At 41.0% G+C, this 57,671-nt stretch carries 41 protein-coding genes (2 of these 41 running past the window's edge); 21 read left to right on the top strand and 20 right to left on the bottom strand.

Going from position 1 to position 57,671, the window contains the following annotated elements:
- From R2Q78_RS11300 to R2Q78_RS11320, 5 genes are all read right to left on the bottom strand, one after another.
- A protein-coding gene (locus R2Q78_RS11300; RefSeq protein WP_316791895.1) for a DUF4465 domain-containing protein crosses the window boundary here: on the bottom strand, nt 1-551 show its 5' portion. 418 nt of this gene lie to the left of the window's left edge; only the first 551 of its 969 coding nucleotides appear in the window; it begins with the start codon at nt 549-551; its stop codon lies beyond the left edge, outside the window.
- Nucleotides 552-560: 9 nt separating this feature from the next.
- The gene (locus R2Q78_RS11305) at nt 561-2,039 is read right to left on the bottom strand and encodes a RagB/SusD family nutrient uptake outer membrane protein (RefSeq protein WP_316791896.1); all 1,479 of its coding nucleotides are present in this window, start codon (nt 2,037-2,039) and stop codon (nt 561-563) included.
- 6 nt (nt 2,040-2,045) lie between these two features.
- Nucleotides 2,046-5,438 carry a SusC/RagA family TonB-linked outer membrane protein gene (locus tag R2Q78_RS11310; RefSeq protein WP_316791899.1) on the bottom strand — a complete coding sequence of 1,131 codons (3,393 nt, stop codon included), beginning with the start codon at nt 5,436-5,438 and terminating at the stop codon, nt 2,046-2,048.
- A gap of 344 nt (nt 5,439-5,782) precedes the next feature.
- Entirely contained in the window at nt 5,783-6,349 is a 567-nt protein-coding gene (locus tag R2Q78_RS11315; protein ID WP_316791901.1) for an RNA polymerase sigma-70 factor, read from the bottom strand.
- An 88-nt stretch (nt 6,350-6,437) separates the two neighbouring features.
- Complete coding sequence (locus R2Q78_RS11320) at nt 6,438-7,658, bottom strand: FecR family protein (RefSeq protein WP_316791904.1); 1,221 nt, start codon at nt 7,656-7,658, stop codon at nt 6,438-6,440.
- Between the two features lie 82 nt (nt 7,659-7,740).
- Between R2Q78_RS11320 and R2Q78_RS11325 the strand changes: the two genes are divergently transcribed.
- The 6 genes from R2Q78_RS11325 to R2Q78_RS11350 all read left to right on the top strand — a co-directional run bounded on the left by R2Q78_RS11325 (nt 7,741) and on the right by R2Q78_RS11350 (nt 12,330).
- The gene (locus tag R2Q78_RS11325) at nt 7,741-8,433 is read left to right on the top strand and encodes a GDSL-type esterase/lipase family protein (RefSeq protein ID WP_316791908.1); all 693 of its coding nucleotides are present in this window, start codon (nt 7,741-7,743) and stop codon (nt 8,431-8,433) included.
- Nucleotides 8,434-8,507: 74 nt separating this feature from the next.
- Nucleotides 8,508-9,824, top strand: a complete 1,317-nt coding sequence (locus R2Q78_RS11330) for an alpha/beta fold hydrolase (protein WP_316791910.1) — start codon at nt 8,508-8,510, stop codon at nt 9,822-9,824.
- 94 nt (nt 9,825-9,918) lie between these two features.
- A complete protein-coding gene (locus R2Q78_RS11335; RefSeq protein ID WP_316791912.1) occupies nt 9,919-10,284 on the top strand; it encodes a response regulator transcription factor in 366 nt (121 codons plus the stop codon).
- Between the two features lie 120 nt (nt 10,285-10,404).
- On the top strand, nt 10,405-11,007 hold the full coding sequence (locus R2Q78_RS11340) for a hypothetical protein (protein WP_316791915.1): 603 nt from the start codon (nt 10,405-10,407) through the stop codon (nt 11,005-11,007).
- A 97-nt stretch (nt 11,008-11,104) separates the two neighbouring features.
- Nucleotides 11,105-11,602, top strand: a complete 498-nt coding sequence (locus R2Q78_RS11345) for a phosphoheptose isomerase (protein WP_316791917.1) — start codon at nt 11,105-11,107, stop codon at nt 11,600-11,602.
- Nucleotides 11,602-12,330, top strand: a complete 729-nt coding sequence (locus R2Q78_RS11350; RefSeq protein WP_316791919.1) for an acyl-CoA desaturase — start codon at nt 11,602-11,604, stop codon at nt 12,328-12,330. The genes R2Q78_RS11345 and R2Q78_RS11350 overlap by 1 nt, the downstream gene beginning before the upstream one ends.
- A 47-nt stretch (nt 12,331-12,377) precedes the next feature.
- Here R2Q78_RS11350 and R2Q78_RS11355 read toward each other — a convergent pair whose 3' ends face one another.
- Nucleotides 12,378-13,382, bottom strand: a complete 1,005-nt coding sequence (locus tag R2Q78_RS11355; protein ID WP_316791922.1) for a glycoside hydrolase family protein — start codon at nt 13,380-13,382, stop codon at nt 12,378-12,380.
- A gap of 342 nt (nt 13,383-13,724) precedes the next feature.
- On the opposite strand from R2Q78_RS11355, the gene R2Q78_RS11360 reads away from it, so the two are divergent.
- Nucleotides 13,725-14,588, top strand: coding sequence for an OmpA family protein (locus R2Q78_RS11360; RefSeq protein WP_316791925.1), 864 nt, complete (start codon nt 13,725-13,727; stop codon nt 14,586-14,588).
- A 40-nt stretch (nt 14,589-14,628) separates the two neighbouring features.
- Here R2Q78_RS11360 and R2Q78_RS11365 read toward each other — a convergent pair whose 3' ends face one another.
- The 3 genes from R2Q78_RS11365 to R2Q78_RS11375 form a co-directional block, all read right to left on the bottom strand.
- Complete coding sequence (locus R2Q78_RS11365; protein ID WP_316791928.1) at nt 14,629-15,975, bottom strand: DEAD/DEAH box helicase; 1,347 nt, start codon at nt 15,973-15,975, stop codon at nt 14,629-14,631.
- A gap of 70 nt (nt 15,976-16,045) precedes the next feature.
- Nucleotides 16,046-17,392 (bottom strand): MFS transporter, encoded by a 1,347-nt coding sequence (locus R2Q78_RS11370; protein WP_316791930.1) that lies wholly within the window; start codon nt 17,390-17,392, stop codon nt 16,046-16,048.
- A 16-nt stretch (nt 17,393-17,408) separates the two neighbouring features.
- A complete protein-coding gene (locus tag R2Q78_RS11375) occupies nt 17,409-18,761 on the bottom strand; it encodes an APC family permease (RefSeq protein WP_316791932.1) in 1,353 nt (450 codons plus the stop codon).
- Nucleotides 18,762-18,873: 112 nt separating this feature from the next.
- Between R2Q78_RS11375 and R2Q78_RS11380 the strand changes: the two genes are divergently transcribed.
- Complete coding sequence (locus R2Q78_RS11380; RefSeq protein WP_316791933.1) at nt 18,874-20,778, top strand: DNA topoisomerase IV subunit B; 1,905 nt, start codon at nt 18,874-18,876, stop codon at nt 20,776-20,778.
- Nucleotide 20,779: 1 nt separating this feature from the next.
- Here R2Q78_RS11380 and R2Q78_RS11385 read toward each other — a convergent pair whose 3' ends face one another.
- The 3 genes from R2Q78_RS11385 to R2Q78_RS11395 are packed head-to-tail and all read right to left on the bottom strand — an operon-like array spanning nt 20,780 to nt 29,220.
- Nucleotides 20,780-21,772, bottom strand: a complete 993-nt coding sequence (locus R2Q78_RS11385; RefSeq protein ID WP_316791935.1) for a YihY/virulence factor BrkB family protein — start codon at nt 21,770-21,772, stop codon at nt 20,780-20,782.
- Nucleotides 21,773-21,779: 7 nt separating this feature from the next.
- Entirely contained in the window at nt 21,780-24,122 is a 2,343-nt protein-coding gene (locus R2Q78_RS11390; RefSeq protein ID WP_316791936.1) for a BamA/TamA family outer membrane protein, read from the bottom strand.
- Nucleotides 24,106-29,220, bottom strand: a complete 5,115-nt coding sequence (locus R2Q78_RS11395; protein ID WP_316791938.1) for a translocation/assembly module TamB domain-containing protein — start codon at nt 29,218-29,220, stop codon at nt 24,106-24,108. Before R2Q78_RS11395 ends, R2Q78_RS11390 begins: the two co-directional genes overlap by 17 nt.
- A gap of 316 nt (nt 29,221-29,536) precedes the next feature.
- Between R2Q78_RS11395 and R2Q78_RS11400 the strand changes: the two genes are divergently transcribed.
- Nucleotides 29,537-32,512 carry a DNA gyrase/topoisomerase IV subunit A gene (locus R2Q78_RS11400; RefSeq protein WP_316791939.1) on the top strand — a complete coding sequence of 992 codons (2,976 nt, stop codon included), beginning with the start codon at nt 29,537-29,539 and terminating at the stop codon, nt 32,510-32,512.
- A 147-nt stretch (nt 32,513-32,659) separates the two neighbouring features.
- Here R2Q78_RS11400 and R2Q78_RS11405 read toward each other — a convergent pair whose 3' ends face one another.
- Nucleotides 32,660-34,987: a M1 family metallopeptidase gene (locus R2Q78_RS11405; RefSeq protein WP_316791940.1), complete on the bottom strand. Its 2,328-nt coding sequence runs from the start codon at nt 34,985-34,987 to the stop codon at nt 32,660-32,662.
- A gap of 8 nt (nt 34,988-34,995) precedes the next feature.
- The gene (locus R2Q78_RS11410) at nt 34,996-35,580 is read right to left on the bottom strand and encodes a HupE/UreJ family protein (protein WP_316791941.1); all 585 of its coding nucleotides are present in this window, start codon (nt 35,578-35,580) and stop codon (nt 34,996-34,998) included.
- A gap of 69 nt (nt 35,581-35,649) precedes the next feature.
- Between R2Q78_RS11410 and R2Q78_RS11415 the strand changes: the two genes are divergently transcribed.
- Nucleotides 35,650-36,126: a DUF6702 family protein gene (locus R2Q78_RS11415; RefSeq protein ID WP_316791943.1), complete on the top strand. Its 477-nt coding sequence runs from the start codon at nt 35,650-35,652 to the stop codon at nt 36,124-36,126.
- A 102-nt stretch (nt 36,127-36,228) separates the two neighbouring features.
- Here R2Q78_RS11415 and R2Q78_RS11420 read toward each other — a convergent pair whose 3' ends face one another.
- The 4 genes from R2Q78_RS11420 to R2Q78_RS11435 form a co-directional block, all read right to left on the bottom strand.
- Nucleotides 36,229-37,287: a hypothetical protein gene (locus R2Q78_RS11420; protein WP_316791945.1), complete on the bottom strand. Its 1,059-nt coding sequence runs from the start codon at nt 37,285-37,287 to the stop codon at nt 36,229-36,231.
- Nucleotides 37,288-37,675: 388 nt separating this feature from the next.
- Nucleotides 37,676-38,560: a class I SAM-dependent methyltransferase gene (locus R2Q78_RS11425; protein WP_316791947.1), complete on the bottom strand. Its 885-nt coding sequence runs from the start codon at nt 38,558-38,560 to the stop codon at nt 37,676-37,678.
- A 13-nt stretch (nt 38,561-38,573) separates the two neighbouring features.
- Nucleotides 38,574-39,326 carry an ABC transporter ATP-binding protein gene (locus tag R2Q78_RS11430; protein ID WP_316791949.1) on the bottom strand — a complete coding sequence of 251 codons (753 nt, stop codon included), beginning with the start codon at nt 39,324-39,326 and terminating at the stop codon, nt 38,574-38,576.
- Entirely contained in the window at nt 39,323-40,057 is a 735-nt protein-coding gene (locus R2Q78_RS11435; protein ID WP_316791952.1) for an ABC transporter permease, read from the bottom strand. The genes R2Q78_RS11430 and R2Q78_RS11435 overlap by 4 nt, the downstream gene beginning before the upstream one ends.
- A gap of 128 nt (nt 40,058-40,185) precedes the next feature.
- On the opposite strand from R2Q78_RS11435, the gene R2Q78_RS11440 reads away from it, so the two are divergent.
- Genes R2Q78_RS11440 through R2Q78_RS11455 form a run of 4 tightly spaced genes read left to right on the top strand, consistent with a single transcriptional unit; the run spans nt 40,186 to nt 43,220 of the window.
- The gene (locus tag R2Q78_RS11440; RefSeq protein WP_316791954.1) at nt 40,186-40,875 is read left to right on the top strand and encodes an SDR family oxidoreductase; all 690 of its coding nucleotides are present in this window, start codon (nt 40,186-40,188) and stop codon (nt 40,873-40,875) included.
- 19 nt (nt 40,876-40,894) lie between these two features.
- Nucleotides 40,895-41,665 (top strand): PspC domain-containing protein, encoded by a 771-nt coding sequence (locus tag R2Q78_RS11445; protein ID WP_316791955.1) that lies wholly within the window; start codon nt 40,895-40,897, stop codon nt 41,663-41,665.
- Nucleotide 41,666: 1 nt separating this feature from the next.
- Nucleotides 41,667-42,602, top strand: a complete 936-nt coding sequence (locus R2Q78_RS11450; RefSeq protein ID WP_316791957.1) for a LiaF transmembrane domain-containing protein — start codon at nt 41,667-41,669, stop codon at nt 42,600-42,602.
- Nucleotides 42,603-43,220, top strand: coding sequence for an RDD family protein (locus R2Q78_RS11455; RefSeq protein ID WP_316791958.1), 618 nt, complete (start codon nt 42,603-42,605; stop codon nt 43,218-43,220).
- A gap of 3 nt (nt 43,221-43,223) precedes the next feature.
- Here R2Q78_RS11455 and ispG read toward each other — a convergent pair whose 3' ends face one another.
- A complete protein-coding gene (ispG, locus tag R2Q78_RS11460) occupies nt 43,224-45,191 on the bottom strand; it encodes a (E)-4-hydroxy-3-methylbut-2-enyl-diphosphate synthase (protein WP_316791960.1) in 1,968 nt (655 codons plus the stop codon).
- 535 nt (nt 45,192-45,726) lie between these two features.
- On the opposite strand from ispG, the gene R2Q78_RS11465 reads away from it, so the two are divergent.
- From R2Q78_RS11465 to R2Q78_RS11490, 6 genes are all read left to right on the top strand, one after another.
- Nucleotides 45,727-46,302, top strand: a complete 576-nt coding sequence (locus R2Q78_RS11465; RefSeq protein ID WP_316791961.1) for an RNA polymerase sigma-70 factor — start codon at nt 45,727-45,729, stop codon at nt 46,300-46,302.
- Between the two features lie 87 nt (nt 46,303-46,389).
- Complete coding sequence (locus tag R2Q78_RS11470; RefSeq protein ID WP_316791962.1) at nt 46,390-47,556, top strand: FecR family protein; 1,167 nt, start codon at nt 46,390-46,392, stop codon at nt 47,554-47,556.
- Nucleotides 47,557-47,827: 271 nt separating this feature from the next.
- The gene (locus tag R2Q78_RS11475) at nt 47,828-51,439 is read left to right on the top strand and encodes a SusC/RagA family TonB-linked outer membrane protein (RefSeq protein ID WP_316791963.1); all 3,612 of its coding nucleotides are present in this window, start codon (nt 47,828-47,830) and stop codon (nt 51,437-51,439) included.
- Nucleotides 51,440-51,449: 10 nt separating this feature from the next.
- Nucleotides 51,450-52,904, top strand: a complete 1,455-nt coding sequence (locus R2Q78_RS11480; protein ID WP_316791965.1) for a RagB/SusD family nutrient uptake outer membrane protein — start codon at nt 51,450-51,452, stop codon at nt 52,902-52,904.
- 85 nt (nt 52,905-52,989) lie between these two features.
- Nucleotides 52,990-54,291: a thioredoxin domain-containing protein gene (locus tag R2Q78_RS11485; protein WP_316791966.1), complete on the top strand. Its 1,302-nt coding sequence runs from the start codon at nt 52,990-52,992 to the stop codon at nt 54,289-54,291.
- Nucleotides 54,292-54,314: 23 nt separating this feature from the next.
- Nucleotides 54,315-55,466, top strand: coding sequence for a TlpA disulfide reductase family protein (locus R2Q78_RS11490; RefSeq protein WP_316791967.1), 1,152 nt, complete (start codon nt 54,315-54,317; stop codon nt 55,464-55,466).
- 86 nt (nt 55,467-55,552) lie between these two features.
- On the opposite strand, the gene R2Q78_RS11495 is transcribed toward R2Q78_RS11490, so the two are convergent.
- Complete coding sequence (locus R2Q78_RS11495) at nt 55,553-55,951, bottom strand: hypothetical protein (RefSeq protein ID WP_316791968.1); 399 nt, start codon at nt 55,949-55,951, stop codon at nt 55,553-55,555.
- Between the two features lie 196 nt (nt 55,952-56,147).
- Here R2Q78_RS11495 and R2Q78_RS11500 point away from each other — a divergent pair, with 196 nt between their 5' ends.
- Nucleotides 56,148-57,671, top strand: partial view of an outer membrane beta-barrel protein gene (locus R2Q78_RS11500; RefSeq protein ID WP_316791970.1) — the 5' portion only. The gene runs 1,368 nt beyond the window's last position; only the first 1,524 of its 2,892 coding nucleotides appear in the window; the start codon lies at nt 56,148-56,150; the stop codon falls past the right edge of the window.

Here is a 57,671-nt window from a genome sequence, read left to right on the forward strand (position 1 = left end):
CCTATAGTATAAGCCTGTGTATTGGCATCTAGAGTGCCGGAATAGATAGATCCATAGGTTTCTAAAAGGTAATTGTAACTGGTATTGGCCACCAATACATGTTCTACCACTGTCGGTTTATCTATGGTAAACGAAGCATCTTCATCTTTCACAGATGCCACCAGGAAATTATTGGTTTGATTGGTGGTTGTAGTATAGACACTGAAAATACACGAATCTATTGCAGATTTGATTTTCGCAGGAGTGAGTCCGCCAGCTGGGGGGAAGTCCGGACTCAGGCTCCACGGAAATGATCTCCAGTTCTTATTGGAAACTGCAAATCCCGAGAAAGTACCATCTCCATTATTTTTTACATTCATGGTTACAATACCTGTTTTCTCAGTCCCTGATTTAAATGGGGCATTGGGAATATTGAATGTAAATGTTCCTAAAGTCTGGTCTTCAAAAGTAATATCTTCCGGATATGGAATCAGTATTCTATTCTCTTTTTCGCAAGAGAAGAGCGCAATGCTGCAGATAACAGCCAGCATGATGATCAGTTTATGTTTCATAGCTATAATCTATTTTAACTCAGGATTTTGTTCCATTAATGTGTTGTTAACGATTTCGGCATCAGGAATAGGCCTGCACATTTTGTTCTCCTGCAGAGCGACACCATTTTTGATGGTTACGATCCAAGGCTTTCCATCTTTCATAAAGCGTACTGCGGCAAAGAATTCGCTTCCATTTTCAAGGAAAGTTTCTGTAAATATTTCTTTGAATATCATATCCATCAGTTCGATTTGATTTGCTGGATTTAATGCTGCTAATACGGGTGTAGTCCTCTTACTGCGCATTTCATTGATAGGGGCAATAGCCTGTGCCGGAGTTGCACCTGTTCTTGCAAGTAGTTCTGCTTTCATCAGGTAGAGTTCGGGATATCTAAAATAATAGGCTGCGTATTTTTCGTCAATTGGATTGGCTAGTTTGCCTGCATAACTACCCAGCCGGGCTACTTTTTTGAAAGTAAATCGATTCACATTATCCCAGGTTTCCGCAGCTCTTACCGGTCCGGTCACTACCGGCCAGCGTGGATCATTACTAAACCAGTCAAGCCCGTAAACTAAACCTGCAGTCAGTGTGCCGCCAACCGGCAATGGAAGTGTATTTCCACCGATTTGAGAAAGGTAATAAGTATAATAATAACCACCCTTAGCAGTTCTGGTTCCATCGTTTTCCAGGTATTTTACAAATAGATTTTCTTTGGAGTCCCATGAGTTGGTATATACGTCTGCCAGGTTCGCTTCCATACTGAATGTAGCAGGATGATTGGCCAGCACATCATTAACCAAAACCAGTGCAGCATCCAGATCAGCCTTAGTATTGCGATATCCGCCTCTGTATAAAAGTAATTTGGCTTTTAAAGCTTTGGCAAACTGCTTAGATACATAACGTGGCGTGGTCAGATCACCTAAGTTTGCTATAGCGAAATCCAGATCGTCATAGATTTTCTGATAGCTTTCACCCACCGTAATACGTGCTTTTAGCATGTTCGAAAGGTTTACAACCTCATCACGGTAAAGCAAACCATATATATCAGCGTCATCGGCCCACCAATGTGTATAATTCCATAGTAAATTGGCATTGATCCAGGCCCTTAAGCATCTGCCTTCCGCAATAAGGACAGTTTTGTCGGCCTGACTTACCGCTGCGTCCGGAAGTTTGCCAATTCCTGAGATGGCAAAATTCGCAGCATTCAAACTTTTATAAAAGGTTGTCCAGCTGCTGCTCGCAGTGAGCTGATTGTAGGACATGTCGTAATCTACCGTATTGAAACGTACAAATCCGGCTTTAGAAGCGAGTCCGCAATACAATGCACCTGCCCAGTCATCATTTTGAAAAGAGGAATATACTCCGCCCAATGAGGCTTTGGCAGTCGCCAGATCTTTGATCGCATTTGCATCTGTAAGCGAATGAATAGGCTGTATATCCAGATAGTTTTTGCAAGAAAAGGATGTAGTTCCTGCAAGTATGAGTAATGTATAAAATATCTTTTTCATGATTTTCTATTTAAAAGTAAACCTAACTCCCAGATTGTAGATCTTGGCTGATGGATAGTAACTGTTATCTACACCCATTCCTGTTCCTATGGCACTGCTAGACCAGTTTCCCTGCGGGTCAAAACCCGGGTACTTTGTGATGGTAAACAGGTTGGTTGCCTGGAACGTGAAGTTGACACCTTGAATAAGTTTGTTTTTGAAAATATGCTCTGGTAACCTGTAATTAATGTTTAGCGCATTTAATCTGATGTAAGAGGCATCGTACAAAAAGAAATCAGAAAATGTAGAGTTTGCTCCGTCGCCATAGTGCGTCATTCTCGGAATGTCTGCTTCATAAGGACTAAGCAGGGTAGCGCTTCGCCCGGCAATCAGATTACTGTGGTTATAATTTCCAACGTAGCCAACATCATCCATTGGTTGCTTCCATAATCGCTGATTTCCATAAGAATAGGTAAATGTACCGTTGATCATGAAGTTCTTGTAATAAACAGTTAAACCAAAACCTCCGTAAAGTTTAGGGTCAGAACTACCCAGGTTGACTTTATCATCATTGGTAATCTGTCCGTCGCCATTCTGATCTATGAAATAAAGATCGCCCACATTTTCAGTTGAAGTACGGTAGAATCTTTTGGCACCTACTGCTGTTGTACCCTGTAGCGCAATGATCTCCTCAGGAGTGGCAAACAGTCTGTTAGCGGTCTGAAAACCGTACCAATGACCAGTTCTTTCACCTTCTTTTACAGTCATGTATACCGTTTGGGTACTTGGGAAATTAAGTTGTTTGGTAATCCCATTAATGCGCATCACCCTGTTGATATTGTTGGACATATTCAGGTCTGCGGTCACCGTCAAATCCTGTCTTTTCACCACATCCACTTTGATGTCAAACTCCACACCATTATTCTTCATTGAAGCTACGTTTGAATTGATGGTCGACACAGATGAGCTTGGAGGTAATGGCAGACTATAAATGATCTGATCGGTTTTCTTTTCATATAGGCCAAAAGTACCCCTTACGCGGTCTCCCCACATTCCGAAGTCAAGGCCGAAATCTTTCATTGTGGTTTGTTCCCACTGAAGGCCATCGTTTCCTATAGAACTTGGCGCTATGGCTGGATTCTCATTGTATCTTGCAGATCCTACACGAGTGATCCAATCGTAGTTACCCAAATTTTGAGATCCGGCTTTTCCAATTGAAGCACGCAGTTTAAGATAATTCACAATTTTAGTGATTCCTGCGCCTTTCATAAAATTCTCTTCTGTGATCAGCCATGCTACAGCACCTGAAGGGAAGGTACCCCATCTCTTATCTGGTCCAAACCGCGAAGATCCATCTCTTCTGATTGTACCTGAAATGATATAACGGTTGTTGTACTTATAATATGCTCTTGCAAACTGTGAAATCAGTGCATTTTCAGAAAATGTCTCTGTCAACGCTCCCCTGGTTGCTCCAGAAGTAAAGTCATTCAGGATATCATCATCTGGAAAGTTAGTTGCATTCATACCATAAGCCAATGCGCTGTTTTTTTCCATGGAATATCCCGCAAGGGCGGTCAGGTCATGCTTGCCAATCGTTTTGGCATAAGTAAGTGTATTTTCCCAGACATTGGTCTGGATCTTAGGATTACTCCAGGTCCTGCTTCCGGTAGTATTGAACGTGCTGCCTTTTCTCCTGTATTCAAGATCCTGCGAGTTGTTGTAATTTGCAGTATAAGCAGTTTTTAAAACCAGACCGTTAATGATTGAATATTCAAGAAATCCGGTACCATTAAAGATCTGGCCATTTGCAGTTATGGTATTTAATAGGGTAGTGTAGGGATTCTCAGTATAAGCGTCTCTGGTGAAAAGTGAGCCGTCGGGATTGTAAGGTGGGATATCAGGACGAATCTGTTTCAATACTGTCAACATGTAGTCTTTATCATTCGTTTTTCTGGATGATCCGCTCAGGTTCAATCCGAATTTAAGACCTGTTCTGATTCTTGCCTCCAGGTTTATCCTGCCTCCAAAAACTTCACTGCTTCCGGTCTTTACAATACCTTCATTATTGGTGTTGTTTAATGAAACATAATAGGAAATGTTATCCGTTCCGCCTCTCAGTGAGAGATCGTATTGTTGTGTCAGCGGATTTTGCGTCATTTCTTTGAGCCAGTTCGTATTTCCTTCATAGTAAGCACCTGGAAGTATTTTAAATGAAGACCTGTCGAACTCACTGGTATTTAAGTTAAAGAAAGCCTGCTCATCAAGGTATAAACGGGTGAAATAGTCGAATGCCCCTCTTCTGTATGCTTCTTCGCGTGCCGCAGCATCAGCAAAGCGTATGTATTCAGGAGCTTCCATGTATTTATAGCCATTAAAATCCTGTTGCATATAACCTAATCTACTCGATAGCTCAATGGTTGGCTTTTGCCCGGCAATCCCTTTTTTGGTCGTAACCAATACAACTCCATTGGCTGCACGAGAGCCATATAGCGCAGTCGCAGACGCATCTTTGAGGATGTCTATACTCTCAACATCATTCAGGTTCAGGTTGTACAGTGAGTTTTGGATGTCTCCGGAGGTAGATGTAGAATAATCAGGCACACCGTCAATTACCCATAGCGGCTGGTTATTTCCGGAAAGAGAAGAAGCTCCACGGATCACAACGCTAATTGGGGATGTAGGAGAGGCAGATTGAACAACTACGTTCACGCCTGATGCCCTTCCCTGGATTAAGCTTTGGATGGTAGCGCCCATTGGAGCATTTTTAACCTCTTTTTCTCCAAGGCGGGAGACCGATCCTGTAACATCTTTGGCTTTGGCTGTACCATAGGCTACAACCACCATTTCTTCCAGACTGGTTACTTCCTGTTCCAGAACAGTAGTGATGTAGGCTGTTCCTCCACTTCGTACTTCTTTGGATTTGTAGCCTACAAATGAATAAACGAGAATCGCATTTTCCTTTACATTCCTAAGGATAAATTCTCCGTTGGCAGCCGTAGAGGTCTTGTTGCTGGTCCCTTTTTCTGTGACATTAACTCCGGCTATCGGAGCTCCTTTTTCATCTGTGACTCTTCCTCTTAAATCTACAGCATTGATATATTCTGAAATTCGCTGGAGTATTGTTTTAGGTTTATCCTTAATAACAACAGTCATTTCTTGTAAACTGTAAGAAAGCGGTTGATTGGAAAAACAGATATTTAACGCCTCTTCTAGGCTCGCATTCTTAACGTTAATGCTAACTGGTCTTGCAGCTTTCAGTGATTTAGCATCTACTATAAAATCATATCCGCTTTGTTTTCTGATTTGAACTACGATCTTTTCAAGAGAAGCATTACTCTCTTTTAATGTAATCTTTTGAGCAAAACCAGCTGCGCTAACCTGTAAAAGAAAAGTGGTTATTATGATGGCAGTTAATTTCATAATACGCAGTATTTGGTCAGGTCTGTACGCAAGGAGCTCAGACCTAAATAAATGGTAAAATTTCATACATTTGTTTGGGTTTTGGGTTGTTGATTTTGTTGTTTCCGCAATAATATTTAATGTAACCCAGCCTTCTCCAGATATCGGCTCTAAACGGTATCTGGTTTTTTTTGGAGTTACAATTACGAGTAGCCCTTAGGTCATAATTTCGGTTCTCCTTTCATATGTTTAGTTCTTGTTGAATATTGGTAGCAAATCATGGTGGTTCATAAAGCACAAAAAGTAAGTCGCTTTATAATATGTCGGCTCAGAAATATCCAGGTAGTAGGAAAAAATGAACTATTTTAAATAAAAGTGAAAATAATCAGTTTACCCAGTTTAAGTCTCAATATTTTAATTGAATTGTTGATCTGTTTCTTCACTGTTTTTTCTGAAATGTTGAATTTTTCAGCAATTTGCTTTTGTGAAAGATTGGCTTTTCGGCTGGATTCGAATACCTCACGCATTTTTTTTGGAAGCAGACAGATTTCTTTTTCTATTAATCTGGCAAGTTCCCTTTCTCTCACATAGTTATCTGTGATGTATTCTCCATCATCAATGAAGTGTTGTAAAGAATCGGCGTAGTTTGTCCGGACTTTCTTATGTGCAAAAAGATCAAATATTTTATAACGGACAGCTGAATATAGATAAGAAGAAAGTGTTTTTTTTACTTCCAGATCATTCCTGGTCAGGAGTGATAAAAAAACCTCCTGTACAATGTCGTCTGCGTCTTCTTTATCATTGGTGAGCTTGAGTGCATAAACATAAAGCAGGCTGCCATAACGATTGTAGATTTCATTAAATGCCCGCCGATCCTCAGATCTGGTCAATTGAAGTAGTTCATTGTCCGGAAGTGTGTTATAAACCGACATTACTATTATCCTATGCGAATATAACAATTAATTCACAACGAATGATGAAATGTGGGCCGGCCTGAATCATAATGGATGATAATCAAGCTTATTTGGAGATGATCGTAATCCTCCTTCCATCAATTTTAAAATGGACATTTCCTGCCCCTTCCATAATACTGAGTACGCTTGATATGTTTTTTGAACGCGACACAATACCTACATAGGAAAGACTGGAAGCGTTACCTTCAAAGCTGAATTCAACATCATACCATCTGGATAGCTTTCTGGCAATACTTTCAATACTTTCCCCTTTAAAAATGAAGAGATTATTTTTCCATGCCATTTCATTTTCTATATCTGCCTCCTGCACTTTGATGGTGGTATTGGTCAGCACGGCTTGTTGGTCAGGTTTGAGAATAATGGCTTCGGTTTTTACGTTGGCCATTCTAGCCGCCTCGTCATTCTGACGCAGAGCTTGCCCCTGTCCATCGGGCTCAGCATGGCGAACAGAAACACTACCCTCTAATAACGTTGTCTTCGTGCTGCCTTCATCAGCATAGCTGTTGATATTAAAGTGCGTACCCAGCACTTTAACTTCCTGTCCGTTGCTTTCTACGATAAAGGGCAGTCCGGCTTTTGCAACTTCAAAATAGGCTTCTCCCGTTAATTCAACTTTTCGTACACCACCTTTAAAAATCATCGGGTATTTCAAAGAAGACTCAGCATTGAGCCAGATTTTAGAGCCGTCGGGCAGGTCAATTTGAAACTGACCACCCTTAGGAGTTGTTATCGTATTGTATTTCGGTTGCTTCAACTTTACATTTTCCGCCTCTTTTGAATCTATTTTATAAACCACCTGTCCATCATTGGTTTTGGTAATCGTAATTCCTGACTGGTTGATCAGATTTCCGGTTGATGCATCGGTAAGTGAAATTTTGGAACCGTCAGCTAAAGTAAGTACAGCTTTATTTCCTCCCGGAATAAAATCTTTTCCACTTTTTACCAGTAATTCTTTAACAGTAGCATATCCAGTATTCTTTTGAATGAAGAAAAATAAGGCTGCAGATAGTGTAAGGGCTAGTATTGCAGCGGCCGCATAGCGATATGGCGGGCGAGTCAATAGGGGCTTGGGGAAGTTGTTTTGAGATCTTGAATTGATAGATTTCCATATATTTTCATGTGCCTGCTCGATCTGATTTGGGTCGGGTTCAAAATTTTTACGCTCCAATTCTTTAAGGTGCCAACTTTCCACTATAGCCTTTTCCTCGGCTGTGCAGGTACCTTCTACGTATCGTTCTAATAATTGTTTTGCACTATATTTGGTCATAATCTTTTAAACCATGTAATTCGTGGTTTATTATTAAGTCGGTTTAGGGATGCCCAGGTAGTAGAAAAATAAAAAGAATATAATGAAATATTTTAATAATCGGTTTTTAGCCATCAGTTTGTGCTTGTTGATTTTTTTTGCGGGTGAATCGATTGCTCAGGATTATAACCCTAAAACATTTGAAAAGGAGATAAGTGGCTTTGATCAAAAGGATGCTCTTGAAGGTGTAAAGTCGGGTAGTAACCTTTTTGTAGGAAGTTCCACCCTGAGGATGTGGCCTGATATGCAAAGCTATTTCCCTAAGGCATATGTCATCAACAGAGGATTTGGCGGTTCAAAGTTTGAAGACTTGTTATACTATGCAGATCGTGCGGTTACTCCCTATAGACCGGCTAAAATATTTATTTATGAAGGAGATAATGATATTGCCGCCGGTATCTCAATTGAGGTGATCCTTAAGCAGGCGAAGCAACTGAGGGAAAAGATCAGGGCAGCTTTGCCGGGAGTTCCGGTAGTATTTATCGGGGCTAAACCAAGTGTGGCGAGATGGCACCTGAAAGATAAGTATGAGGAATTTAATAAAGCATTGAAGGCCTACAGTAAAAAATCAAAGAAAACACAATTTGTGGATATGTGGGCTCCCATGTTGGATAAAGATGGAATGGTATACAAGGATATTTTTCTGCAGGATAATCTGCATATGAAGCCCGAAGGTTATAAAATCTGGCAAAAGGTGCTGAGTCCGTATCTCATTAACAATAACTTTCCCAAGTGAATTTTTATACTAACTTTGATTTCTAAATCTTAATAATCAACTCAAATAATCCACAATAAGCTAAAACAATATTCATGAAAAGAGTATGCCTGTTATTTTTTGCACTATTAATTACAACTTCTGCATTTTCGCAAAGTGTCCTAAACTTATTGGGTAAGTCCCAGGATTTCTTTAAGCTTTTGTCTGAAGAGAAATATACCGAGGCATATGGATTTTTCGATAGTACTTTTCAGGCGAAGGTTCCTGAAGCTAAAATAAAGGAAATCTGGGACAGACTGGGCGAAAAGCTGGGTAAGTACGAATCGGGTTCAGTATCTAGCAGTAAAACTGAGGGTGAGCTGTTTGCGGTTGTGATTGATATAAAATTTACAAATGATTCGCAGCCTTTTTTACTTGCATTCAATAAAGCAGAAAAAATGGTCGGTTTTTTCCTCCAGCCAAAATCTCCTGTTGAGGGTTACGTACTGCCAGCTTACGCAGATACTACTTTATATAAACAGGAAGAAGTATATGTGAAAGCACCGGGACATAATCTTGTTGGGTTACTGACTTCCCCTAAAAAGATTTCAAACTATCCAATAGTAGTTTTGGTACATGGTTCTGGTCCAAGTGATATGGATGCGACCTATGGCCCAAACAAACCACTGAAGGATTTAGCATTGGGCCTGGCAGCAAAAGGCATAGCGAGTATCCGTTATGTGAAAAGAACGATGATTTATCCGGGAGATTTTGTTGGCGCTTTTACAGTTAAAGAAGAGGTGATGGATGATGCTATAGCTGCTATAGCTCTTGCGCGTACGATCCCCGGAGCGGATAAAAAACAAATTTATGTACTGGGACATAGCCTGGGCGGAATGCTTGCCCCAAGGATGCCACTGCTTGCACCTGATTTAAAAGGCCTCATTATGGTTGCTGCTCCTGCAAGGAAGTTGTCAGATATGATCGTTGAGCAAAACAAGTTTCTTTTTTCATTGATGAATGATACAACAGTAGCCGGTAAAAAGCAGCTGGATACGATAGTTGCCGAGTATGAAAAAGGTAAACTGACTAAGCTTGGCACAATGAAGCCTGATTCTATTGTAGCAGGTCTGCCTGCCGCTTACTGGATTGATTTAAATGTAAACAATCAGGTTGAGGCAGCAAAGAAAATCAGTAAGCAAAGAGTTTTCATCGCTCAGGGCGAAAATGATTACCAGGTAACAACGACTGATTATAATTTATGGAAGGCAGCATTAGGTACTAAAAAGAATGTTACACTTAAGCTGTATCCGGAACTTAACCATATGTTAAGTGTACATCCTGAAAAAAGTACACCTCAGCAGTATCAAGCTCATGCGAGTGTTTTTGATGGGCTGATAAATGATATTGCGGCCTGGATAAAAGCAAAATAAAAAACTTTTAAGTAACAATTACACTTCCACTTGTCATATGTGGCAAAATTCTTGCTGTTTACGTAGACTAAAATCTATATAACTTAAAACAGATATGATAAAAAGAATACATGTGCTTGAAGATGATGAAGATATCAGATACATCATTGGAGTTTTACTTAAAGATGAAGGGTACGAACTGCAATTGTCATCGACATTTGCTGAACTAAAAAGTAAACTAAGAGATTCTGTGCCGGATTTATTTATCCTTGATGTGATGATCCCTGATGGTGATGGTACAGACATCTGTACAGATCTTAAGGGAGATCCTTTTACTAAACACATTCCTATTATTGTGATGTCTGCAAATGATCAGAACAAACAGAAAAGTCTGGAAGCAGGCGCTAATGACTACATCAGTAAACCATTTGATATAGATTACATTGTGCGACGTATCAACGCACAGTTGTCGAAATCATAGGTTTTGAGATCATTATAAAATAAAATAAGAAGGCCAGGCTATACGTCTGGCTTTCTTATTTTATTTTGTATTATCATGAGATGTAATTAACTTCATCTATATGATCAGAAAGGAGCAGTTTTGGAAGACGTTGTAAAAGGTTTAGTACCACATATTTTAAGTTTTGTGATCAATGAGCTTTGCAAAAATGGCTTTCTAATTGCTTATGAAAGGGATCTGGCAGATCTTAAAGGCCTGGTCAGTGCTGATTCTATTACTGCCGATGATTTTGAACTTCTGGAATCTGTAGATGATGGTATTGTAAAGGTTTTGTTGAAGTCAGTTGATAAAGTTATAGATTGTTCGAAAACATATTTAATGATCAATAACCTTGATGAACTGGAGGTAATGGAGAATGAAGAATACAATCAGGAAGCCTCGAATAGCTATCATATTTACATCCTGGAATGGGACAGTAAGAATTATCAGGATTTGTTATTCAATTTAAACTCGGTTTATTTTTCGATTTCCCAGTTGTTATACCATACCGCTTGTCAGCTCCGTTTAAATACAGTTGACATCCCTGAAGAAATGTACGACGAATTTTTAGAACACTATGCTGAAGTGCTTCATGAAAGATTAATCTCAGAGGATAAAAATATATCGTTGTTATATGATCTGATCATTGGACTGAATATGGATCTGTGTGAGATCGATAGGCTGACCTGGGAGCGGGAAGACTAATTCACTGTAAAACAATTCCTTCATTTTTTTGTCTGTATTTAATGAATGCTTAACCATTTTAGCTAAGTTTGTGGATTAAAATAATACTGTTATTAAAATGTCAGATCAAAAAAAGGAAATATTTGAAGGTGTAGCACAACGCTTAAAAATCGAAGGCTTTAACGTGGTAAATCGTGATGAAACACGCCCTTGGGGTGGTTTTTTTGTCATCGATGAAGAGCAAGCCCAGCAATTTGCTAATGTTTATTTCGAAGGATTAAATGTCGATGATTTAAAGATCTCTGGTAAATTAAGTCCGAAAATATTAATCGTAGCTCCCAATACCCGCTTGTCATGGCAATACCACCATCGCCGTGCCGAAATCTGGAGAGTAGTAAACGGAACAGTAGGTGTAAGTACAAGTGATACAGATGAGCAAGGTGAAGTTCAGCAACTGGTGCCTGGCCAAAGCATCAAATTGAAACAAGGGGAAAGACACAGATTAATCGGCTTGGAAGATTGGGGCATTGTTTCTGAAATCTGGCAGCACACAGATCCGGCTCAGCCGTCTGATGAAAATGATATAGTTAGGGTACAAGATGACTTTGGGAGATAATGATTATTTTAATATTCTTCCTCACGCACTGGTTCCTATCCTTGTTTTCTCAAACTTTCTTTCTGCATCGCTATGCCTCGCATAAGATGTTTAAAATGAATATATTTTGGGAGAAATTCTTTTACATTATTACGTTTTTGTCTCAGGGCTCATCGTTTTTGAACCCACGTGCATACGCGATCTTGCACCGCATGCACCACGCATTCTCTGATACAGAAAAAGATCCTCACTCTCCACATTTTGTAAAAGATGTATGGGGAATGATGATCAAAACGAAAAACATGTATTTGAACTATGCGAAGTATAATGTAGAGCCTGAAGAGCAATTCAGAGATAAATATCCTTCCTGGCCTCTGGTTGATAAAATAGGCAATTCATGGCTTACCAGATTTGTTTTTATAGGCTTTTATATTTGGTTCTATGTAACCTTTGCTACCGCATGGTGGATGTACCTTTTGTTGCCTGTACATTTCTTAATGGGACCTGTTCATGGTGCTATTGTAAACTGGTGCGGACACAAGTACGGGTATTCAAACCATGATAATGACGATCATAGTAAAAATACACTTCCATTAGATTTCCTGATGCTGGGCGAGTTGTTTCAGAATAACCACCATAAAAAACCGAACAGTCCAAATTTTGCTTCGCGCTGGTTTGAATTTGATCCTACTTACCCAATTATGAAGGTGATGCACTGGATGCGCATCATCAAAATTAGAAAAACTTAATTACGGTTGCCTTGCCAAAGCAAGGCAACCATTGTACCATAGCTCTGCTACTTTCCGTTGTTCCAGTCAATTTTAAATACATAATTCTCAGCAACCTGACCGCCACTGATATTAAGTCCTGCCGTAGAGTAAAAATACGCTGGTTTTCCATTGATCAACAATACAGCGGGACGTTCTAGTTTTCCGCTTTTATCATGTTCATAGTGTTTTGGGTTGGCCAGTAATTTTTGATGATCTTCTTCAGTTCCCCAATAATCTAAAATATTACCCATAGCAATTTTTGCGTCCTTCAATTTAAAATCTGTACCTGTATTGGATTTCCAGAGAATCAGGTTCCCATAAATACCGGTGTTACCACCCAGGTTGTCTGTGGTCAGCAGATAATACTGTTTTCCTAATTTAAATGCTTGTGCATCTTCAAGGTAACTGGCGTTGTCTGTAACAGGCTTGTCTTGTAATGTGTAGGGTCCTTCTAGTTTATCTGACGTCGCAATTCCATATCGCGCAGCTAGCTGCTTAGGCGTACCGGATTTGAAATAAATGCAATATTTTTTTCCGATCTTCATGAAAGCCGGGTTGTCTATACCAATGACACTATTGTACGTCCAGTGCCGGGGATCCTGCGAAACTTCCGCTACCTGTCCGCCGTTTTTACCGGCAAACCGCCATGGACCTTCGAGTTTATCTGCGATCATCATGCCGATGCGCATTTTTACGTCTTTCTTTACGGTTTGAAAAATGTATAACAAAATATACTTTCCATCAACATATTCTATGCGCGGATTATGTGGAGCAAACATTTTTTCTGAGTCAGCAAACATTGATGTTTTCAAAACGGTCTCCACAAATTGAAAAGGTCCTTCGGGTTTGTCTGCAACATAATGCGCGATTTCAGCATTGGGACCTATCCAGCCTTGGTCACCTTCCCTTGCGGGCCAACGACTGGTAAACAGATGCGTCTTCCCATCTTTGGACTGAATGGGACTAACACACCAGTTGAACCAATTGGGGTCGCTAACAGCTGTCCCAATTAATTTTGCGGTCAACGCCATCTTCGAATATGGTAGCGTTAAGGTTTTTCCTTTTGCACTTTGCAATACCGTAGCCGTTTGAAAACTTTGCGAGAATACTTGGAATGAAAGGCAAATTATACAAATCAGTAGTAAATATTTCTTTGGTTCAATCATAATTATTCAGTTTTAATGGGTTTACTGCTACCACCCAATCTACCTCAGAAATAATGGGGCCACTACACATATTTTTGCAAATGCTGACACTCTATTGTCGGTTATGAAGATCGTGCATTGGATGCTAATAAAACTTTCTGGCCCTCTTATTGTTGTGCTATCATACGCCTCCCTTTAATAAATGTTTGTTTTATTAAACCTAAGGATATGAAGTTTTATATGATACCATCAGCATTACTGGTTCTTACCATAGTGAGCCAGGGATGTGTAAGTAACAAAAAGTACAATGAACTGCAGACCCGCTATAATGATCTGCAGCAGAAATCCAGAGAATTAAATCAAAAGTATCAGACGGGACAGCAGGACTTATCGGGTTCTTCGTCAAGAGTGAAAAGTCTGGAAGAACAGATTGCTTCCGAGAAAGCAAATGTAAAAGCCCTCCAGGATGCGCTCGACAAATGTCTGAATTCTACCAGTCAGGGTAATGTGAACATCTCCAAACTGGTTGATGAGATCAATAGTTCGAATAAGTACATCCAGCAATTGGTAAATGCGAAGAACAAAAGCGATTCACTCAATATGGTGCTGACAAATAACCTCACGCGTTCATTGAGTCGTGAGGAAATGAAAGATGTGGATGTACAGGTATTGAAAGGCGTGGTGTATATATCTTTGGCAGATAACATGTTGTATAAATCCGGCAGCTACGATATTTTACCGGCAGCAGGCGCTACATTGTCTAAAATTGCAAAGATCATTACCGACTATAAAGATTATGAGGTATTGATTGAAGGTAATACGGACAACGTGCCAATCTCACAAACCAATATCCGTAACAACTGGGATTTGAGTGCTTTGCGTGCATCATCTGTAGTGCAGGCTTTACAAAATACCTATAACGTAGATCCTAAACGCTTAACTGCTGGTGGGCGAGGTGAATACAATCCAATAGCAGGTAACGACACAGACGCAGGTAAGATGAAGAACAGACGTACGCAGATTATCATTACACCTAAACTTGATCAATTTATGGATTTGATTGGTAAAGCACCCGATACTAAAAAAGATTAGCCATAAAAAAAGCGCATACAAAGTATGCGCTTTTTTTATATTATGAGTTTGAGCTTTTTGGCTTATTTCCCCATCTTCTCCTGTTTCCTCCTCCGGCACCAGGGCTTTTCTTGGCTCCGCTTAGGTTAGGCTCGCGTTCTGTGCGTACCGAACCTGCTCCTCTATCTGCTCTTGGTGGTCTGGCTCCTCTGGAAGGTTTTGCTTTGCTTTTGCCTTTCGCCGCTGCAGCTCCGCTCATCAAACTCTGCCAGCTCATAGCATAAGGGTGATCTTCGGTAACAGGAAGTTTCAATCCAATTAGCTTTTCAATATCATCCAAAAACTCTTTTTCTTCTGCATCACAGAATGAAAGTGCTGTTCCGCTTAGCCCTGCACGTCCCGTACGCCCAATTCTGTGGACATAGGTCTCAGGAATGTTTGGCAATTCGTAGTTGATGACATGCGTCAGTTCATCTACGTCAATACCCCTTGCTGCGATATCAGTAGCTACTAAGATTCTTGTGGTCTTTGCTTTGAAATTTGTCAATGCCCTTTGTCTGGCATTCTGAGATTTGTTGCCATGAATGGCTTCTGCTTTTACACCTACTTTAACCAGGTCTTTTACGATCCTGTCTGCACCATGTTTGGTGCGGGCAAAAACCAAAGCTGTTTCTATGGTTTTGTCTTGTAATATGTGCATCAGAAGACCTTTCTTGTCATTTTTCTCTACATAAAAGATCTGCTGCTGTATTTTTTCTGCTGTTGATGATACTGGTGTAACTTCAACTTTAACAGGATTTCTCAGGATGGTATCGGCAAGTGTTTGAATTTCCTTAGGCATAGTAGCCGAGAAAAACAAAGTTTGTCTGACGGTTGGCAACTTGGCAATTACCTTTTTAACATCATGAATAAAGCCCATGTCCAGCATTCTGTCTGCTTCATCCAGCACAAAAAGTTCAATGTCCTTAAGGCTGATAAAGCCTTGGTTCATTAAATCTAATAAACGGCCCGGGGTAGCCACAAGGATGTCAACTCCGCGGTGCAATGCATCCGTCTGTGCTTTTTGTCCGACGCCACCGAAAATAACCAGGTGTTTGATAGGAAGGTTTTTCCCGTAGGCTTTAAAGCTTTCCTCAATCTGAATCGCAAGTTCACGAGTTGGTGTCAATACCAAAGCTTTAATGGCCTTGTGTATTTTCGTGTTCGTGTGTGGTTTGCTCAGCAGTTGCAGCATTGGAATCGCAAAAGCAGCTGTTTTACCAGTACCTGTTTGTGCGCAACCGAGCAAGTCTTTGCCTTGTAATATAGATGGGATAGATTGTTCTTGTATGGGGGTAGGTTGTGTATAACCTTCTGTTTGCAGCGCTTTTAAAATTGGCTCAATCAGGTTTAATTCTTCGAATAACAATGTGTTTGTATTTTAATGTATAATTAAAGTGAAAGAATATCACTTTGTGGCAAAGGTACATATAATATTGTTATTCAGAGTTTTTAGTTTCTTTAAACCTGCTGAAGAACAATAGCGCTAACACGCAGAGTACAAAGCCTACTGCCCCGTTTAATCGGAGGCCATAATCGTGCCCAGGATCTTTGCCGTAAACAGTAAGCATCGCAAATACCGCAATACCAAGAGTCTGACCAAGTTTCACAAAAAGATATTTTACAGCAAAGAACATCCCTTCATGATTTTCACCGGTTTCAAGGGTATCCTTTTGAGCAATGTCGGCCAGAATTGCATTCGGAAGTATGCCCAGAGATGCCAGTGGAAAGGATGCGAAAATAACAAGGATATACATTTGCATAGTTGGAGAGAAGGGTAGTTTTCCCAGGAAATAGATGGTTACAAATATGAGGCTCAGTATTGCGAAGGCGACCAGTACAAGAGGCTTCTTCCCAAATCTTTTAGATCCGTAATTGATAAAAGGGTAGAATGCCAGCGATAGCACCACCATAATACCCATAAATTTTCCCCCATCAGAATCCGGCAGTCCTAACAGTACGGTAACGAAAAATAATAGTCCGCTGGAAATGATACTGAGTGCAATGTAGTACGCAAAATCTGAGATCAGGTAATATTTGAAATTGCTGTTCCTGAATGTGTTTTTTATGGCAGGGAGTAAAGCAATATGCGTTGGTTTGCCTTCTGTGTATTCCTTTTCATTGATAAATATAATGGGTAAAGTCATGACCATACCCGAAAAAATACTCAGTCCAAATATGGTGTATTGAAGCGCCTGAGACCTATCTGTTACGTTAAAAACCTCCTGAATCAGGTCTGCGTAATTGTTGCACAGCGCACCTACAATCATTCCCAGTACAAATCCTACCTGCTGGTAGGTAGATAGCTTCACCTTTTGTTCGGTACTGTGGGTCAGTTCTGCAAGCAATGCATTGTATGGGATGATATAGGTGGTAACGGAAATGAAAAAGCCGGCAAGTACAATAGTGAGCCACCATGCATTGAGGGTGCTTTCCCCTTTTACCATCGGAAAGAATACCAGCGAACAGCAAATTACTGCAGGGATAATGGCCCATTTCATAATCGGTATACGTCTTCCTTTTGGGTTTTCACTGGCGTCGCTCAGCGAGGCAATGAAGGGGTCGTATATCGCATCGAAGAGCCTTCCTGAAGCTGCAATCAGCGACAATATATTAAATGCCCCAAATACCAGTAGCTGGGGTACAAGGGGTGTCAGGCCAGAGTGATTTGGTGGAAGGTAAAAGTAAGGCAGCATCACGATGATGATGTTGGTCATGATACTCCAGCCCATCATTCCTGCTGAGTAAGCGATCTCTTTTCTTAAAGGCAATTGTTTTATCGGCATGGTATTAAAAAAGGTATTATGTGCGCTGTTTTTTGTCCTTATTGAAAAATCTGCTGGCAAAATATATAAGGATAAATCCTGCAAAAATCAATAACCCATTTGTGGCCGAAGCAGGATCATCGTGATAAATGCTAATGGCTACAAATGTGTAGGCTGCTATAAAAACCAATGGCATCAACGGATATAAGCTCATACTATAAATGGTTTTTTTATCAAGATGCGCTGTCCGTTTTCTTAGGAAAAAGATCGTAGCCGCAGATGTGGCCATACCAATACAATCCAGGAAAATGGTGTAATTCAAAATCTTGTCGAAAGTCTGCGCATAGAAAAGTGTGAATACCGCAATAATGGCGAAAACGGTGAGGCTGACAAACATCACATCGGTCTTTTTGCTCTTCCTGGTAAAAATTGCAGGCAGTGCTTTTTCTTCACCCATTGCATACATCGCCCTTGGATTGCTCAGCAGGTTTACGTTTACATAGCCCAAAACGGAAAGATAAATGAGTCCGGACAATAGGGTAAAGCCCGCTGGACCGAATAATTTGCCAGCAAGGATTGCTGCAATGCTCTGCGCTGATTTCAACTCCTCAAAACCGATGATCTTTACATATGCATAATTTATAGCCATATACAGGGTAATGATGATCGCCAATCCGATGATAATGGCTCTGGGAATTACCTTGCTAGGATTTTTTGCCTCTCCTCCAAAATTGATGGCCTGCTGATAGCCGCCAAAAGTAAAGGAGATACCGATTAAACAAACGCCGAGTGCTTTACCATAATCAAACCAGGAGGGTGCCGCGCCGGACGCAGTTTTAAATACCGGTATCGCAGATTCAGGCCCGGGTCCGGTAAATACAGCACAGATCAGCACGAGTACCATTCCGATTTTGATAATTGAAAGTATATTCTGAGCTCTGGAGCTCACTTTCAACCCCATTAGATTTAATATGTAGAATAGCCCTATGGATATGGCAGCAATGATGATCCTGTAGGTTTCTGTTTGGAGTTCGACGGGTAAGATCACTTCGCTCAGGTACTCTGCTCCGATGATGGAAACCCCGGCTACTGATCCGGCATTGGAAACTACAATGATGCAATTGATGGCAAAAGCTATTGAAGGATGATAGAATGAAGAAAATATCTTGTAGTAGCCGCCCGTTACCGGAAAGCGCGATCCGATCTCTGCGTAGGTTAGGGCGCCGCAAAGTGCGATGATCCCTCCCGCAGCCCAGGCCAGAAAAAAGAGCTCAGGTATTTGCGCTCCTCTGGCGACATTTACCGGTGTACGGAATATACCCATCCCAATCACCAGACTAATTACAATCATAGCCAGGTCAAATAAGGAGAGCTGTTTTTTGGGTAGCATGCTAATCAGAAGTTTAATTGTTTGAATATACACGAAAATGTGTATTTGTTGAAACTTTGTAGTTGATTCACGGACTGAATAGATTAAATTTGTTGCATACACCCGATACATCATGGCTGAACCTATTTATAACGACGACAGTATACGCTCACTCGACTGGAAGGAACACATCAGATTACGTCCTGGTATGTACATCGGTAAGCTGGGTGACGGCTCTGCACAGGACGATGGAATTTATGTATTGCTCAAAGAGATTGTCGATAACTCTATCGATGAGTTTGTAATGGGATCCGGACGTACTATTGACATCACGGTGTCCGACTCTAAAGTCAATGTAAGAGATTATGGAAGGGGTATTCCGCTAGGAAAGGTGATCGATTGTGTATCTAAAATTAATACAGGCGGAAAGTACGATAGCAATGCCTTTCAAAAATCTGTAGGGCTAAACGGGGTAGGTACCAAGGCTGTGAATGCTTTGTCTACGGCATTTATGGTGCAATCGTACAGGGATGGTAAGACCAAGAAAGTAGAGTTCTCTAAGGGAGAAGTTGTGGTAGATAATGAAATTATTGACACTACACAAAGAAATGGTACGGCCATTACCTTCTACCCGGATGATACCATTTTCAGGAACTATCATTACATCTCTGATTTTGTGGAAAGCATGATCTGGAATTATGTGTTTCTAAATACAGGGTTAACCATCAACTACAACAACCAGAAATTTTTATCTGAACGCGGATTATACGACTTGCTTCATAAAGTAGCTGATGTGGAGAATATCCGCTATCCGGTGATCCATTTGAAAGGTAATGATATCGAGATTGCCATGACCCACGGGCAGCAATATGGAGAGGACTATCATTCATTTGTAAACGGTCAGCATACCACCCAGGGGGGAACACACCAGGCTGCGTTTCGTGAAGCTGTGGTAAAAACAATAAGGGAGTTCTACAAAAAAGAATATGATGCTTCCGATGTAAGGTCGTCTATTATTGCCGCAATTTCTGTAAGGGTTCAGGAACCTGTATTTGAGTCGCAGACCAAAACCAAACTGGGTTCACAGAATATGGGCCCGGAAGGGCCGTCTGTGAGGACCTTCATCAATGACTTCGTTAAAAAGGAACTGGATGACTACCTGCACAAACATCCGGATGTTGCGGATGCGTTATTGAAAAGAATTCTGCAGTCGGAACGTGAGCGCAAAGACATCGCCGGAATTAAAAAACTTGCCAATGACCGCGCAAAAAAAGCTTCCTTACATAACAAGAAACTAAGGGATTGTAAAGTCCATTTCAATAGCACCCACGAAAAGAGGTATGAAACCACATTATTCATTACCGAGGGTGATTCTGCTTCGGGGTCTATTACCAAATCAAGGGATGTGGATTGCCAGGCTGTATTTAGCTTAAAAGGTAAGCCTTTAAACTGCTATGAACTCACCAAGAAAGTAGTGTATGAAAATGAGGAGTTCAATCTTTTGCAACATGCCTTAAATATTGAAGACGGACTGGACGGACTGCATTATAACAACATTGTAATTGCTACTGATGCCGATGTGGACGGTATGCACATCAGGCTGCTGATGATGACTTTCTTTTTGCAGTTTTTCCCTGATCTGGTAAGGGCAGGACATGTTTATATCCTGCAAACTCCATTGTTCAGGGTGCGTAATAAAAAGGAAACCATTTATTGCTATAGTGATGATGAGCGTAAAAGGGCAATTGAAAAACTAGGCAATAAACCTGAAATCACACGCTTTAAAGGGTTGGGAGAGATCTCCCCTGATGAATTTGGACTGTTTATTGGCAAAGACATTCGCCTGGACCCCGTAATTCTTAAAGACCAGACGATCAAAAGCCTGCTTGAATATTATATGGGTAAAAATACACCCGACAGGCAGCAGCACATCATCCGTAATCTGAGGATAGAGAAAGATACTATTGAAGAACTGGTACCTGAATTAGCACAAGCTGCGAGCCCTGAAGAAGATGAATCTGAGCTTGATGTAGCATAAACTATATCTTGGTATCCTCAGGATGCTGCGGAGGAAGCACTTCAACTTTTTTCTCTACGACAACAATTTTAGTGTGTACCGCATATTTGCTGGGGGAGATGCCATTAGCATACCTTTCGGCATAGGCTTGTGTAAACTCTGCTCCGAAATAGAGAATGATTGCTGTATAGTAAATCCATACCAATATTACAATGAGCGAGCTTGCAGCACCAAAGGCAGAACCGGGATTTCCTTTTTCAATGTAAATACCAATCGCATATTTGCCCAGGCTAAATAGGATGGCGGTAAATAGTGCACCAACTATCGCGGGTTTCCATTTCAGGTTTACGTCTGGCAAAACCTTAAAGATGATGGCAAAAATACTGGTTACCACTGCAAGTGTAAGTACATTGGTCACAACCAGCATCAGTAATTCTGATACTTTCTCAATCCCTATTTTGGAGGCGTAAAGCCCAAGCTTACCACCAATACCAACCACAATACTGTTGATGACCAGTGAGACCAGCAGAAGGAACCCAAGCGAAGCAATCAAGGAGAATGAAAGTAACCTGTTGGTGATCAGTTTTTTCCAGCCCCTTTTAGGAACGGCTTTTACTTTCCAGATCAGGTTGATGCTGTCCTGTATTTCAATGAATATTGCGGTAGCGCCAATGATCAGTGTTACGATACCAATGACGAGGCCTAAGGTACTTTTTCCCGAATAGTTCGCATTGTTCACAAATGCACGAAGCTGCGCTGAGGCATCTGTACCGATCATGGAGGTGATTTCACCATTGGCGCCAAATAGTTTATCGTTAGGATCCATACTGTCGCCCAGAAACAGGCTCGCTGCTGATATGATAATGATGATCAGCGGGGTTAATGAAAATATGGTGTAGTATGCAAGCGCGGCACTCAGCTTCATCACCCGGTCTTCCATAAAGCCTTTTCCGGCTGCTATGAATAAGTGAACTGTCGCTTTAACAAAATGAATCGCTTTTTTTAAGAATGTCATACGCTTATTAAAAAGGGTATCCAATACCGATGTTGTAAATTAAATTATCTTTTCTCCATGCACTGCTGCCAAAGTCTATTTTATCTGTTACCCAGCGTTGTCCTTCAGGAAGATACGGCTTCCTAAGCGGCATTGCAACGTCTAACCTTACGATTAATATACTGGCATCAACCCGGAGTCCGAAGCCAGCGCCGACCGCGACCTCATCCAGTGCATTTTTGAAATCAAAGCCTGAACCGGGTCTTCCCTTAACAGCAGGGGTATTCGGACCGGCAGGAGTACCCTGGTCTTCTTTTCTCAGCCAGACATTTCCTGCATCTGCAAAGAATGCACCATGCAACACGCTGACGATCTTAAACCTCAGTTCTGTATTCAGCATGGCTTTAATATCACCACTCTGTTCTGTATAATTGTTGGTCTTCCCTTCAGGAAGGTCTTGTCTGAAATCGTATGATCCCGGACCCAGCGATCTGGCTGCAAATGCACGGATATCGTTACTTCCGCCGGCAAAGAACTGACGGACAAATGGGAGTGAGGTACTGTTGCCATAGGCATAACCATAGCCCAGGTTTAACCGGCTGGCCCAAATCACATTTTTGGTAATTTTATAATAATCCCGTATATCGGTTTCGATCCTTACGAACTGGTTGATCGGGATATTAAATATGGACTTCTTTCCTTCACTATTGTTTGAAGCAAAAAGCCCCCATACATTGCCGCCGGTCTCAAGACCCGCATTGAAATAGACGTTGTTTCTCCTGGATTCTTCCATTTGATTGGAATAGGTAAAACTGTAATTGCTTCCAATGATGAACTGTTTTTCAAGGTTCTGTTTTAACCCCGGATTCTGCTCATAAAGCTTGATCGTGTCTGTTTTAATTTTAGAAGTCACATAGTTCACAGAAATCGGATTAAAACTATGCTCCTTATAAATGCTTTCGTTCCAGTTATAGCCAAACTCTGTTTTAAATGAATTCAAATTGTACAATGAACCCCTGTTTAAAGATTGGTAAGATAATGAAGCAATGGTTTTAGGAATAAAGGCATTGGTGCTGTTAAAGCCTTTGAAAGGAGTAATGAACCTTGGGAAAGTCAGCTTTCCTTCAGCGGTAAAAGAATAGGAGTTTAATCCCCTGGAATTTCCGCCAACCTGGGTCTCAAAACCACCACTCACACTCACATCAAGTTGCTCTGCTCCCCTGAATAGGTTTCGCGTAGTCTGGGTCAGCTTGATTTCCGAACCTACAAAACTATTTGATTTGCTTGTACCGGTAACAGAAAATGAAAGCGAGTTTTTCTTAAGAGGTGTCAGGAATATGTTCAGGTTCAACTGGTTATTTCTAAAACTGTCGAGGGGAACAAATTCAGCCTTCACCGCTTGAAATGCACCTATGTTAACCATCCTGTTTAACGATTGGTTATGGTCCTTTCTGTTGTAAAATTCTCCTTTTTTAAAGAATACAAGACGATCAAATAAGCCTGGTTTAAACGTATGCCGCGGATCGTAAATGTTAAAGTCTTTATAGACTTCAGGAGTGCTGTGTCTCAGGAGACTATCCCTTCTCAAAGTATAATTGGGATAGATGTTAATGTTGTTGATGGTATAGGGTTTCAGACTCGCATCAGGTGCAATGTCTTTTACCTTAACCTTCACATCTACCTGGTTTTTACCAACGGTACTGTCTACCTGGAGGATTAAATAATCGGGACTAAAGTAGAAATATCCTCTTTCTTTAAGGTCATTGTCTATTCTGATCCGCTCATTTTTAAAGACATCAAGGTCGTAGCTATCACCTCTTTTTAACAAGGTATTTGCAGTATTTTCCTGTATGATGTTGGCAATCACTGTACTGTCTTTAGGCATCTTGATGTCGTTCATCTTATACCTGGCGCCGGTTATTGCAGTATAAACGGCACTTCCTTTTTTACCTTTCACTATCGTATCTCCGGTAACATCGGCCTGCAGGTAGCCCTGACTGATCAGGTAACTTTTCAATACTGCATTGTTATAAGGCAGTTTTACTTCGCTAAGCAATACGGGAGGTTCGCCAACTTTATTGCGCAGCCAGTTCCTCAGACCTTTAGGTTTTTTTGGTTCTCCGGCAAAATTATACATCCAGAGTTTGAATGGTATACCCAGTATTTTCTTATTTGGTGCAGGCCTGGTTTTACTCTCCAATGCCGCTTTCACATCTTTCTGATTGTCAATCTTAATAGATGAATCTGGATTGATGTTGATCCTCGCACCAGTGTATAAGATCTGTCCGGGCTTAAGCGATTTGGTAGTGCTGCAAGCCGACCAGACTGTACATGCCAGTATAAATATGCCGGTTTTAATTAGTAGTTTCATCTTTGGCCCTTTGTTCTTGTCTTAACCTTTTCTTTTTAGAGAATTTCTGGAATACCTCTCTGAATTTATTGTAATCTACCACCAGGGCAAAGCCCAGTCCGGTCTCTATGATTTGTCCTTCTATAATACCCTCGTTTTGGTTGCGTCTGTAAGCCCTCAGTCTGTATCTTCCATCGCTGGACAGCAAGTATTCTATATTTACATTACCCGCAATATTGGTTGCTTTTTCGCCCTGTTGCTGCGGACCTTCCAGTCCGAATGAACTGCCGACAGTTACAATCAGCCTGTCATTCAACAGCTTTTTAGACAAGCCGATTTCCAGATCCGTTTTTTGTTCCAGATGTCCGGTAGAATAATCTTCCGAAGAATTTACCCCAAAGTTGATATCAACCCCTTTGATCAGATCTGACGCAAGATTGTTCAGCTGTTCTGTGAGCAGCTTGCTTACGCTTGAGCGTGCAATGGAACTGATGCCACCACCGCCACCCGCCAGACTTTGGAAAGGATTATCTGCGATGAAACGTTCCAGCACAAGGAGTGCAAATACCTGTTTGTTTACTTCACTTTCATTGGTATTTACATTCTGCAGCTTGGTGTAGACCTGTCCGTTTAGCGCGCCCCTTTCATTTTCAGGGAGATCTATCTTGAATGTTATCTTCGGCTTCATCAACTCACCCGTCATCATCAGGTATACCTGGAAGGGAAGTTTGGTTTTGGCCTGTACATTATCAGGTTCGTTGATCAGGTCAATAGGGGCAGCGTTTACCTCATAAAGCGCAGTAAGGTTTACATTCGCTTCAGTAGGCTCACCGGTCCACACAATATTACTTCCCTGTTGCAGTTTAAACGCACGCTTCACCGGACCTACAGAAAGGTTATAGCTTCCGTCTGAGATTTCATACCTGCCTGTCAGACTGGTTTTTCCACTTGGATCCATGGTCGCAGTAAGCGTAGCCTGTCCTTTAACTTTCAGTGCGTCACCATTAGAAGGGTCAACAATCACATTTAACTCGGCACCGGGATCAATTTCAATTGTTGCACTCAGGTTGATGCCTTTTATTGGGGCTTTACTTATGGAATCGCTTACGCTAAGTGCCTTTTTACCATTAAATGGAGGTGCATCAAAATCTACAAACTGAACAATGCCTTCCTGGTCAATAATGGCAGGATCATCAGCCGGCATGGCAAAGAAAAACTTGGTTTTATCTTCCACCTTTACGTTCATGTCTATATCCGGCTGGTTCATGTCGCCCCGTACCTTAATGGTGCTGGTCAGGTAAACCGTTCCGTAAATCATTTCATTATCTTCTGCAGTAGAGTTTATTGCCCTGAAATTGTTAGTCCTGATGTCCATATTGAACTTGAAGTCCTGATAATTGGTAGTCAGGATGCCCCCTGTAATTACAGCCTTCTGATTCAGTGAATCGATAATGGTAAACCTGTTAAAGTTAACACCGCTTTCAGTAAAGCTGATGGTTTCATTAGGCATTCTGAAATAAGAATTTACATACGCCACTGTAAATGTAGCCTGGTTAAACTTGATGTCGCCAAGCACTTTAGGTGCATCCAGGGCACCTTTTACAGAAAGCTGTCCGCTTACAGTACCCGATCCTTTTTTGATCTGGCCCATGGATACACTTTCAATCGCCTTCAAGTCGATTTTATCAATATTGAGGGTGAGGTCGAGCGCACTTTGAGGGGCAGTATAGTAAAATCCATTTGCCCTTAGTTCATGTACCCCTGATAATGCAATATTGGTTTCATAGGCATTTTCTGTGTTATTGTTTACAGATACCCTCAACGTGCCCAGCATGTCTTTCTGATAGCGCAGTTGATCCACAGTAAGGTTGGCTTCAAACTTAGGTGTGCCTGCAAGATCTTTTGCATCCACCGTTCCGTTAATGATACCGCCAACCAATGCGCTGTCGGTTTCCGCAAATTTGGTCAGGGTCTCTATCCTGAAATCTTTAAATTCTACTTTCAGGGGAGAGTTAGGCGTAGTTTCTGTACTGTTTATACTGAGCAGTTGCCCTCCTTTGCTCAGGTTAAACTGGTTTGCAAAAATACCGGATTGCCCAAACTGGATATAGTTTTCCGGGGCAACTGCCCATTTTTCATAATTGAGGAGCAGTTTCTGAGGATCAAAACTAAACCTGAAGTCTTTATTGATAGACTTAAAATCTCCGCCCAGTACATATTTATCTTTTAACTTACTGTCCCTCAAATAAACATTGACACCAAGGTTGTTGTTTGCCGCCTCGCCGCTGATCTCTGTGTTGAAAAAGGAGAGAGAAGAACTCTGCAGGCTTTTTATGCCCAGCTTATAATTTAATTTCTGGTCATTGTTGTTCACATTGAGTCTTGTGCTGTCTACCCTGTAGCCGCCATATACCACCTGAGGGAATATTGCGTTCATCACCAGACTGTCCTTTTGCGTATCTATCAGACCATTCATCCTGGAAGGGGCGAAGGTTGTCAGCTCCGGAACAAAGTTCTTCAGGATCTTAGGGTTATAGAAATTCACAAAGAACCTAAAACGCTGATCTGGGATTTTAGTGACCTCCCCAAACTGATAATACTTGTTGATCTGATTGATTACGGCACTTCCTATATTGGTCAGCTGATATTTTCCATCTATTTTGGCCCTCAGGAATTCAGACCTTAGCGTTAGCAGGTTATGATCTGCACTGGCTTCAGAATGTACAAGTATGGTATCTACGTTAAACCTTTCTCCGCTTTTTACTACCTGCAGGCCATTTACAGAAATGTCACCATTCAGGTAATCGGGATCTGCAGTTTGGATGTCGGCCTTTACCAATCCGGCAAGCTTAAACTCAGTGGTGCTGAAATTCAGTTTTTGCAGGTCTACCTGTTTCAGGTCGAGATCGGCTTTTACCGAGGGGTATTTGCCCGCAATGTTTACAGCTGCAGTTAAGCCAAAGTTGATGTTGGTATCTGTCATACTGCTTTTCAGATTGAGCTTTTGCTTACTGTAGTTGCCGCTCAGCAACAGGTTTTTATAAGTGTATTTATTATAGTAAGCACTGATTACCTGGGCTTCTACCTGTGCAGCAGCAGTCTTGGCATCTAATCCCGTACCTTTTACCTTGGCTTTTGCGGTAATTCGTCCCATTTGAGCCTGCTGTTTTAAGAGCCTCCCCACATTAAAATTATTCAGATTGATGTCTGCGGTATACTGCTCTTTACCCTTCGCACCTTTCATGCTTGCCAGTAATCGGGCTGAACCCATATCTGTATTGATGTTGATGCCGGTATTGAAATTGGTCATAGACCCTTTGAACTTTCCATTGGCTACGATCACATTCGGTAGTTCAATATTTGAAGGCAATGATTCTTTAGGAATAACTACCAGCAAATCTTTTTTGGTCATTGCAAACTTCTTAATATTCAGGTCCAGGTATGCTTTTTCTACAACCGGTAATCCTTTGATGGTGCCGCTCACATCTATATTTGTGCTTTTCAGTCCGCTGATCTGCAACCTCGGAATAGACAGGTTATTCATATAACCGCTCATGTTCGCATTTACCTTGATCTTTTCATTGCGGTAAGCTGCAGGAATGGCATCACTGAAGTAAGTCCCGTCTTTGAGTCCTATCGTTGTATTCCTGACCACAACAGACATTTTCACGCGTTCTGGATGTTTGGTCAAGTCCTCCAGCGAAGTATAGCTCAGTGCCGTCGTATTTTCTATGGAAGTATTCGGGGTTTTCAGCAAAAAATTATTCACTTTGATGGCCTTGTCAGAATACAGTACATTTCCTTGCAGTTTATCCAGCTGGAAGCCACTTTTTTCTTTGAATGAACCACTTTTAACATTTACTTTGATTCCTTTGTCTGAATAAGCGAGTGTGTCTGCTACAAGTCCAAGATTGATAATCTTAATGTGGTTGAAATCCATTCCCTTTGAAGGCTTGGCTCCAATCACATCATATTGGATATTGTTCTCAGCCAGGCTCAGTGAACCTAGAACAAAAGACAGGGGCGCTGATTTTGCTGTCGTATCCGGGGCTTTGCCAGCTTTAGCCGTAGGCATTGGTTTCATCGCAAAAAGGATGTCCGATTTATTCAGTTTCGCATCTCCAATGTTGTATTTGCCATTGGTCACATCGGCCAGAATTTTGGTAAGCGATAGCTCATTCACAGCGACATTTGCCTTATTGGCTGATGAATTGAACGAGATCTTTGTGTCATTCAGCTTAGCATCTTCTACTTTGTAGTTGTTGTTGGTTAAGTCTACGATGAGCTGAGTAAGCGCCAGTTTATTCAGGTCCACATCAGCATTCATTCCCGAGACCTGATCGTCAAAACCAATTTTAATATTATTGAATGCAAAATCCTGTATCTCTACCAGCGGGAGTTTCCCCGATTCAGTTTTGGCTGTGTCGATGCTGTTTTCCAGGTGTGCCTGCAACTGTGTCAAAGGCTTTTGTTGCAAATACTTAACAGAAGTATTGCTCAATGAAAGATTCTTAATGACATAGTGCTGGTTATTCAGGTCGAAGTCTTTAATTTTGGCATTAAACTCACCAAGATTCAATCTCATGTCGTTGCCTGCGACATCATCGCGATAGTTGATGCCTATGTCCTTGAAATTTACCTTATCTATCGAAAACTTCAGCGTCGATGCAGTATCCTTCTCAACCTCTTCCTCCGGTTTTGTCTGCTCTGACATAAAAGCGTCTACTAAAAAGGAAAAATTGAATGTAGTATCCGGGTTGATACGGCTTACATTAGCCCGGATCTTTTCGAGCTCGATATTATTGATTTCAATCTTATTGCTCAGTAGCTTAAACAGGTTAATGTCTACCGCCAGTCTCTGTGCATACAGTAAAGTGTCTTTCTTTTGATCTTCGATATAGAACTTATTTAAAACCACATCTTTAGGGAAGGCAATTTTGATGCTTTCCAGACTTACTTCTGTATTGGTTTTGTTCTTTAAATAGCCGATTGCTTTGTCCTTAACGAAGTTTTGAACTGCGGGGATGTTTAAGGAAAGGGCAAGCAAAATCACCAGCATGATTACGCTGGCAATAATCCAAAGGATGATTTTAAGACTTTTGCGTATATATTTGTTCAACTGAAATAATTTGAAGGTTTTACAAATCAATAAATAACTAAAACCATGCCATCTGGGCTAAAAAAGAATTAGTTATCCGACAATTCTACAATCGAAATAATTAAATTGTTTAAATATATTGTTTTTTTAATCAACACAATTCCATCGTACTTTGTTGTCAAGACCCTGACATGGCTTTAATCGGGTCTGGAACTGGTTATAACCGCTCACATAAATAAGGAGACAAAAAGGAATTAACACGAACTATAACTGTTAAAAACTTCTATTCTTAAATTGCATTTCAACCCTTATATTTACAAAATCCAATCCTTTTTTGATGAGCGACGAAGTAGAAAACAACATAAACGAAGAAAATGCACATACCGTAATTCCTATCAACGGGCTTTACGAAAACTGGTTTCTCGATTATGCTTCTTATGTAATTCTGGATCGCGCCGTACCACACATCAATGATGGTTTAAAACCGGTTCAGCGACGCATCATGCACTCTCTGAAAGAGATGGATGACGGGCGTTTCAATAAGGCAGCAAACGTGATCGGTAATACCATGAAGTATCATCCTCATGGCGACGCTTCTATCGGTGATGCAATGGTCCAGATTGGTCAAAAAGATCTTTTGATTGATTGTCAGGGTAACTGGGGTGATCCTGTAACCGGAGACAGCGCAGCAGCACCACGTTATATCGAAGCGCGTTTGTCCAAGTTTGCCAATGATGTAGTTTTTAATCCTGATACCACCGCCTGGCAGTTGAGCTATGACGGAAGGAATAATGAACCGATTACTTTACCTGTTAAGTTTCCTTTGCTGCTCGCACAGGGAGCGGAGGGTATTGCGGTAGGCTTGGCCACGAAGGTTATGCCCCACAATTTCCTGGAATTAATTGATGCTTCCATTGAGGTTTTAAAAGGTACCCGTCCGAATATCCTTCCCGATTTCTTTACTGGAGGTATGGCCGATTTTTCTGCGTACAATGAAGGTATGCGGGGCGGCAAGATCAGGGTAAGGGCAAAAATCACGGAAAAGGATAAAAAGACATTGGTGATTACCGAAATACCGTTTAGTACGACGACCGGTTCGGTGATAGACAGTGTGTTGTCTGCGAATGACAAAGGCAAAATAAAAATCAAGAAAATAGAAGACAATACGGCTGCTAACGTGGAAATTGTGGTGCATCTTGCACCAGGCATTTCCCCTGACGTGACCATTGATGCATTGTATGCTTTCACTTCGTGTGAGGTCTCTATTTCTCCAAATACCTGTGTAATTAAGGGTGAAAAACCTCAGTTTTTGAGTGTGAATGACATCCTTATAGAAAATACACAGCATACCAAGGCACTGCTGAAACAGGAACTGGAAATTAAGCTTCATGAATTGCAGGAGAAAATCTTCTTTAGTTCGTTGCTGAAAATCTTCATTCAGGAAGGCATGTATAAAAAAGCAGAATATGAAAACTCTGCGAATTTTGATACAGTTGTTGAGGTCTTGAATATCTTGTTTGATCCTTTCAAGCCTGATCTTTACAGGGAAATTCTTCCTGAGGATTTTAAGAAGCTGATCGACAAACCGATGAGTAGCATTACCCGCTTTGATGTGAAGAAAGCGGATGACCATATGAAGGCATTGGCAGATGAGATCAAAGTGGTGAAAAACCATCTGCGTCACCTCACTGAATATGCCATCGCATGGTTTCAGAAACTAAGGGATAAATACGGAAAGGGAAGGGAACGTAAAACTGAAATCCGCCTTTTTGATAGGGTGGAGGCATCCAAGGTGGCGCTGGCGAATGTGAAATTGTACATGAACCGTGAAGATGGTTTTATTGGTACAGGGTTGCGTAAAGACGAATTCGTTGCTGATTGTTCTGATCTGGATGAAATCATTGTGTTCAGGGAAGATGGCAAATGTATCATCACCAAGGTGGCTGATAAAACCTTTGTCGGGAAAGGCGTTCTGCATGCACAGGTATTTAAGAAAGGCGACGAGCGTACGGTTTATAACATGATTTATAAAGATGGCTCTAGTGGTGTTTCTTATATCAAGCGTTTTGCAGTTGTGGGCGTGACCCGCGATAAGGAATATGACCTGACCAAAGGCAGCAAGGGTTCTAAGGTGCTTTATTTTACTGCCAATCCAAATGGTGAGGCTGAGATCGTTACGGTACAGCTGAAGCCGCATACCAAGCTTAAGAAACTTCAGTTTGATATTGATTATGCTGAAGTGACCATCAAAGGACGCGGATCGCAGGGTAATATCGTATCTAAATACCCGATAAAAAAAGTATTGCTGAAAAGTAAAGGTGTATCTACGCTTTCCGGATTGAAAATATGGTATGATGACCTGCTTAGAAGGTTGAATGTGGACGGACGTGGTAAGTATCTTGGTGAATTTGATGGAGATGACAAGATCCTTCAGGTACATAAAGAGGGTTGGTATGAACTCAGTACTTTTGAACTGAGCAACCACTTTGATGCAGACCTGGTGCTGATCCAGAAGTTTGATCCGGAAAAACCTTTTGCTGTAGTTCAGTATGAAGGTAAAGCAAAGAATTATTTCATCAAGCGTTTTGTATTTGAGTCTATCGCAGTGGGCAAGAAGTTTAGCCTGATCAGCGAAGAGAATGGTTCTAAGTTTCTTTATCTGACCAGTAACCCGGCTGCGGTGCTTACGGTAGATGTATTGAAAGGCAAAACGCAGATTCCGGAGACTTTGGAAATCGTATTGTCTGAATTTATAGATGTGAAGGGGATTAAGGCAAATGGCAACAGGCTTACCCAGCACGAGGTTAAAAATATATCCATATTGCACAATGAGGAGATAGAACTTGACGATGAACGCAAAGACGATCAGGTAGACCCTGCTTTGAGCAAGGATGCTGACGAAGAAGAAGTACCACTTCCTGAATCTGAGGAGACAGAGAAAGAAGATGCTCCGGAAGACGCGGTGGAAAGCGTTGAAGAGGAAATTGTGACCGAGATGGAGGATGCAGATCTGACTGTTGTGCAGCCTGAGGATGTTGAGGCTAAGACAAAACTTGCTGTGCCTGAAACTAAGTTAGAACCTGCTCCTAAGAAACGTGCTTTTATAGCGGAAAAACCACCTGTAGAGAAAAAGGATGAGCCAGTAGAGAAACCCGTTGAAGAGTTGAAAGAAGCACCTGTTGTGAAAGATGTGCCAGCAGCTAAAGAGCCGGCAAAAAAGACCTGGTCTACACCAAAAAAAGAAATTAAGCTGGAGATTACCAATCCGGGAGATCTGGAGATCGACGATAAAGGTCAGACGAAATTGTTTTAATAGAAAAAAGTACTGTCAAAAAGAGCTAATTATTCTTGCCGTCATCCTGAATTTATTTCAGGATCCCACAATAGAACGGCTACATAGCATATCCGGGATCCTGAAATAAATTCAGGATGACGTGCGTTTTAGACTGAAATAGTTGCCTTACTTCTGCCTGGCATCTCTCATTGGATTGCTTCCTGTGGAAGAACCCCTTGGTGCCTGTTGTTGTTTAAACAATTCAAATCTTGATGGCTGTGCTTTTCTTGGCCATGAGTTGTTGGACTCGTCGATATCTGCAGTTTCCCTGTAAGGATCTATTTGTACAGATGCTACTTCTTTATCTTTTGCAAATACCTTGGTTACCTTGTTTTCATTCTTTCTCCAGATATAAGCAGGGATCCTGTCGGTTTCCTTACTGCCGTCTTTGAATGTCCATTCTATGATGATCGGCATCACAAGGCCACCTTCATTTGAGAATTCCAGTTCATAAAAATTCTTTTTGCTTTCATATAACTTTTTCTCATCAGCAGAGAGCGAGTTATAATAAGATTTAAACTGCTCATCAGCAGATTTGCTCACTTCAAAACGGTCGAACTTGTTGTAGAAATCAAGAAGACTGGTATCCTGCTCCACTGCAAATTTAATACCCGCTGCTTTATTGCGCTCACGACCTATGTATTTGGTGTCTTTATCGTAAGCCTTTTTGTCTTCAGCATTTTCCAACGCTTGTTTCATGCTGTTCATTCGGTAATAACGCACATCATTTAAAGAGATATCAACAGGGTCAGTGCTGAAGAACCAACCCCTCCAAAACCAGTCGAGGTCTACAGCAGATGCATCTTCCATGGTGCGGAACAGATCGGCAGGAGTAGGATGCTTAAACGCCCAGCGTTTTGCGTATTCTTTAAAAGCATAGTCGAATAGCTCACGTCCCATTACTGTTTCCCTTAAAATATTCAGGGCGGTGGCAGGTTTTGCATAGGCATTCGGACCGAAGTTGATGATGTTCTCAGAGTTGGTCATGATAGGTTCCAACTGGTCCTTAGGCATTTTCATGTAATCCACGATCTTGTGTGCCGGGCCTCTTTGTGAAGGGTAATTGTTGTCCCATTCCTGTTCAGCCAAAAACTGGCAGAATGTATTTAGTCCTTCATCCATCCAGCTCCATTGTCTTTCGTCAGAGTTGACGATCATCGGAAAGAAGTTATGGCCTACCTCGTGGATGATTACACCGATCATGCCATATTTAATGGCTTCGGTATAAGTACCGTCTTTTTCTGCCCTGCCATAATTGAAACAGATCATCGGGTATTCCATGCCATTTGCTGCTTCAACAGAAATGGCTACCGGATAAGGATACGGAATGGTGTGTTTGGAATATACTTTTAGTGTATGGGCAACAACCTTAGTCGAATATTTATTGTATAAAGGATAGGCCTCAGGTCCATAGTAAGACATGGCCATGATCTTTTTTCCATCTATATAAGTGGCCATGGCATCCCATACCAACCGGCGTGAAGATACCCACGCAAAGTCCCTTACGTTTTCTGCGACATAAGTCCATGTTTTCTTAGCGGAAGATTTTTTAGATAAACCCGATTTGATTTCGCTAAGGTTGACAATTTCTACAGGCACTTTAGCAGATTGTGCTTCATTCCATCTTTTCATGCTGGCGGTGCTAAGTACCTGGCTATAATTCTGGCATTCTCCGGTACCACCTACAACATGATCAGCCGGAACAGTCATGTTCACTTTGTAGTTTCCAAAAGCAAGTGCAAATTCGCCTCTGCCTTCAAACTGTTTGTTTTGCCAGCCCTGAAAATCAGAATATACAGCCATGCGAGGAAACCATTGTGTCATGGTGAATAAGTAATTATCATCCTCAGCAAAATATTCGTATCCGCCTCTTCCGCCTACAGTCATGCGGTCAGGGATGTTATAGTTCCATGAGATCTTGATTTTGTATTTTCCTTTGGGCATTAGTGTAACAGGGAGGTCTATGCGCATCATGGTATTATTGATCACATAAGGAATGGACTTGCCGTTCTCATCAGTAATTTTGATGATGTTTATACCAAGATTGTTCTCGCTTCTGATAATACCATCCAAATCCTTATAGCTCATTTTATCCGTCATTTTACTGGTTTCGGTAAGCTTATTGTCGCTGGTTGCTTTGTGCTGGTTTTCATCCAGTTGTACCCACAAATAACTCAATGGATCAGGGGAGTTGTTGTAATAAGTGATGGTTTCTGAGCCGGTAAGCTTCAAGTTTTTTTCATCCAGCTCTGCATTGATGTCATAATCTGCTCTTTGCTGCCAGTATGCAGGTCCTGGAGCGCCTGATGCCGAACGATAAGAGTTTGGATCGGATAAAATGGTTCCCAGCTGTTCAAATTTATTTCCGTGATTGGAACCCGGATTGTTTAGTAATTGCGCAAAGCCTGAAGCACTAAGCACCATCGCTGCAAACAGAAGTAAAGCTTTCTTCATGATGTAAATTAAAAAATTGCTGGCAGCCGTTCTGCGGCCATGATAAACGAGATACCAAATATAGCCGATGAAAGGAAGAAATTCCAGTCCCATCGCTTAATTTTTACAAACCAGATGAGTACAAAAGAAATGATCAGCACGCCGGTTACGATAATTACCTGTCCAAATTCCAGTCCCAGATTAAATGCCAGAAGCTCAGATACAATGCTGGTGCTTTTGCCGAGCAGGCTTTTGAGGTAGTTGGAAAAGCCCATGCCGTGGATGAGACCAAAACATAGTGCTAAAGTGTATTTAAGCCTGATGTTTTTTGGCTGTTTTTTTTTGCCAAGGATATTGGAGCTTGCCGTGATCAGGATGGTTACTGGTATCAGAAATTCTATGAGTGCAGTATTGATGCTTACTACATTTAAAACACTAAGGGCAAGCGTAATGCTGTGACCTATGGTGAAGGCTGTTACCAAAATCAGCACGTTCTTCCAGTCGGCCATTGTATAGATGCCACATAGTGCGAGTAAAAAGATGATGTGATCATAACCTTGCCAGTCTAGAATATGGTGCCAGCCGAGATTAAAATAGAGACTAAAATCTTGCATTGGTGTTTAATTCATATTTTTGATTCGAATTTCAAGCAATATCTTAATTTACATCGAAAAAAGTCAATTATGTTCCAGTTCATTTTGTTCTTTTGTTTAAACCTCTTCCATCCATTCTATGTCAGCGTTACTGAAATAGAGCAAAATGTGAAAACAAAAACGGTACAGGTGAGCGTACGTGTTTTCTTTGATGATTTTGAAAAGGCATTGGATAAACGTTATAAGACGAGGGTCAATATTCTAAAACCCAGGGATCGCAAGCAGCTTGATTTGCTGATTTCAGCATATCTGACAGATCACTTGAAGATTAAAGCAAATGGTAAAGCTGTTATTTTAAAATATCAGGGCTATGAAATACAGGAAGATGCTGCCTGGTGTTATTTTGAAACAGTGCCACTAGCTCCAGTACAAACGATAAGTGTACAAAATGATATTCTCTATGAGCAACATGAAACGCAGATCAATATGATTCATGCCATTGTAGGAGGGAAGAGGAAGAGTACTAAATTAGATAATCCGAACAGCAAGGTTGATTTTTCATTTTGAGATGTAAAATGAGAGATCTCTTGTTTATTATAGTTCAAGAGATCTCTCGTTTCACTCGAGATGATGGCGGGCTTAGATGTCCGCAGGTCATTAAACAGTAAGTTACTGGTACTGAATATAAATCGGTGCTGGTTTTAATTTCAACAACTCTTCCGGTGTCATTAAGCGGTTAGGTGCTTTCTTCAAATCATTTTTAAAGAACAATTTAAATCCGGTAAACTGTACAGGTTCAGAATAAATGAAGTGACGGTATGTTCCGATCTTCAGATCAGGCTCACCCCATCCATCCATGTGCATTACTATCTGAACTTCCGGACGCAATTTTATGTTTTGAGAATTGGTTACCATTTTTCTGGTAAATCTGTGTACTACAAATACTTTTGGAGGCAGGTTGTATTTTTTAACCATATCTGCAAGGTATTGGGACACATAGTTGATGTCTGCAGCATCATAAGTGCCTATTTTTTTACCAGGTAGCGAACCGTCTTTCATAGAAAATTCGGGGTCTATCCCCAGATGTACATACGGTAACTGCAAATACTTTTCAATGTGTGGCAATTCTGCTTTGATATTACTCAGTGCTACCTGTAAGTCTAAAAATACAATTGTATTTGGCTGCATTTTCGCAATCTTTAATACAGAATCAATTTGGCTGTTGGCCATTCTGTTGATGTATTTTCCATCTTTTCCCGGAGTGCCGCTGGCTACTGCTGCAATGTAATGTACTCCAGCCTGAACAGGGGTGGAAGGGTCTGCTTTTTCCCATCTTTTTATCTCAGAGTTCAGTCTTCTCCACATCTCCTTAGGTGCATATTCTCCAAGTGCGCCCATTTTTTTAGAATGAAGATTGCCATAAAAAACTACAATACGTTTGAAAGGAAGAATCGCACCCGCAAGTGGATAAGGTTGTTTTTTTACCGGCCATTTTCCGGTGGTATCTCCGTTTGCATTTTTCTTAATCAATGCATTGTATTTGGCGGTATCAATGGGTTCTCGTGCAATTTCATTTTCGCCTTCTGTTTCAGTTAAGGTCGAGTCGCCTCCTGCTGCCGTTTTAGTAGTTTTTCCGTTTGTCTTTTTAGCTTCTGAAGAGCAACTGGTAAAAATACCGAATGATGCAGCTCCAACTAAAAGCATCCCTGCTAGGTGAGATAGTTTCATTTTATTATTGTGTTTTTTATGGTAAGATATTAAAGTATTAGTTGTTGACCTGATAATTTTAAAATCATACAAGTATACCATTCTTAGAACGAATTAAAAATTAGTCAGCAACGATATATTAAAATATTTATTCAAGTTGTTTGGAATTATTCTAAATAACTTACTATACTTGCAGAGTTATTTGAAATGATTCTAAATAATTCCTTTGACCGTGGACATGGTAAGGATGATAAAGATAAATTTGGTTGGTTTAAGTTGATAGGAATGCTTCCGGAGCCCTTCCGGAAGCTCCTTTTTAAATCGCTTGAAAGAAACTTAGTTCAGTAAGGTGTTACTGGGTTTAGGTGTGTTTGAGAGCGTCGGATTAGGTCCCCGACGCTTTATTTTTTTATTTAAACTTGTTGAATTTGCCAAATACACCCAGCGGGAGTTTAGTCCCCGAAGTTGCCTGCAGGTATAGTTCTCCAGTTTCCAGGTTTTTTACCTGAGGGAAAGATGTTTTAATCAGGTTTTCTACAATTACAGAAGAAAATCCCAATGAATAAGTGTTTAAGATCAGGAAGTGTTCCTCTTCATCAAGTAATTGCACGACATCGTGCATCATTTCCTGTATATGATCTTCCAGTTTCCATTTTTCGCCATTAGGGCCATGTCCAAAAGCAGGAGGATCGAGGATAATCCCGTTGTATTTTTTGCCTCTTTTCAGCTCTCTTTTAACGAATTTTAAGGCATCTTCCACTACCCAGCGCACATCCTTCAATTTAGAAAGCTCCTGGTTTTCGTTAGCCCAGTTGACCACTTGTTTGATCGAGTCTACGTGAGTAGTATCTGCTCCGGCGGCCTTGGCAATTAATGACGCGGCGCCTGTATAGGCAAATAAGTTAAGGACTTTAGGGCTTGGCGTTTTGAATTTGCGGATACATGAAGATATATAATCCCAATTTACCGCTTGTTCCGGAAACACACCTACATGCTTGAAAGAAGTGAGTCCCAGACGAAGATTGATGGTTACATCATCATTTTTATATTCCACGTTCCACCTGTCCGGCAGGTGTGCTGAGTTTTTAATCCACTCACCGGAAGTGGCAGAACGTCCTTTAAAGCGAATGTGTGTCGCTTTTTTCCATTCTTGCTCAGATAGTGTTTTTTTCCACACCGCCTGAGGCTCTGGTCTGGATAATACTAGATTTCCAAAGCGTTCTAATTTTTCAAAATCACCACAATCAAGCAACTCATAGTCTTTCCAGTGCGTGGGGGTAAGCAGGCTTATCATAAAATAAAATATATTAAAATTTGCCTTTAGCTGCTTTCATAAAGCGGCTTGCAAAGACAAAATCGTTTAGTTCCTGAATTTCAGTATGTGCAATTTCTTTGTTAGAACCTTCCCAGAATTTCTTTCCTTCATGAAGAAAAAGGATATAATCCCCGATGCCCATTACTGAGTTCATGTCATGTGTTACGACAATAGTGGTGGTATTGTACTCTTCGGTCAGCTCTTTAATCAATTCATCAATTACGATGGAAGTCTTAGGGTCCAGACCTGAATTTGGCTCATCTACAAATAGGTATTTTGGATTCATGGCAATTGCACGTGCAATTCCTACACGTTTTTTCATTCCTCCTGATAGTTCAGCAGGGAAGAGTTTATTTTTGCCTTCCAGGTTTACACGTTCCAGACAGAAGTTTACACGTTCCAGTTTTTCCTTGCGGGATTGTTCGGTAAACATGTTCAAAGGAAACATGATGTTTTCTTCCACAGTCATGGAATCAAAGAGGGCAGAACCTTGAAAAAGCATACCGATCTCTTTCCTGATCTCGATCTTTTCTTCGAAATTCATGGTCGTAAACTCGCGTCCGTCGTATTCTACGCTCCCTTGTTCAGGGTGATGTAGTCCGATCATACATTTCAGCAAAGTAGTTTTACCGGAACCTGAGCCTCCGATAATCAAATTGGTTACCCCGGCTTCAAACTTGCCAGAGATTCCTTTTAGTACTTCATTGTCGCCAAACGACTTGTAGATGTCTTTGATCTCGATCATAGTAATAACTGGGTTACGATATAGTCACAGGCAAGAATAGAAATACAGCTCACCACAACAGCACGTGTACTGGCCTGTGCTACCTCCAATGCCCCGCCCTTAACGTAAAAACCTTCGTAAGCAGGTACAGAAGTAATGATAAAGCCAAACACAAATGCTTTCACCAGGGCCACAACAATTGTGTAAGGATTGAAATCTGTAGTAATTCCCTGAATGTATTCAGCCGGAGAAACTGCACCGGATAACGTTCCGCCCAGGTATCCTCCGCCGATGCTTAAGAACATAGACATGATCACCAATAGCGGGACCATAGTAATACCTGCAAGTATTTTTGGGAGAATTAAATAACCCGGGGAATTGATCCCCATGATTTCCAGCGCATCAATCTGCTCACTTACACGCATGGTGCCGATTTCAGAAGAAATGGCTGAGCCAATTTTTCCTGCGAGTACAATAGCAGTAATCGTAGGACTTAACTCCAGGATGCTTGAATCTCTGTTTACCGAGCCAATGATCGTTTTTGGAATAAAATCACTGACCAGCTGGAAGGCAATCTGTAACGTCATTACAGCGCCAATAAAGGTAGAGATGATCGCGATCAGTCCCAAAGAACCCACGCCGATAAAGTCCATTTGTTTAAAAATGGCCTTTAGATATATCTTAAATTTTTCAGGTCTTCTAAATACCGCTTTTAATAAGAGAAGATACTTTCCAAAATTGGTGAAATTCATTCAGTAAAAAATTAGCTATAGTATTTGTGCAATATTATTACAAAGAAACAATTTTCTAACAACTTCTTGGCCACAAAGTTTTCTATGCGTGTCTTTTTGTATAATTGCGACAAATAAGAAACTTAATTATGAATGCGATCGTTACAGGTGCTACCCGTGGGATAGGAAAAGCTATAGCGGTAAAGCTGGCAGAAACAGGATATAATCTTGCACTGTGCTCCAGGAATGTAGACGAACTCGAACAAGTGGCACAGGACCTTAAACATACGAATGCAAGGATATTTACTCATCGCGCAGATTGCAGCATCAAAACTGAGGTCTATGATTTTTGTAATGCTGTTCAGCAGGAGTTTGAAAGCATCGATGTTTTGGTCAATAATGCCGGTATATATTTACCCGGTCTGCTGCTGGATGAGGCTGATGATCAGTTTGAAAAGCAGATTAATCTGAACCTCAATGCAGTTTATTACCTGTCCAAATTTTTCGGGAAAATGATGCGGGAGCAACAGAAAGGGCATATTTTCAACATATGTTCTATTGCGAGTAAACAAATAGTTGAAAATGCAGGTAGCTATAGTGTAACTAAAGCGGCGTTGCTTAGTCTTAATCATGTATTTAGGGAAGAGTTATCGAAATACAACGTTAAGGTAACTGCAATTTTGCCTGGATCTACATTAACTTCATCCTGGGAAGGAACAGCAATCCCGCATGAACGTTTTGTACAGCCTGATGATATTGCGAAAACCATACATACTATCTTAAATTTAAGTAGTGGTGTGAATGTTGATGAGGTGACGATAAAACCCTTACAATTTTAAACAAAGGAGGACATATATTATGGACAAGAGATTATTTAGGAATGAGCATGAGAAAGTGATTGCTGGGGTATCTTCAGGGATTGCAGAATACATGGAGGTGGATGTAACGATAATCAGGTTACTGTTCGTGCTCTCCACCATTTTTTTAGTGGGTACAGGAATATTGGTTTACCTGATCATGTGGATTGTGGTGCCGGTAAATAATGACCCGACAAGGAGGTTTTCAAGGTTTAACGATTTTTATCAGGGACAGCAAAATAATCCGTTTTCCAACCCCAATCCGTTTTCACAGCCTTCAGGCAATCCTGGAAGTACGGGTACTGGTCAGGGATGGACATCGTCGACTGTAAATGACGGTGGTTTTAAAGCTGCACCAAAACCGGAAGACTTTCAGCCTTTTAAGAAGAATAATGAAACCGGACGTACGGTAGGGGGAATGTTCCTGCTGGTAATTGGTATCTATTTCCTGATGAATGAATTCAACTTCATTCCATTCTGGTTTAGCTTGGGTAAATTATGGCCCCTGGTATTTGTTGCCATAGGCGTGAGTTTTATTCTGAAGGCCAATAAGAAAAATGCATGGGAGCAATGGAAGAGACAGCAGGAGCAAGATATGTATGCAGATATACGTAGTCGTGATACCAATCCCGTAACTCCTTCGGAACAGCCGACAGATACTCCAGTAGCGGAGGCTCCTGTAACTGACACTCCGGTAGCTGACGTTCCTAATGAAGAACCGCGTCAGGAAGGACCAAAAATAGACGATAGATTCACTAAAAGAGACATATAATATGAAACTGGATAGAATAATGTGGGGTATTGTACTGCTTTTTATAGGTGGCGTACTTCTTTTAGAAAACTTTCATTTCATCGAATTTTACTGGGGTAGTGTTTGGCGGTTCTGGCCAATCTTTCTAATCATTGCAGGAGTAAATATCTTGTTCAATAAAAATAAATCACAGATTGGCGGGATAGTATCTCTGGGAATACTCATTATAACACTTATACTGCTCTTCTTTAAAGGGCAGCGTCCGCCGGCTGACAATAGAATCGTTGACCGTGTAGAAAGTGAAATGAACATCGACCGCGGAGACTATGAGGACCTGACTTTCTCTCATCCTTATGACGATTCCACAGCGGTAAAAACAGTATTGAATATTTCAGGTGGAGGAACATCTTTTAAACTTCAGGGCTCAACGGATAGCCTGATTGAGGCAAGAGTCCAGAATAAAGCCGGTAAGTTTTCTTTGGAAACGATGAAACAGGATAGTGTGACCTCTATCTTTTTCAAGATGAAGGGTAAAAGTGAATGGAACATGGGTGACGGTGGGAACGATGTAGATTTTGATCTGAATACCAATCCTAACTGGGAAATTAATATGAATATGGGCGCCGGTGAGGTTGATTTTGACCTTTCAGGCTATAAAGTAAGGACCTTTAATTTTGATGGCGGGGCAGCTGCTCTGGACATTAAGTTTGGAGATTTGTTGCCGATAACAGACATCAATGTGAAAACTGGTGTGGCCGATGTGAAACTGAATATTCCGGAGGGCTCAGGCTGCAGGATAAAGACCAAGACAGGTTTGTCATCGAAAGATTTTACAGGTTTTACCAAACTGGATAATGGTACTTATGAAACCCCCAATTACAAAGCGTCGACTAAAAAGATTTTTATCAATTTAGATGGCGGATTGAGTAACTTTGAGGTTCAGAGGTATCAGCAATAAATGGATGATCAACATATTCAATATACAGTTGTTATAGATGGTAAACCGCAGGGGCCGTACCAATTAGAACAATTAAAAACACTAGGCATTCATACTGGTACTTTTATCAGAATACCAGGAATGGACGATTATAAAGAAGCTCACGAATTCCCAGAATTGCGTGAGCTTCTTGGTTTTACCTATCAAAAGACCGCTCCACAATATTTTGCTTCCTTTGACCAGCGCTTACTTGCATCTGCCATAGATTATTTCCTGCTGACCTTAGGGTATATACTTCTGGTTCTTTTAGGTTTTGTTTTTGTAGAAGATAAGGCCGCGCGTATGGCGATGGCTTTTGGAGGGTTACCTTTAGTGCCTATGGCTAAATTTATCTACAGCAGTATGGCCGAGGCTTCTTCGCAACAGGCTACAATAGGTAAAAAGCTGTTGAACATCAAAGTAACTGATCTGGGAGGCAATCAAATTTCAGTGGCCAATTCATTTGGACGGAATCTTGCAAAGATCATTTCTACAGCACCTTTTTTCTTTGGCTACCTTTACAGTTTCCTCAATAAAAAGCAGCAGTGTTTTCACGACATGATCGCGGATACCCTGGTCGTAAAAGACAGGTTGATCTAGCGTTTATTTTGCCGATTCAGTCCAGTTGCCGTCTTCTTTGATCAAATCAATCAGGTCATTTAAAGCATTGGCTGAATTCACATTCTTTTTAACTACCTCTTTTCCCCTGTATAAGGTGATCTTATCAGGGCCGGTTCCAACATAACCATAATCGGCATCAGCCATCTCACCAGGTCCGTTAACGATACAGCCCATAATACCTATCTTGATCCCTTTCAAATGATCTGTGCGTGAACGGATCATTTGCGTGGTTTCCTGCAAATCGAACAGTGTGCGGCCGCAACTTGGGCAAGAGATGTATTCTGTTTTAGAAATCCTTGTTCTGGTAGCCTGCAGGATGCCAAAACTGGTAGAATTGATCAGAGAGAGACCAATCGAATGACCTGCATTGATCCATACACCATCACCCATACCGTCAGTTAATAACGCACCCAGGTCGGTAGCAGCATATAACATCAGGTCATCGGCACTTAGTGCGGCATAGTCTCTTTTAATGATTACCGGAACAGTAATGTTTTTATTGATGAGTGAAACGAAGAATTCCCGTTGTTCTGCCATGCCATGACTGGCTGTTGTTTCCAAAACCAAAATGCTATTGTCCTTTAAAGCGGCGGCGTCTATTTGTTCCACTTCAGCCGGATTGACTTTAACGAGATTTAAATAGGAGTCTTTGACCTCAGTACAGATAAACTCTTTATAGCTGATCAGCGGGTGGCAGTTGGTTTTATCCTTCAGTGTAAGCCAGGTCGGGTAATTATAGATCTGCTTCAGGTTTCCAGGGAAAGAAAAAGAAGGCAAAGCATCACCGAGGTAAACAAGATCGCAGGCCTGATCGGCCATATTGTATTTATCCAGACCAGCACTGTACTTATAACCTGCTGAGGCTAGGAAATAAGGATCTTTCAGGTTTTCTTTTGAAACATCCAGCATTACTACAGGATGATGATGTCCGCCGATATGCTGCACAGGATCTGTGTGTCTGCGCTGATATTCGAACGGATTATATGGAAGCTGTCCGATGTTGATCTGTTCCCTTTCTTCTTTCACAGTTTCAGTCGCTCGTTTCTCATATCTGAGTGCAAGCGCTTTAGCCACTGGTGCTTCAAATTCAGGGTCTTCCGTCAAAGAAACCCTGATGGTGTCGCCAAGACCATCTTCAAGTAAAGTGCCGATACCGACAGCCGATTTAATACGGCCGTCTTCACCGTCTCCAGCTTCTGTAACTCCAAGGTGCAAAGGATAGTTCATGCCTTCCTTTACCATGGTTTCAACAAGAAGACGGTAAGCCTGCACCATTACTTGCGTGTTGCTGGCCTTCATAGAAATCACCAGGTTGTAATAATTCAGGTCTTCGCACATGCGGATGAATTCCATAGCAGATTCCACCATACCACGTGGCGTATCGCCATAATGACTCATAATCCTGTCCGACAAGGAACCATGGTTGGTTCCAATGCGCATGGCTGTGCCGTATTCTTTGCAGATTTTTACAAGTGGGGTGAACTTTTTATAAATGCGTTCCAGCTCTGCCTGATAGGCCTGCTGGGTATAGTCTATGTTTTCGAAGCGCTTTTTGTCGGCATAATTACCCGGGTTTACCCTTACTTTTTCTACGATTCGCGCTGCAGCTTCAGCAGCATTGGGGGTGAAATGAATATCAGCTACTAAAGGAACATGATATCCACGAGAACGCAGCTCTTTCTTGATGTTGGCCAGGTTTTCAGCTTCCTTCATGCTGGGTGCTGTAATGCGTACATATTCGCATCCGGATTCTACCATTCTGATGGTTTGCTCAACGGTAGCGATGGTGTCCATGGTATCTGTGGTGGTCATAGACTGGATGCGAATGGGATTTAAGCAGCCCATAGGGATATCACCAATACTAACTTCCCGTGTTAAGAATCTTGAATATTGGGTGAGGCTATTACAATATCCACCTTTTAATACACTTTGAACAACTGCTTCTTCCATTGCTTACTGATATGGTACAAAGATAAGCATCTAATCAGAACAATTTTACATTCTGGAACTGCAATATTTCTACCCCTTCTAAATTGACTTAAATCGAAGTTAAGCGACACCAGAAATAGACAGCGACTTAGCTGATAAGGGATTTATAAGGGGCTTAAAAGCAGTTTGTAAGGGTAGGGGTACCCTTTATCCTTATAAATCCCCTATCAATCCCTTTTAAGTCGTATCTAAGCCTTATCCCGAATCTCTAAATAAACTTGATACGCGTCCGCTATGCGGTCGTATCTTTCAGGGTCTTGGCAGGGTGTTGATTAGGAGTTGACAGGGGGTTGGTTCGGTTCCAATCGAATCAACACTGTAGAGGATACGGAGCAACACCGCAGAAGATACGACTGGATCGCGAACGAAGGGTGGAGGCAGGTTTAAGTGTAGCCAGCTGAACAAAATTATAATGTACAAGGATTGTAATAATTCCCTAAATATTGTACAACTTTGTTTTATAAAGGTAATAGAATTATAATCTGGGGATAATATAATGTCTGCTTACAGCGCATATACTGATCAGGAACTTGCTGTTTTAATCAAGCAGGGCGATAAGCAGGCTTTTACTGAAATTTATTACCGGTATGACAAGCCGCTTTACCTGTATGCTTATCATAAACTGGGTAATAAAGAAGAAGCGAGGGATATTGTTCACGATGTATTTGCCTGGATGCTCAACAATGGGGAAGCCATGGAGCTAAAGACCACATTGTCGGGTTATCTTTACAGATCCACACTCAATAAGATCTTCAATATTTTTAAGCATAAACAGATCGTTCAGAAATATATAGATGAAGGTCTGCACTACTTAGATAAAGAAGATGAAGAAACGGATTACCTGATCAGAGAAAAAGACATTGCTGCGATGATCGCTTATGCCATTGCAGAAATGCCCGAGAGGATGCGGATCATTTACGAACTAAAGCATCGGGAATATCTGAGCAGTAAAGAAATTGCAGAACGGCTGGAGGTTTCTGAGTCTACGGTAAAAACCCAGTTGCAGCGCGCTATGAAGCACTTGAAACTTAAACTGGGGATCATGGTGTACCTGCTCTTCCTGGTACATTAGCACGCTGTTAAAAAATATTTTATTTGCTTGTCATCTTTTAGCATGCCTTAGTTGCCTTTACTGTTATAGAGGATAATTATACAGGTAATGGCACGAAAAGACATTAGGGAGATATTTCAGCGTATAGGAGCAGAAACTGCGAACGAACAGGATGAGCAGAGCGCAAAGTACTGGCTACACTATTTTCAGAAAAAGGATGTTCCCGTTTTGTCAGAAGAAGAATTGAACGAGGAATCTGATGCGATCTATCGCAGGCTGATGCTACAGTATGACAATAAGACTATTGTGAAGCGTATTTGGCCACGTGCAATTGCGGCGGCAGCGGCCGTAGCCGCAGTGGTATTCGGTATTTGGTTTTACACGTCTGATCATACAGGTGCAGATCGTAACGCTGAAATTGCAATTAAAAATGACATAAGACCCGGAACTAACAAGGCTACCCTAACACTAGCTGATGGAAAAATAATACAACTGAGTGCTGCGAAGAGCGGGATAGTAATAGGAGATGATCTGAAATATGATGATAATTCAATTGTCTCCCAGAGCGGGAATGATGGATCTCTAAAAACCGGGGACGACAAGATAAACCTGGCTGAGGGTGAAGTGCAAACTTTGATGGCTTCAACGCCTCGTGGCGGTACGTATGCGATCACGCTGCCAGATGGAACAAAAGCCTGGCTAAATGCAGCTTCAAAAATTAACTTCCCTTCACGATTTTCCGGGAATACAAGGGAAGTGTCTTTAACAGGAGAGGCTTATTTTGAGGTAGCAAAAGACAAGAAACATCCATTTATTGTGAAAACAAAAGGACAGGAAATCACGGTTCTTGGTACACACTTCAATGTTAACGCCTATCCGGAAGATGGTTATACGAATACAACACTTCTGGAAGGATTGGTGCATGTGGTTGTAGGTTCAGGTAGCTCGGCAAGAGAGGTGGTTCTTAAACCCGGACAAAGAGCGGCCAGTAAAGGAACTGATATTCGGGTTGATGACGTAGATGCAGATGAAGCTGTAGCCTGGAAAGAAGGCTATTTTACGTTCAACCGGGAGACACTGGAAAGTGTAATGTCGCAAATCGCCAGATGGTATGACGTCGAAATCATTTATCAAGATGAGCGGATTAAAAGTATTCCCTTTAGCGGTTCAATCACCCGTTTTGGAAATATATCAGAAATACTCAGAAAAGTGGAGCTGACAGAAGAAGTCAGGTTTAAAGTTGAGGGCAGAAAAATTTTTATTAACCACCACTAATTATAACAGTTTATTACACCTGTGTAATAGCAAATCCATTAAACCTAAACCAAGAAGAAAATGACAAGAAAAGTAAACAGTACGTAGGGGGACTAAGACGGCTTTACTTAAGGAATCAGGAGCGTTTGCGGCGCCCCTGAAAATACCTGATAAAGCTGAAAAAGAGTGTAACGAACATCAATTTAAGAACTTAACAGATTACCAAATGTATAAAATTTATACTAAGATTTTACATTGGCCTAACCGCCGTATGTCAAAAATAATTCAACTTATGAAGTTAGTGACGGTTTTACTAATTGCGACGATCATGCAGGTGAGTGCATCCGGGCTTGCGCAAAACCTGACTTTTAAACAGAAGAGCGCTTCTCTGGAGCGGGTCTTTAAAGAAATCAGGAAGCAAACGGGATATACCGTATTCTGGCCATCTAACACCATGAAAATTAAAACCATGGATGTAGATTTTCGCAATACCCCGATCAGTAGCGTTATAGAGCAATGTCTTGATGGACAGTCCTTAAGCTATACGATTGAAAATAAAACGATAGTGATCAAGGAAAAGGAAAAGTCTTTTCTGGATAGGCTCATTGACGCTTTGAAAGCAATAGATATATCGGGAAAGGTATTGGATGAAACAGGAAAGCCTCTTATTGGGGCTACCGTGAGTATTGTGAAAGTAGATGGAAATATGGAAAATTTTGATGCTGCAAAAGCAAAGGATTTTTCTGTGACCTATAAAGGAAGAAGCGCGGCGGCAATAACCAATGCCGACGGGGATTTTTTCATCAAAAATGTGGACGAAGGTTCAGTGGTTATTGTCTCTTATACAGGGTATAGAGTGTTTAGTGCTAAGGCGGTAAAAGATATGGGAACCATCAGAATGGTCATTAATTCTGCAGACCTGGAAGAAGTTGGTATTACGGTGAATACCGGATATCAGTCTATATCCCGTGAAAGAAGTGCTGGTTCAATTGCGAAGCCTGATATGAATATTTTTAAAAACCGGTCTGGTTCTATGGATCCGATTCAACGTTTAGAAGGTTTGATACCTGGCTTGACTATTAACAATGCGCCGGGTGCAACTAAGGTTTTGGTTCGCGGACTTACCAGTATCAGTATCGCCCGAAGCCCACTTTATGTAGTAAATGGCATACCTACTACAGACGTCAGTTCAGTAAATCCAAATGATATTGAAGACATTACCGTATTAAAGGATGCAACATCAGCTTCAATATGGGGCGCGAAGGCTGCAAATGGAGTAATTATCATTGTCACTAAAAAGGGTACAAATAACAATGAAATAAAAATCAATTATGATGGCTTTATCAATTTTCAAGGCAAGCCTGATCTAGCCTATCAGAATATGATGAACAGTAGTCAGTACATACAAACGGTTACTGAAATATTCAATGATCCAAGCTATTCATGGAAAACATTGTATCCCTATGCTACTATTTCAAAGCCTCAGATAGGCGGTACGGCACCCGTTTCTCCTCATGAAACAATTTTGTATAATCAGGCCAATTTATCTGCGGCGCAAGTAAATGCAGCTTTGGATCAGCTCGCTTCACAGAATAACCTTGATGAGATTAAAGATCTTTGGTACAGAAATGCCAGTTTGATGAACCATTCTCTTTCAGTAGCTGGCGGAGGCAACAAGTATGGCTTCTATGGCTCAGTAAATTACGTTAAGACTCAGAATAGTACTCCTAATACCAAGAATGATAATTACAGTGTAAACCTGCGTCAGGATTTCAAATTCAGTGATCGTATCAAAATGTACCTGATTACTGATCTGCAAAATATTACTGGCAGTTCTAAAAATATGGCACAGCCTGATGCTACATTTCTACCATATGCCATGTTTAAAAATACGGACGGAAGTAATGCTGATATGTCTTGGTTGTACCGTACAGAGGATGTCCGTACTGCCTATGAAGCAAAGAGCTTGATTAGTTTGAAATACAACCCATTGGATGAGATCAATACAGGAAGCTCGAAAAATAATTTGTTCAGGGGCCGTGTTACCTCCGGTATTACTGTCAATCTTTTTGATGGATTAAGATACGAAGGTGTGTTTGGTATAGCCAGGGGGCAAAACAAATCGACCAATCTGCTGGCACAAAATAACTATAGTGTTCGCTCAGAATTGACATCTTTTACCATCCCGGCCGCCAGCGCATCAGTAAGGCCAACTTACCTGCTTCCGGAAAATGGAGGACGTAATACGGTAAACAATAGCCTTGATAAAAGCTGGACAGTTAGAAACCAGCTGGTGTATGACCAGTCCTGGTCCGGACAAAAGCATCAGTTGACAGTGCTTGCAGGTCAGGAAGCGCAGGAACAATTTACTAGCTCTGTAAGATCTATTGTCAGGGGATATAATGGTCAGCTTTTAAGTTATGGGGTTATCGATTATGCGGCACTCGGAAAAGGAGTAGCCAATACGGTAATGCCTAATGGTACAAATACAAGCAGTTTATCTGCAGATTTTTACAGTGAATCTGAGTCGATGGCCCGTATCACTTCCTATTATGCAAATGGTGGTTACACTTATAATGGAAAATACACGATAAACGGAGGCATCAGAATTGATGAAAGTAACCTTTTTGGAAAAGATAAATCGGCACAAAACAGACCAGTCTGGAGCACCGGTGTAGCCTGGCAGATCGGTAGAGAGGATTTCATGAAGAACCTAACATGGCTGGATAAATTGGTGTTACGCACAAGTTACGGAATTACTGGAAACTCACCTGAAGTGGGAACTGCAGCCTCAAGAGATATTTTATTAGCAGCTACAAATTCGTACTATCCCGGTGGCGCAGGTTTATCGCTGACAACTCCTGCAAACAGGGCATTAACCTGGGAGACGACAAAAACTTTAAATGTAGGGGTGGATTTCAATCTGTTTAAAAACAGGCTGAGCGGTACAGTTGATGTATATCATAAAAATACGGAAAATCTAATTGGTGCGATGATACTGAATCCTTTTACCGGTTTTCCAACCATCACTGGTAATGCGGGAGATATGACTAATAGAGGTGTCGATCTGAATATCAGTTCGGTTAATTTAGAAGAAGGGATTTTGAAATGGAACACCATGCTTACCATGGGGTATAATAAAAACAAAATCACACACCTGAACAGAACTACACCAATTACTTTGGGCAGCGATAAAATCTCACAGAATTACCTGGAAGGGTATGCTGCTTTTTCCATTTTTGCCTACAACTACGCAGGCCTCGATAATATGGGAAATCCACAAATCAAATTAACTGACGGATCAATTGTTAAGGCAAGAAATTCAGCAAAGCCAGATGATGTAAAATATATGGGTAGTTTTCAGCCTAAATGGAGTGGAGGGCTGAGCAATATGTTTGGATACAAAGATTTCTCTTTGAATGTTAATGTCGTTTACAACTTGGGGTATGTCCTAAGGCGAGATGTAAGCCCATCCGCTTCCTATTCTACCAGAGACAGGTTGTTTGCCAACACAGGGTTCAATGGAAATCTAAATGCAGAGTTTGCAAACCGCTGGAAAAAACCGGGAGACGAAGCTTTTACCAATATACCTTCTTATATCGCGAGTTCGGCAGCTAGTTTGGCCGGAAGAGATGTAGATTATTACCGCTATGCGGATGTAAATGTGGTTGATGCCTCTTACATTAAACTACGTGACGTCACTTTATCATACAGCCTGCCAAAAACAATTCTTGGTAGACTAAAAGCAGATGCAGTTACTTTTCGCGCACAATTGTCTAACGTCATGCTATGGAAGGCCAATGATGTAGGTATAGATCCTGAATTCCAGGCCGGATCTGGGGGGACGCGTAATCCGCTCTCCAATCAGCATACTTTTACCCTTGGTGCACACATCACTTTTTAAATCTAAAGACATGAAAACATATCAATTCAAAATATATGCTGTTTTGCTGATACTGATTATATCAGCACAATATTCCTGCAAAAAGAGTTTCCTGGAGATAGATCCTAAGGGAAAGCTGGTAGCCAAAAATGTAAATGATTATAACTTGCTGCTAAATAATCCTTTTTTTAACGCAGAGGGTGTAGATGGTCAGTTTCTTCTAGGTGATGAGATCACTTCAGCGGAGCCCTATTACAACAATATGCTTACTTTAAAATCGAAAAGATATTTTCAGTATGCTGATGTCATCTATGAGCCAAATGAAGATGGGAGTGAATTTGCCGCGCTTACAAAGCAATTATATACCTACAACATCATCATCAATGAAGTGATGAATTCTGAGGGAGGAACCGATGGAATCAAAGCTTCCTATAAAGCAGAGGCTTTGACCAACAGGGCATGGATTTATTTCATGCTGATTAACTATTATGGCAAGCCTTATCAGGAAAGTACTGCGTCAGCAGATCCCGGATTTCCCATCATTGCAAATGCGGATGTTACACAAACTAAGTTTGAAAGGGCATCAGTAAAAGCAGTCTATGATTTTATCATCAGTGATCTGCAGAATGCTATTCCTAATCTACCGATCTCTGGAGGAAACAGAACAAGGGTTACAAAAGCAGGTGCAGAAGCAATTTTAGCAAAAGTTTATCTTTTTATGGGCAGATATCAAGAGGCTCTTGTTCAACTGAATAATGCATTTACACACCTTCCAACAGCCTACCCGGTTAATCTGTATGATTATAAAACGGCATTGGCGACAGGCGGTTCATGGGGTTACAATCCGGCAAGCTCACCAACAACGCTGATTTTCGGAATACTTGCAGTTACTGATAACCAAGAAGTGCTTTATGCAAAACAATTATCCAATAACTATACCTCATTCGCTAACGACCTGCTCATCACAGCAAAAACTTACAATCTTTTCACTGCAAATGACCAACGCCTAAAATTATATACCAGATTTTATTATCCTGGGCTCCCAATAAAGGCACCAAACGTTTACAGACGTAACGGCCCTTTTGGTACTCAGATTGGAATGACGATGCCTGAGATGTACCTGATGCTTGCAGAATTAAAGGCAAGGACGGGAGATGTTTCCGGAGCTAAAACTGATTTGGAGACTTTTCGTTCAAAAAGGATGCTGACTACAGCTGATGCAGCTGTGAATATTACAAACCCTACTGCTATGATAAAATTTATAATGGAAGAACGGATAAGAGAGTTTGCCGTTCAGGGGCACCGGTGGTTTGATATGCGCAGGCTTTCAGTTGATCCTATTTTTGCAGGTACAAATTATGTCCATGAAGCGATTTCAGAAACCGGTACTGTGATAGCGACATTTCCTTTAAAACCGGAAAGATTTGTATTGCGCTTTCCTGAGAAGGTGATTAATGCCAACCCTGGAATGCCTAATAATCCTTAAGTCAACATCTACTTATGAATATCAATCTCTGATCTGTCTCTTTTATTGGAGGCAGATCAGGTAATGAGATCAACAATTGAATAATATGAAAAAAGTGATAGCACTAATGCTGGGACTAATCTTGCCCTGCATCAACATCTTTGCTCAAGGTGTAAACAAACCAACTTTCGGAATCGGATCAACAGTTTCTGAATATCCAAAAGTGCAATGGATCCAGGGTGAAACTGTAACGAAGTTCGATAAAGACAAAATCTATATCGTGGAGTGCTGGGCTACCTGGTGTGGCCCATGTAAAGCGGCGATTCCCCATGTCAATGAACTTCATAAGAAATTCGGCGATAAAATTGTCATTATAGGTCAGGATATCTGGGAGACGAATATTAAAAAAGTACAGGATTTTGTGAAAAAGGAAGGAGATGGTATGAGTTACCGTGTTGCTTATGGAGGTGGACAAGAAAGTGATTTTTCTTTAAAATTCATGAAAGCAGCCGGCATCAGCGGCATACCTCATACTTTTGTAATTCAGGATAATAAAGTCGTATGGATGCCCAATCCAACTGAGCTGAGCGAAGAGGCGCTGCAATTGCTGATCGATAGAAAGTTTAATTTGGAAGCCGCCAAGGCGTTAAATCCCGCTAAGAAATATGACGGACTTAGAGACTTGATCTTTAAAGAACAGAAGTATGACAGGGCGATGGTTGTATTGGATTCACTCCTGCAAAAGTATCCTTTTGAAGATACGGGCATAATGATGAAATGGGTATTGTATGGTAAAATGAATAAGCCAGAAGAGGGAATAGTTTATCTTAAACAGGCCTACGATCAGCATCCTACTTCAACCACTAAATATTTGTATTACAAAGTACTTCAGGAAAATAAAAAATGGGATGTACTGGCGAAAGAAACTGAGGCTTATTTAAAAGAAAATCCAGGTGATGACGCGGACGCATCAGAAGCTATGATTGCTGCCTATGCAGCGTTGAATGGGAAAGGTGATTTTCAGGCTGCGGCGGCATTGCTCCAAAAGTTTACTACCCTATCTAAAAATCCTGTGACCTTAATGAGATTTGCTTTTATTAACCAGATTGTACCAACCGCTAAACTTGATCCCGCGGTTGAAAAAGCAATGTCTGAGGCGGGTGAAAAATCACTTGTCTTAGACCCTGCAAATCTAATGCTCATTTGGGATCTGGTGAAAAGGAACTGGAAGAATGGTAATCAGGTTGCTGCCAAAAAACTGGTTGTGAAAACTACAAATGCACTTAAAAAAGATAAAAGCCAGCAGAAACTGGTAGGAATTTTAGCGCAATTGGCTGCTTCTTTAAATAAAGGCATACTGCCTCAGGATACACAATTTAAAATATGGGAACAGGAAGCAAAGAAATAATATAGATGACAAAACATAGACTGATGAAAAAGATAATATTGATAACCGGCTTTGCCTTGTTTGGGCTTTCTGTAAGCGCACAGAATAATTTCTCTATAACTGGAAATCTTACAGGCTTAAAAGAAGAAAAGAAAGTTTTTTTAAACTATCGCCTCGGAGATAAAAAGATAGAAGATTCTACAATCACCAGAAATGGTAAATTTAGCTTTAAAGGACAAGCTGCCGCGACACCGACTAAAGCGACTTTAAGTTTAAAACCTGTGAATCCGGATCCGTCTGTTTCGATGCTTGAAAGAATATTAAGGAGAGATGATCAGGACTTCTTTCTAGAAAAGGGAGCAATAGTAATTAAAGGTACTTCTACCGCAAAAAAGGCAAGCATTACAGGTGGTAACACTCAACTCGAATACCTCATACTTCGGAATTCGTTGAAACCTGAAATGGATAAAAAGGATCCTCTTCAGGAGGAAATGATCCCTGTTCTCATAAAAAGTAAAGGTAAGGGCATGGATACCATTAAACGCATACAAGAACTTAGCACTTTGATGAAGCCCCTGGGAAAACAAATAGATTCAAAAGAAATAGCTTTTATCAAAGCACATCCTGATTCTTATGTAAGCTTAGACCTGGTTCAGGAACGGGGGACAATCATAGACCCCAAAACTTTTGAACCTTTGTTTAATAATTTAAGTACCAGGTTAAGACAGACAGACGCCGCTAAGAAAATGGCAGTCAAACTTGATGTGACCAAGAAGACAGCAATAGGAGTAAAAGCAAAGGATTTTAATCAACCAGATGTAAATGGCAAAATGGTTTCTTTATCTTCATATAAAGGAAAATATGTATTGCTTGATTTTTGGGCAAGCTGGTGTGGTCCTTGTCGGGCAGAAAACCCGAATGTCCTTGCTGCTTATCAAAAATTTAAAGACAAGAATTTTGATATTCTGGCCGTTTCTTTAGATGATAAAAAAGCAAACTGGCTGAAGGCAGTAAAAGATGATGCCTTGCCATGGACGCAGGTAAGCGATTTAATGGGCTGGAAAAATGCAGCCGCTGGGTTTTATGCTGTTTCTGCAATTCCTCAGAATTTTCTGATTGATCCCAATGGAGTCATTGTAGCTAAGAATCTAAGAGGCGAAACTCTGGAAAAAGTGCTGGAGAAATTTTTGAAATAAATTAAACTACCTGCATGTGCATTTAAAACAAACGAGGGTGCCTTATTTTTTAAGGCACCCTCGTTTTACAGAGTTAGAAATTTATTTTACTGACCCGCTGCGCGTTCCGCCATACGTTTTTTCATTGCTTCAGCACGCTCAGCCTGCCATGCAGTAAATGTTTTTTTCTGCTCATCGTTTAACAAAGCAGAGATTTTAACATTTGTAGCTTCATTTGCTTTTGTCATCATCACGCGAACTGAATCACGGTTTCCGCCGTCCTGCATAGCTTCAAAAATCTTAGCTGTTTTAGCGCCTTGTTCAAGATAAAGTGCTGTTACTTTAGTTTTTTGATCATCAGTAAGTTTCACTTTTTCATTCAATTGGTCTACACTTCTTTTAGCTCTTTCTTCTGGAGTACCACCACGGTTACCACCACCTTGTTGTGCTTGCGCAAATGCAGCTGTTGCGAAAACAAGCATGCAGATCATCATTAATTTTTTCATTTTGTTATAGTTTTTGGTTATTTAATGATGACTTTGAGCGGAGAAATTGAAATAGGTTTAATCGCATTATGGTAACTTAATTGTTGCATAAGTTATCAATTGTAACAAAATAGCGGTGATTGTTAATTTTTGTTTAACTCGATTAAACCTATCTCAGCTTCATCTGTCTATTCCCCCAAAACCAACACTTTAGAAGATGATTAAGAATTTAATAATACTGATTTTAGCAATAACAAGTTTCCTTTGCGTAAATCAGGCAAGTGCTCAGGATAGGCCAGTACAGACACCGCCTCCGCCACTTGCTGTACGTGAAATCAGCGGAATTGTAAAGGATACCCTGGATCTTGGTTTACCGGGAGCAACGGTGTCGTTGACATCAGACAAGGACACTTTAAAAACCTCTACAGATAATGAGGGGATCTTTGTTTTCAAGAACGTAAAATCAGCCACTTATACAATCGTAGTTCAAAGCCTTGGCTACCTCAAAACTCAGCCAATGCGTTTCAAACAAAATGATATGGTTGCGCGTATCGTGATGGATCCGATTGTAATGAAGGAAGAAAAAAACACTTTAAATACAGTTGTTATTAATGGGACGCCCTCCATTACTTATAAAACAGATACTGTAGAATATAAAGCCAGTGATTACGTGGTGAGGGCCAATGCCAATGTAGATGAGCTCATAAAGAAGATGGAAGGCATGGAAGTCGGTACTGACGGAAGTTTAACGCACAATGGCGAGGCAGTAACAAAGGCAAAATTGAACGGAAGGGAATATTTGGGTGGCGATATCGCCAATGCGATTAAAAACTTGCCTGCTGAAATCGTAGATAAAATTCAGATTGTGGATGATTATGGAGACCAGGCAGCGAGAACAGGAATTAAAGATGGAGATCCTTCAAAGATATTGAATATCACTACCCGTACAGATAAGTCAGTAGGTAATATGGTAAATCTAAATGCAGGTGGAGGAAATAATGAACGTTATGAGTCCGGGATTTTTGCTACCAGGGTAAACGGTGATCAGGTGATTGGTGTAAATGGAAATTTCAACAATACTGTTAACGGTGTAGCTGGTGGTGGCGGTGGTTCTGGTGGTAGTTTTGGCGGCGGCGGTCAAGGTGGTGGCGGCGGTCGAGGTGGACAAGGTGGCGGACAAGGAGGAGGGGGCCGGGGTGGCAACACTTCAGGAGCTTTGCAATCCGGGTCTGGTGGTTCAGGTAGCGGAGGAACAACTAATGCTGGTAATGGTAGTTTGAGTTATCGTGATCAATTGGGTAAAGTTGGAGTTAATTTAAACTATAATTATTCAGGAACAGATGTTAATTCTTTAAATAACAGCAGCTCTTTAGATGTTACCTCTACAGGTGATATTTTTGCCACAAAAGGAAATTTGAGTAATAATAATACTAAAAGTCATAACTTGAGACTGGAATTAGAAGCTGATCTGGACAGCAGTAACTTTTTAAGGTTTATACCGACGATAAGCTACGGTTCTACAATTGGTCTGCGACGCGACTCACTTTATCAGAATGGTACTCTAAATGGTGCAGATTTTCGTCAGGACCAAATCAGTTTCAATAATACTAAAAATACAACTCCGAGGCTTGGAGCCTCTGTTTTTTATCAGCATATTTTTAGTAAGCCAAGGAGAAATTTCTCTTTGCAAGCTGATATCAACAGTAATGACAGCGAGAATGAGCAACAACAGGATACAAGG

This window comes from Pedobacter frigoris (genome assembly GCF_032678645.1).
GTDB lineage: Bacteria > Bacteroidota > Bacteroidia > Sphingobacteriales > Sphingobacteriaceae > Pedobacter > Pedobacter frigoris_A.

Bases quoted from the DNA above. Each gene is read 5' to 3' on its own strand.
- R2Q78_RS11355 (WP_316791922.1), bottom strand. From the start codon at position 13,382: ATGGCGTTGACCGCAAAATTAATTGGGACAGCTGTTAGCGACCCCAAT.
- R2Q78_RS11390 (WP_316791936.1), bottom strand. From the start codon at position 24,122: ATGAAACTACTAATTAAAACCGGCATATTTATACTGGCATGTACAGTC.
- R2Q78_RS11320 (WP_316791904.1), bottom strand. From the start codon at position 7,658: ATGACCAAATATAGTGCAAAACAATTATTAGAACGATACGTAGAAGGT.
- ispG (WP_316791960.1), bottom strand. From the start codon at position 45,191: ATGGAAGAAGCAGTTGTTCAAAGTGTATTAAAAGGTGGATATTGTAAT.
- R2Q78_RS11490 (WP_316791967.1), top strand. From the start codon at position 54,315: ATGAAAAAGATAATATTGATAACCGGCTTTGCCTTGTTTGGGCTTTCT.
- R2Q78_RS11485 (WP_316791966.1), top strand. From the start codon at position 52,990: ATGAAAAAAGTGATAGCACTAATGCTGGGACTAATCTTGCCCTGCATC.
- R2Q78_RS11425 (WP_316791947.1), bottom strand. From the start codon at position 38,560: ATGATAAGCCTGCTTACCCCCACGCACTGGAAAGACTATGAGTTGCTT.
- R2Q78_RS11445 (WP_316791955.1), top strand. From the start codon at position 40,895: ATGGACAAGAGATTATTTAGGAATGAGCATGAGAAAGTGATTGCTGGG.
- R2Q78_RS11435 (WP_316791952.1), bottom strand. From the start codon at position 40,057: ATGAATTTCACCAATTTTGGAAAGTATCTTCTCTTATTAAAAGCGGTA.
- R2Q78_RS11400 (WP_316791939.1), top strand. From the start codon at position 29,537: ATGAGCGACGAAGTAGAAAACAACATAAACGAAGAAAATGCACATACC.
- R2Q78_RS11370 (WP_316791930.1), bottom strand. From the start codon at position 17,392: ATGCCGATAAAACAATTGCCTTTAAGAAAAGAGATCGCTTACTCAGCA.
- R2Q78_RS11330 (WP_316791910.1), top strand. From the start codon at position 8,508: ATGAAAAGAGTATGCCTGTTATTTTTTGCACTATTAATTACAACTTCT.
- R2Q78_RS11475 (WP_316791963.1), top strand. From the start codon at position 47,828: ATGAAGTTAGTGACGGTTTTACTAATTGCGACGATCATGCAGGTGAGT.
- R2Q78_RS11335 (WP_316791912.1), top strand. From the start codon at position 9,919: ATGATAAAAAGAATACATGTGCTTGAAGATGATGAAGATATCAGATAC.
- R2Q78_RS11410 (WP_316791941.1), bottom strand. From the start codon at position 35,580: ATGCAAGATTTTAGTCTCTATTTTAATCTCGGCTGGCACCATATTCTA.
- R2Q78_RS11405 (WP_316791940.1), bottom strand. From the start codon at position 34,987: ATGAAGAAAGCTTTACTTCTGTTTGCAGCGATGGTGCTTAGTGCTTCA.
- R2Q78_RS11420 (WP_316791945.1), bottom strand. From the start codon at position 37,287: ATGAAACTATCTCACCTAGCAGGGATGCTTTTAGTTGGAGCTGCATCA.
- R2Q78_RS11495 (WP_316791968.1), bottom strand. From the start codon at position 55,951: ATGAAAAAATTAATGATGATCTGCATGCTTGTTTTCGCAACAGCTGCA.
- R2Q78_RS11465 (WP_316791961.1), top strand. From the start codon at position 45,727: ATGTCTGCTTACAGCGCATATACTGATCAGGAACTTGCTGTTTTAATC.
- R2Q78_RS11350 (WP_316791919.1), top strand. From the start codon at position 11,602: ATGATTATTTTAATATTCTTCCTCACGCACTGGTTCCTATCCTTGTTT.
- R2Q78_RS11385 (WP_316791935.1), bottom strand. From the start codon at position 21,772: ATGACATTCTTAAAAAAAGCGATTCATTTTGTTAAAGCGACAGTTCAC.
- R2Q78_RS11470 (WP_316791962.1), top strand. From the start codon at position 46,390: ATGGCACGAAAAGACATTAGGGAGATATTTCAGCGTATAGGAGCAGAA.
- R2Q78_RS11380 (WP_316791933.1), top strand. From the start codon at position 18,874: ATGGCTGAACCTATTTATAACGACGACAGTATACGCTCACTCGACTGG.
- R2Q78_RS11450 (WP_316791957.1), top strand. From the start codon at position 41,667: ATGAAACTGGATAGAATAATGTGGGGTATTGTACTGCTTTTTATAGGT.
- R2Q78_RS11480 (WP_316791965.1), top strand. From the start codon at position 51,450: ATGAAAACATATCAATTCAAAATATATGCTGTTTTGCTGATACTGATT.
- R2Q78_RS11360 (WP_316791925.1), top strand. From the start codon at position 13,725: ATGAAGTTTTATATGATACCATCAGCATTACTGGTTCTTACCATAGTG.
- R2Q78_RS11305 (WP_316791896.1), bottom strand. From the start codon at position 2,039: ATGAAAAAGATATTTTATACATTACTCATACTTGCAGGAACTACATCC.
- R2Q78_RS11375 (WP_316791932.1), bottom strand. From the start codon at position 18,761: ATGCTACCCAAAAAACAGCTCTCCTTATTTGACCTGGCTATGATTGTA.
- R2Q78_RS11325 (WP_316791908.1), top strand. From the start codon at position 7,741: ATGAAATATTTTAATAATCGGTTTTTAGCCATCAGTTTGTGCTTGTTG.
- R2Q78_RS11440 (WP_316791954.1), top strand. From the start codon at position 40,186: ATGAATGCGATCGTTACAGGTGCTACCCGTGGGATAGGAAAAGCTATA.
- R2Q78_RS11315 (WP_316791901.1), bottom strand. From the start codon at position 6,349: ATGTCGGTTTATAACACACTTCCGGACAATGAACTACTTCAATTGACC.
- R2Q78_RS11310 (WP_316791899.1), bottom strand. From the start codon at position 5,438: ATGAAATTAACTGCCATCATAATAACCACTTTTCTTTTACAGGTTAGC.
- R2Q78_RS11415 (WP_316791943.1), top strand. From the start codon at position 35,650: ATGTTCCAGTTCATTTTGTTCTTTTGTTTAAACCTCTTCCATCCATTC.
- R2Q78_RS11430 (WP_316791949.1), bottom strand. From the start codon at position 39,326: ATGATCGAGATCAAAGACATCTACAAGTCGTTTGGCGACAATGAAGTA.
- R2Q78_RS11345 (WP_316791917.1), top strand. From the start codon at position 11,105: ATGTCAGATCAAAAAAAGGAAATATTTGAAGGTGTAGCACAACGCTTA.
- R2Q78_RS11455 (WP_316791958.1), top strand. From the start codon at position 42,603: ATGGATGATCAACATATTCAATATACAGTTGTTATAGATGGTAAACCG.